This is a genomic window from Rhizobium freirei PRF 81, from assembly GCF_000359745.1.
GTDB lineage: Bacteria > Pseudomonadota > Alphaproteobacteria > Rhizobiales > Rhizobiaceae > Rhizobium > Rhizobium freirei.
The window spans coordinates 115344-170107 of record NZ_AQHN01000062.1 but is presented as its reverse complement, the minus strand read 5'-3'; the positions used below and the strand labels follow the sequence as shown (position 1 = coordinate 170107).

The 54764-nt window shown below is 58.7% G+C and carries 53 protein-coding genes and 3 pseudogenes; 36 read left to right on the top strand and 20 right to left on the bottom strand.

What is annotated here, in order from left to right; genetic code table 11:
- Positions 1 to 261: 261 nt before the first annotated feature.
- Positions 262 to 1368 (top strand): hypothetical protein, encoded by a 1107-nt coding sequence (locus tag RHSP_RS16795; protein WP_004119611.1) that lies wholly within the window; start codon positions 262 to 264, stop codon positions 1366 to 1368.
- A complete protein-coding gene (locus RHSP_RS16790) occupies positions 1365 to 2357 on the top strand; it encodes a Rieske 2Fe-2S domain-containing protein (protein ID WP_004119610.1) in 993 nt (330 codons plus the stop codon). The genes RHSP_RS16795 and RHSP_RS16790 overlap by 4 nt, the downstream gene beginning before the upstream one ends.
- A gap of 11 nt (positions 2358 to 2368) precedes the next feature.
- On the opposite strand, the gene RHSP_RS16785 is transcribed toward RHSP_RS16790, so the two are convergent.
- The 5 genes from RHSP_RS16785 to RHSP_RS16765 form a co-directional block, all read right to left on the bottom strand.
- Positions 2369 to 3520 (bottom strand): ATP-grasp domain-containing protein, encoded by a 1152-nt coding sequence (locus tag RHSP_RS16785; RefSeq protein ID WP_004119608.1) that lies wholly within the window; start codon positions 3518 to 3520, stop codon positions 2369 to 2371.
- Positions 3517 to 4815: a F390 synthetase-related protein gene (locus RHSP_RS16780; protein ID WP_004119605.1), complete on the bottom strand. Its 1299-nt coding sequence runs from the start codon at positions 4813 to 4815 to the stop codon at positions 3517 to 3519. The genes RHSP_RS16785 and RHSP_RS16780 overlap by 4 nt, the downstream gene beginning before the upstream one ends.
- A complete protein-coding gene (locus RHSP_RS16775) occupies positions 4812 to 5543 on the bottom strand; it encodes an MBL fold metallo-hydrolase (protein ID WP_157385361.1) in 732 nt (243 codons plus the stop codon). Before RHSP_RS16775 ends, RHSP_RS16780 begins: the two co-directional genes overlap by 4 nt.
- A gap of 89 nt (positions 5544 to 5632) precedes the next feature.
- Positions 5633 to 6616, bottom strand: coding sequence for an NAD-dependent epimerase/dehydratase family protein (locus RHSP_RS16770; RefSeq protein WP_004119599.1), 984 nt, complete (start codon positions 6614 to 6616; stop codon positions 5633 to 5635).
- A 5-nt stretch (positions 6617 to 6621) separates the two neighbouring features.
- The gene (locus RHSP_RS16765) at positions 6622 to 7560 is read right to left on the bottom strand and encodes a 3-oxoacyl-ACP synthase III family protein (RefSeq protein ID WP_240535445.1); all 939 of its coding nucleotides are present in this window, start codon (positions 7558 to 7560) and stop codon (positions 6622 to 6624) included.
- Positions 7561 to 8939: 1379 nt separating this feature from the next.
- Here RHSP_RS16765 and RHSP_RS16760 point away from each other — a divergent pair.
- From RHSP_RS16760 to RHSP_RS16720, 9 genes and pseudogenes are all read left to right on the top strand, one after another.
- On the top strand, positions 8940 to 9140 hold the full coding sequence (locus RHSP_RS16760) for a hypothetical protein (protein ID WP_037152486.1): 201 nt from the start codon (positions 8940 to 8942) through the stop codon (positions 9138 to 9140).
- A 319-nt stretch (positions 9141 to 9459) separates the two neighbouring features.
- Positions 9460 to 10344, top strand: coding sequence for a helix-turn-helix domain-containing protein (locus RHSP_RS16755; protein ID WP_004119593.1), 885 nt, complete (start codon positions 9460 to 9462; stop codon positions 10342 to 10344).
- Between the two features lie 392 nt (positions 10345 to 10736).
- The gene (locus RHSP_RS16745) at positions 10737 to 11186 is read left to right on the top strand and encodes a hypothetical protein (RefSeq protein WP_004119590.1); all 450 of its coding nucleotides are present in this window, start codon (positions 10737 to 10739) and stop codon (positions 11184 to 11186) included.
- Positions 11183 to 13576 (top strand): annotated as a pseudogene (locus RHSP_RS36160) (YadA family autotransporter adhesin); the annotation flags it as partial. The gene RHSP_RS16745 and the pseudogene RHSP_RS36160, both read left to right, overlap by 4 nt.
- Positions 13568 to 16030, top strand: a complete 2463-nt coding sequence (locus tag RHSP_RS36155) for a YadA-like family protein (protein ID WP_476705484.1) — start codon at positions 13568 to 13570, stop codon at positions 16028 to 16030. The pseudogene RHSP_RS36160 and the gene RHSP_RS36155, both read left to right, overlap by 9 nt.
- A gap of 7 nt (positions 16031 to 16037) precedes the next feature.
- The gene (locus tag RHSP_RS16735) at positions 16038 to 16613 is read left to right on the top strand and encodes an invasion associated locus B family protein (RefSeq protein WP_004119582.1); all 576 of its coding nucleotides are present in this window, start codon (positions 16038 to 16040) and stop codon (positions 16611 to 16613) included.
- A 14-nt stretch (positions 16614 to 16627) separates the two neighbouring features.
- A complete protein-coding gene (locus tag RHSP_RS16730; protein ID WP_037152478.1) occupies positions 16628 to 17323 on the top strand; it encodes a hypothetical protein in 696 nt (231 codons plus the stop codon).
- A complete protein-coding gene (locus RHSP_RS16725) occupies positions 17320 to 17793 on the top strand; it encodes a DUF4189 domain-containing protein (RefSeq protein ID WP_004119576.1) in 474 nt (157 codons plus the stop codon). The genes RHSP_RS16730 and RHSP_RS16725 overlap by 4 nt, the downstream gene beginning before the upstream one ends.
- Positions 17794 to 17951: 158 nt before the next feature.
- The gene (locus RHSP_RS16720) at positions 17952 to 18464 is read left to right on the top strand and encodes an invasion associated locus B family protein (RefSeq protein WP_004119569.1); all 513 of its coding nucleotides are present in this window, start codon (positions 17952 to 17954) and stop codon (positions 18462 to 18464) included.
- A gap of 267 nt (positions 18465 to 18731) precedes the next feature.
- Here RHSP_RS16720 and RHSP_RS16715 read toward each other — a convergent pair whose 3' ends face one another.
- The 6 genes from RHSP_RS16715 to copC form a co-directional block, all read right to left on the bottom strand.
- Positions 18732 to 19508, bottom strand: a complete 777-nt coding sequence (locus RHSP_RS16715; RefSeq protein WP_004119567.1) for an anti-sigma factor family protein — start codon at positions 19506 to 19508, stop codon at positions 18732 to 18734.
- Positions 19508 to 20035 carry an RNA polymerase sigma factor gene (locus RHSP_RS16710; protein ID WP_004119566.1) on the bottom strand — a complete coding sequence of 176 codons (528 nt, stop codon included), beginning with the start codon at positions 20033 to 20035 and terminating at the stop codon, positions 19508 to 19510. Before RHSP_RS16710 ends, RHSP_RS16715 begins: the two co-directional genes overlap by 1 nt.
- A gap of 51 nt (positions 20036 to 20086) precedes the next feature.
- Entirely contained in the window at positions 20087 to 21544 is a 1458-nt protein-coding gene (locus RHSP_RS16705) for a YncE family protein (protein ID WP_037152474.1), read from the bottom strand.
- Positions 21545 to 21559: 15 nt separating this feature from the next.
- Positions 21560 to 22030: a DUF305 domain-containing protein gene (locus tag RHSP_RS16700; protein WP_004119560.1), complete on the bottom strand. Its 471-nt coding sequence runs from the start codon at positions 22028 to 22030 to the stop codon at positions 21560 to 21562.
- A 75-nt stretch (positions 22031 to 22105) separates the two neighbouring features.
- Entirely contained in the window at positions 22106 to 22978 is an 873-nt protein-coding gene (copD, locus tag RHSP_RS16695; protein ID WP_004119557.1) for a copper homeostasis membrane protein CopD, read from the bottom strand.
- On the bottom strand, positions 22975 to 23346 hold the full coding sequence (gene copC, locus RHSP_RS16690; protein WP_004119555.1) for a copper homeostasis periplasmic binding protein CopC: 372 nt from the start codon (positions 23344 to 23346) through the stop codon (positions 22975 to 22977). Before copC ends, copD begins: the two co-directional genes overlap by 4 nt.
- Positions 23347 to 23534: 188 nt before the next feature.
- On the opposite strand from copC, the gene RHSP_RS16685 reads away from it, so the two are divergent.
- The 9 genes and pseudogenes from RHSP_RS16685 (at position 23535) to RHSP_RS36030 (ending at position 31105) form a co-directional block, all read left to right on the top strand.
- Positions 23535 to 23810 carry a hypothetical protein gene (locus RHSP_RS16685; RefSeq protein WP_004119544.1) on the top strand — a complete coding sequence of 92 codons (276 nt, stop codon included), beginning with the start codon at positions 23535 to 23537 and terminating at the stop codon, positions 23808 to 23810.
- A gap of 90 nt (positions 23811 to 23900) precedes the next feature.
- Positions 23901 to 24146, top strand: a pseudogene (locus tag RHSP_RS16680) (helix-turn-helix domain-containing protein); the annotation flags it as partial.
- A gap of 115 nt (positions 24147 to 24261) precedes the next feature.
- A complete protein-coding gene (locus tag RHSP_RS16675) occupies positions 24262 to 25371 on the top strand; it encodes an acyltransferase family protein (protein ID WP_004119538.1) in 1110 nt (369 codons plus the stop codon).
- 316 nt (positions 25372 to 25687) lie between these two features.
- Positions 25688 to 27109: a TIGR03808 family TAT-translocated repetitive protein gene (locus RHSP_RS16670; protein ID WP_004119537.1), complete on the top strand. Its 1422-nt coding sequence runs from the start codon at positions 25688 to 25690 to the stop codon at positions 27107 to 27109.
- A gap of 293 nt (positions 27110 to 27402) precedes the next feature.
- A complete protein-coding gene (locus tag RHSP_RS16665; protein WP_004119534.1) occupies positions 27403 to 28650 on the top strand; it encodes an O-antigen ligase family protein in 1248 nt (415 codons plus the stop codon).
- An 85-nt stretch (positions 28651 to 28735) separates the two neighbouring features.
- Entirely contained in the window at positions 28736 to 29194 is a 459-nt protein-coding gene (locus RHSP_RS35305; protein ID WP_200863266.1) for a plasmid pRiA4b ORF-3 family protein, read from the top strand.
- The gene (locus tag RHSP_RS35300; protein ID WP_004119528.1) at positions 29195 to 29449 is read left to right on the top strand and encodes a hypothetical protein; all 255 of its coding nucleotides are present in this window, start codon (positions 29195 to 29197) and stop codon (positions 29447 to 29449) included.
- Positions 29450 to 29991: 542 nt separating this feature from the next.
- The gene (locus RHSP_RS16650; RefSeq protein ID WP_004119524.1) at positions 29992 to 30459 is read left to right on the top strand and encodes a hypothetical protein; all 468 of its coding nucleotides are present in this window, start codon (positions 29992 to 29994) and stop codon (positions 30457 to 30459) included.
- A gap of 277 nt (positions 30460 to 30736) precedes the next feature.
- Complete coding sequence (locus tag RHSP_RS36030; RefSeq protein WP_081615325.1) at positions 30737 to 31105, top strand: DUF4189 domain-containing protein; 369 nt, start codon at positions 30737 to 30739, stop codon at positions 31103 to 31105.
- A gap of 113 nt (positions 31106 to 31218) precedes the next feature.
- Here the strand turns inward: RHSP_RS36030 and RHSP_RS16645 are convergent, their stop codons facing one another.
- On the bottom strand, positions 31219 to 31662 hold the full coding sequence (locus RHSP_RS16645) for an ester cyclase (RefSeq protein WP_004119521.1): 444 nt from the start codon (positions 31660 to 31662) through the stop codon (positions 31219 to 31221).
- 90 nt (positions 31663 to 31752) lie between these two features.
- Between RHSP_RS16645 and RHSP_RS16640 the strand changes: the two genes are divergently transcribed.
- Both RHSP_RS16640 and RHSP_RS33655 read left to right on the top strand, forming a co-directional pair.
- The gene (locus RHSP_RS16640; RefSeq protein WP_037152470.1) at positions 31753 to 32661 is read left to right on the top strand and encodes a LysR family transcriptional regulator; all 909 of its coding nucleotides are present in this window, start codon (positions 31753 to 31755) and stop codon (positions 32659 to 32661) included.
- Positions 32662 to 32716: 55 nt separating this feature from the next.
- Positions 32717 to 33062 (top strand): annotated as a pseudogene (locus RHSP_RS33655) (HNH endonuclease); the annotation flags it as partial.
- A 715-nt stretch (positions 33063 to 33777) separates the two neighbouring features.
- Here the strand turns inward: RHSP_RS33655 and RHSP_RS34665 are convergent.
- Positions 33778 to 34179 carry a hypothetical protein gene (locus tag RHSP_RS34665; RefSeq protein ID WP_157385360.1) on the bottom strand — a complete coding sequence of 134 codons (402 nt, stop codon included), beginning with the start codon at positions 34177 to 34179 and terminating at the stop codon, positions 33778 to 33780.
- Between the two features lie 607 nt (positions 34180 to 34786).
- On the opposite strand from RHSP_RS34665, the gene RHSP_RS16630 reads away from it, so the two are divergent.
- Positions 34787 to 35341: a hypothetical protein gene (locus RHSP_RS16630; RefSeq protein ID WP_004119515.1), complete on the top strand. Its 555-nt coding sequence runs from the start codon at positions 34787 to 34789 to the stop codon at positions 35339 to 35341.
- Between the two features lie 347 nt (positions 35342 to 35688).
- On the opposite strand, the gene RHSP_RS16625 is transcribed toward RHSP_RS16630, so the two are convergent.
- Both RHSP_RS16625 and RHSP_RS16620 read right to left on the bottom strand, forming a co-directional pair.
- Positions 35689 to 36117 carry a universal stress protein gene (locus RHSP_RS16625; RefSeq protein WP_004119513.1) on the bottom strand — a complete coding sequence of 143 codons (429 nt, stop codon included), beginning with the start codon at positions 36115 to 36117 and terminating at the stop codon, positions 35689 to 35691.
- A 9-nt stretch (positions 36118 to 36126) separates the two neighbouring features.
- Positions 36127 to 36432, bottom strand: coding sequence for a hypothetical protein (locus RHSP_RS16620; protein WP_004119510.1), 306 nt, complete (start codon positions 36430 to 36432; stop codon positions 36127 to 36129).
- A gap of 492 nt (positions 36433 to 36924) precedes the next feature.
- Here RHSP_RS16620 and RHSP_RS16615 point away from each other — a divergent pair, with 492 nt between their 5' ends.
- Positions 36925 to 38313 (top strand): NRAMP family divalent metal transporter, encoded by a 1389-nt coding sequence (locus RHSP_RS16615; protein ID WP_004119508.1) that lies wholly within the window; start codon positions 36925 to 36927, stop codon positions 38311 to 38313.
- A 138-nt stretch (positions 38314 to 38451) separates the two neighbouring features.
- Here the strand turns inward: RHSP_RS16615 and RHSP_RS16610 are convergent, their stop codons facing one another.
- Together RHSP_RS16610 and uxuA are read right to left on the bottom strand one after the other, a co-directional pair.
- Complete coding sequence (locus tag RHSP_RS16610) at positions 38452 to 39141, bottom strand: RraA family protein (RefSeq protein ID WP_004119506.1); 690 nt, start codon at positions 39139 to 39141, stop codon at positions 38452 to 38454.
- 13 nt (positions 39142 to 39154) lie between these two features.
- Positions 39155 to 40345, bottom strand: a complete 1191-nt coding sequence (uxuA, locus tag RHSP_RS16605; RefSeq protein ID WP_037152525.1) for a mannonate dehydratase — start codon at positions 40343 to 40345, stop codon at positions 39155 to 39157.
- A gap of 198 nt (positions 40346 to 40543) precedes the next feature.
- Between uxuA and RHSP_RS16600 the strand changes: the two genes are divergently transcribed.
- The 8 genes from RHSP_RS16600 to RHSP_RS16565 all read left to right on the top strand — a co-directional run bounded on the left by RHSP_RS16600 (position 40544) and on the right by RHSP_RS16565 (position 48834).
- Positions 40544 to 41278, top strand: a complete 735-nt coding sequence (locus RHSP_RS16600; protein WP_004119502.1) for a FadR/GntR family transcriptional regulator — start codon at positions 40544 to 40546, stop codon at positions 41276 to 41278.
- Between the two features lie 122 nt (positions 41279 to 41400).
- Entirely contained in the window at positions 41401 to 42366 is a 966-nt protein-coding gene (locus tag RHSP_RS16595) for a substrate-binding domain-containing protein (protein WP_004119501.1), read from the top strand.
- Positions 42367 to 42442: 76 nt separating this feature from the next.
- A complete protein-coding gene (locus RHSP_RS16590; protein WP_004119500.1) occupies positions 42443 to 43987 on the top strand; it encodes a sugar ABC transporter ATP-binding protein in 1545 nt (514 codons plus the stop codon).
- The gene (locus RHSP_RS16585) at positions 43984 to 44976 is read left to right on the top strand and encodes an ABC transporter permease (RefSeq protein ID WP_004119498.1); all 993 of its coding nucleotides are present in this window, start codon (positions 43984 to 43986) and stop codon (positions 44974 to 44976) included. The genes RHSP_RS16590 and RHSP_RS16585 overlap by 4 nt, the downstream gene beginning before the upstream one ends.
- Positions 44977 to 44995: 19 nt before the next feature.
- Complete coding sequence (locus tag RHSP_RS16580) at positions 44996 to 45781, top strand: SDR family NAD(P)-dependent oxidoreductase (RefSeq protein ID WP_004119496.1); 786 nt, start codon at positions 44996 to 44998, stop codon at positions 45779 to 45781.
- An 18-nt stretch (positions 45782 to 45799) separates the two neighbouring features.
- Positions 45800 to 46912, top strand: a complete 1113-nt coding sequence (locus RHSP_RS16575) for a mannonate dehydratase (protein WP_004119494.1) — start codon at positions 45800 to 45802, stop codon at positions 46910 to 46912.
- Between the two features lie 9 nt (positions 46913 to 46921).
- On the top strand, positions 46922 to 47821 hold the full coding sequence (locus tag RHSP_RS16570; protein WP_004119492.1) for an SMP-30/gluconolactonase/LRE family protein: 900 nt from the start codon (positions 46922 to 46924) through the stop codon (positions 47819 to 47821).
- The gene (locus tag RHSP_RS16565; protein WP_004119489.1) at positions 47818 to 48834 is read left to right on the top strand and encodes a hypothetical protein; all 1017 of its coding nucleotides are present in this window, start codon (positions 47818 to 47820) and stop codon (positions 48832 to 48834) included. The genes RHSP_RS16570 and RHSP_RS16565 overlap by 4 nt, the downstream gene beginning before the upstream one ends.
- Positions 48835 to 48951: 117 nt before the next feature.
- Here RHSP_RS16565 and RHSP_RS16560 read toward each other — a convergent pair whose 3' ends face one another.
- Positions 48952 to 49587, bottom strand: a complete 636-nt coding sequence (locus RHSP_RS16560; RefSeq protein WP_004119486.1) for a TetR/AcrR family transcriptional regulator — start codon at positions 49585 to 49587, stop codon at positions 48952 to 48954.
- A 104-nt stretch (positions 49588 to 49691) separates the two neighbouring features.
- Between RHSP_RS16560 and RHSP_RS16555 the strand changes: the two genes are divergently transcribed.
- Entirely contained in the window at positions 49692 to 50096 is a 405-nt protein-coding gene (locus tag RHSP_RS16555; protein ID WP_004119482.1) for a VOC family protein, read from the top strand.
- Positions 50097 to 50480: 384 nt separating this feature from the next.
- On the opposite strand, the gene RHSP_RS16550 is transcribed toward RHSP_RS16555, so the two are convergent.
- The gene (locus RHSP_RS16550; protein WP_004119478.1) at positions 50481 to 51182 is read right to left on the bottom strand and encodes a DUF1223 domain-containing protein; all 702 of its coding nucleotides are present in this window, start codon (positions 51180 to 51182) and stop codon (positions 50481 to 50483) included.
- 232 nt (positions 51183 to 51414) lie between these two features.
- Between RHSP_RS16550 and RHSP_RS16545 the strand changes: the two genes are divergently transcribed.
- The 3 genes from RHSP_RS16545 to RHSP_RS16535 are packed head-to-tail and all read left to right on the top strand — an operon-like array spanning position 51415 to position 53372.
- The gene (locus tag RHSP_RS16545) at positions 51415 to 52275 is read left to right on the top strand and encodes a cytochrome b/b6 domain-containing protein (RefSeq protein WP_004119463.1); all 861 of its coding nucleotides are present in this window, start codon (positions 51415 to 51417) and stop codon (positions 52273 to 52275) included.
- Positions 52272 to 53048: a molybdopterin-dependent oxidoreductase gene (locus RHSP_RS16540; protein ID WP_004119459.1), complete on the top strand. Its 777-nt coding sequence runs from the start codon at positions 52272 to 52274 to the stop codon at positions 53046 to 53048. The genes RHSP_RS16545 and RHSP_RS16540 overlap by 4 nt, the downstream gene beginning before the upstream one ends.
- Before the next feature lie 54 nt (positions 53049 to 53102).
- Positions 53103 to 53372 carry a hypothetical protein gene (locus tag RHSP_RS16535; RefSeq protein ID WP_004119457.1) on the top strand — a complete coding sequence of 90 codons (270 nt, stop codon included), beginning with the start codon at positions 53103 to 53105 and terminating at the stop codon, positions 53370 to 53372.
- A 426-nt stretch (positions 53373 to 53798) separates the two neighbouring features.
- Here the strand turns inward: RHSP_RS16535 and RHSP_RS16530 are convergent, their stop codons facing one another.
- Entirely contained in the window at positions 53799 to 54707 is a 909-nt protein-coding gene (locus RHSP_RS16530) for a DUF4365 domain-containing protein (protein WP_420820096.1), read from the bottom strand.
- Positions 54708 to 54764 lie beyond the last annotated feature (57 nt).

Sequence of the window (54764 nt, the reverse complement as noted above, 5' to 3'; positions counted from 1 at the left end):
TTCCGCTCTGATTTGACCTTCTGGGGATGGGGACGAAAACTTGAACTACCTCCTCGGTAGTCCAAGTTTTCGTCCCCATCTCCGGTTTTGCATTTCACCATGACCCTTCTTCGATCTCGATATAGCATGTTCGTCAACGGGTTTTCGGAAACTGGATGGGTTAATGTCAGGTGGAAATACGGGTCGGAGCGTTGTGAAACTCAGCAGACGGATCACTCGCGGCAATGACACGAATGATAAAAGGCCATTACTTACGAAGCGATGATTTCAAAGGGCACGACAATACGCCAGGCTGAAGAGATGAAGCGAGCATTCGCGGCCCGCTCCACGCCGGCACTAATAGGCAATCTGGATACGATTGTGACGACGCTGCAGATCGGCGCGATGCTCTTGCCGGTCACGATCAACGATCGGGGCTCGTCGCCAACCTGCTATCTTTGCTGTCCCAGCGTCGCCTATATCGACTATGCCCGCGAGGAGCTGCGCAATCTGGCCGAAAGCCCGGCCACGAAACGAGCAATGGACGGTTTGTTGAGGCTGGCGGCGCCCCTGATGCGGGCAACCGGGTTCGATCATCAGGTCCAGCCCAATAACTGGCTAATGGCAACAAATATCGGCTGTGCACTCGGCGTTGCCGAGATCCACGAGGTGACACGGCAGCTGCTCATTTCCTACCCCGACATGGCGATCGTCTGGCGTTCGCTCAACGACGTCAGCGATGCGCAGACGCTCGCCTCCTTCCGCGCCAGCGGCTATGAGCTCTATCCGGCTCGGCAGGTCTATTTGTTTGACTGCCGAAACGAGTCGGTGCGGGTCCATCGGGATGAACGTCGCGACATGCTGCTTCTGGCGCAGCCCGATTTCAGCATCGTTGAGCACCGAGACATCGCGCGCACGGATTTCGAGCGTATTGAGGCCCTCTACGCCAAACTTTACCTCCAAAAATACACCTACTTGAATCCTCAGTACTCGGCCTTATGGCTGCAACAGATGCACGAGGCTGGCATCCTGCACTTTTACGGCCTTCGTAATCGCAATGGACACCTGGATGGCATTGTCGGATTTTTCGACAGGGATGATGCCATGTCGGCGCCGGTGGTCGGTTATGACACGACAATCGACATGACGGCAGGGCTCTATCGCCGCCTGATGGCAATCGGGCTGCGGCGTGCCAGGGAGCGCCGGCTTCTATTCAACATGAGCGCCGGAGCTTCAGCGTTTAAGAGAAACCGTGGCGGTGTTGCCGCGATCGAATATAGTGCGATCTACAATCGGCACTTGTCGTGGAAGAGCCGCGCCGCCGCAACCTTCGTGCGGGCGATATTACAGAAGATAGGCATTCCCATCATGAGGAACTACAGGCTTTGAGCGATCATAAAGTCGAGGGATGGGTCGCAATTGCCAGATCGAAAGCCGTCCGGACCAAGCCCTTGCGGGTATTGGCCGGGGGGAGGGCATTCGTACTGTTTCGTGCGGATGGTAGGCTTCACTGTCTTGCCGATATCTGCCCGCATCGTTCCGCGCCGTTGTCGAGCGGCCGCGTTGTAAGTGGTGCGATCGAATGCCCCTATCATGGCTGGCAATTCGATGGCGCCGGGCTGTGCAAGGCCATGCCCGGCCTGACCGGAGCGATGCCTCGGACCCTCGTGCCATCCTATGCCGTTTGCGAAAAGGACGGACTGGTCTTCTTTTCGGCGCAAGTCGCCAATGACGATCCCTACACGACCGTGCTCGCGGCGGGTGATACGGTTTCGATGATGGTCGAAAGCCGGGTGACCTCGTCGCTGGCTGAGGTCGCAGAAAACATTCTCGATGCGACGCACACGCATTTCACGCACAAGGGGATTTTGCGGGGCTTGAGCGCCAAACGCTATAAGGTGACGGTGACCGTGACCGGTGGCGATGGCTGGGTAGAGGCACGCTACGTGGGCGAGCCGAAGCAGGAGGGGCTTGTTAGCCGCCTTCTCGAAGGCGAACGTTCGATTAGCATCGGACGATTTCGTTATCCTGGCATCGCGGAACTGGAATTCTGGGGTGCGAAGTCGATCAATCTGGCAACCACATTTCACTTACGTCAGGAGACCGCAGACACAGTGCATGGCTTCGGCATCCTTTCAGGCCCGCGGCAGCGGAACCTGGGCTATCTGAAAGCGCTGTTGTTCAAGCCATTCTTTCGCATCGCCCTGCGTCAGGACCAGCATATTCTCCATGCCGCCGAGAAAAACCGTAGGCTGTTTGGCGAGCGTCGGCAGATGTTCGGGCCGCTTGACATCATGCGTCCGCATATCGACGCCATTCTCGCTCGACAGAGACCGGAGGTCGCTGAAAAACCGGCTGTGTTGGTGATGGAACTCTGAGGCAGGGTTCCTTATCCGCCGAGCGGTTCGCCGTTCCATTCGATATCGGCTGTCGCCGCGGCTTTTAGCCCGGTACGTCTCAAGGCTGCGATGCAGACGATCTCGGCCAATGCCTGCAATTGAGCTTGCAGCATGGAGCGGTCGCCGGGCCAAGCTGCAATATCGCCCATGTTGCCAAAATCGCTGAACCATTGTCGGAGCGCACGGTTGCGGATTGCCGACGGCAGTCCGTAGCAGAGCATTGCCAGCGGCAGGGTCATTGGGCCGGTGAGCGACGCTTCCGCCGAACCGCCGGCAATGAGGGCCTCTGCAAGACCATCCGAGGCACTGAAGTAATGCAATCCGCTGGTTGCACGTGGATTGCATTCGATAACCGATAGCCGGCCTTGTGCGTCATGCCGAAAATCGAAGGAAATCTGCCCGGTCCATGCATTGGCGGCAACAAAGCCGGCCACGAAACGGTGAATTTGCTGGTTGGCGACAGGTTCAAATGCAAGGCTTGCGCCTTTCCCCGCTCTGTAGAGCGGCCGGTAAGCCTGCAAAGCCTGAATTTTTCCGTCTTTCGCCAATGCCCAGCAACACAGTTCCTCGCCAGGTAGGAAGGTCTGCGCTACCCATGGATCGGTCGGAGAGGGCAGAAGTCGATCGAGATCCGAGGACCTGGGCTTGATCAAGACCCGCTCGGCAAAGCGCGACCAGACAGGTTTGAAGACGAGCTCCTCGCTTGCTGTTCGACAGGCGTCAAGGTCGCTCGCATCGACAAGCAACGTCGTCTTGGGCGGATCCGCACCGAAGCCCCTGGCCATCACGGCGAAGCAGTATTTGTCGTGCACCCGCGCGAGAAGCGCAAAGGGCGGCGCGACAAGCGGGATCTCAGCTCCAATCTGGTCACGTGCGGCCGCCAGAAAGAAGATTTCCTCGCAGGTGGGAAGGACGAGGTCGCAACCATGCTCCCGGACCATGCGCTCGACGGCTCGGGCATAGGCGGCGAGCCTGTCGCGGGATTGTGGCAGCCGAACGTAGGTGGTCTTGAAACGCGTTGCCCGCGCCATCGCAAAGCGGTGGCTGTCGGCAAGGATGACGCGATGGCCCGCCATGTGTAGCAGTCGCGCCCAATGCAGTGCGACGGGTGCACGCGCGCCGGTGATCAGAACGGTCTTCATTCGCAGCTCCTTGCCGTACGCCACCGCCGCTCAACCCGGCGCAGCTTGACGATCGGCGGTGACAAGGTCTGTCGCGCAACCGAGACACGGGGCTGGGTGCCAATATTCTGCAGGAGTCGCGTGAGCGCCATTTCGGCGGCGGTTGCGGCGGCCGGTGAAACTGTATCCGGTAACAGCAAACGCAGGTCGTTGTGGTCGATCTGGATAAGGCGAAAATCCTTGATACTTCGATCGGAATCGAGAATCGCGTTGCGAAGCACGTCTGGCGTGACTTGGACAGTCCCGACGTTCGGCGCCCCCGGTAGTTCGAAAATGTCATCGCTGCGGCCAATGACCTCGGCGACGGCACGCAGCGGCGAGCCGCAGGGGCAGGCATCTGGCTGCATGCGCAGCAGGTCATTCATCCGATAACGGGCGATGACTTGTGTCTGGCGGGTAAAGTCTGAAATAACCGGTGAAACGAGGTCGCTATCTGGCACCGGCTGCAGTTCAAAATGCATGACATCCTCGGCCAGATGCAAGGTACCATGGGCGCAACTGGTGGCGAGCAGGCCTTCGGTTGCCATGTAGATCTCGCCGAGCCGCACTTGGTAGCGTCTCTCGATGATCTCACGGTCGACGGAATCGAGAACTTCGGCAGCGCTGAAGAGCCGTCTCGGCGCCAGCGTGCGGTCCTGTTCAGCCAGCCAGCGCAGGACTTTCGGCGGCGCAATAATCGTGTCCGGTGCAAAGCCGACAATTTCCTGTGCGATCGCGGCCAAGCCGCGACGCAGATCGAAGAATTTGAGATTGAGTCGTCGGGTCCGATTGGCAGAGTCATAAAGCGTCGTATGCAGCGGCAGGATCAGCGCGATCCGCGCTTTTTCAAACGGAAACGCAGGCAATAGTTTGCCGAGCACCACGCCCAGCCATTCGTATCGCTCGGCGTTTGTGATGACGAACAATCCGCGATTGCCACTGGTGCCGGTGCTGGCGCCGACGACATATCCCTTTCGTTGCTGACCGCTGTTGAACATCCGCCAGCCTTCGGCACTGGATAGTCCGGCGCTGTTGAACCGCTCGAAAGCCGCCATTACGAGTGTCTTGTCGACGATCGGCAATTCATAGAGACTTTCGAGGTTTCCACCGCGATAAAAATCCGTCGAACCCACCGCGTCACGCAGCCACCGGCCGATGCGTCGTCGTTGCCATGCCTCGACGTCGGCCCGCGTCTTCAAGCGCCTTGCAAGTAAGCGCGTGCGCGCAAATGAACAGACCAGCCGGATAATAGGCAAATGCTGACAGACGCGCCTCATTGTCGGGCCCCGCCGCCAGCGGTGTGATCGTATGGCTCGTGGCAGAGCACAACCCTGCCACCTTGATCGGCGAATTGCCTGACCTTTTTCATCGAGATCCCTGCCGCATTTCGGTCGCTGTAGATCAACTGTGCTGGCCCTGACGGCGCGCGGTTTTCAATGATCGCCCGTCGCAGCCATTGTGTATCGGTTGCATAAAGCAACGGCGGCGATGTGTCTGGCCAAAGCAGCCCGAAATGCCCGAGCGCATGGCCGGGCAGCGGCACGGCAAGGCAGGAGCCATCGGCAAAGAGGTCGTAGCCGCTGCCCAGACCATAGGGGATGGTCACAGATGGTCGGCTGTCGATCGAAATCAGCCGCTCGCGAAAATCCGTTGGCAACAATTCCGGAAAAAAGCCGTTGTGCAGTTGCTGACTCGAGGTCATGGCGGACAGCGTCTCGTAGGCCACGCTGTCTGCCAGAAAACGAGCTTTCGGAAAGTCGGCCAGAGCGGCAATGTGATCGGCATGGAAATGCGTGACGATGATATGGCTGACATCCGTCGGCGCGATCCCACGACTCTTTAAATTTGTGATGGGGGACGCTGCCTCGATCAGGCGCGGCCTCAAGATAGCACTGTAGAGTTTCATGGTCAGGCGGCGCGTGTGGCCCTCGGTGACACGGTTTGTGTATCCCGTGTCAATCAGCACGGGTCCGAATTGCGGATGAGGCCACAGACCATAGCGCACCGGGATATCGACGAAGGCCCATCGACCGCCTCGGAGAACCAGGCGTTCCGGCGCCCGCACGACGGCGCTGTTGAAGAATAAGGGATCACTCACGGCGTCAAGCCTCCACCGAATGTTCGATGCAGCCCCTGCTCAAAACGGATTTGCGGCTTGAAGCCGATCTCCCGCTGCGCGGCGGAGATATCTAACGTCTGTGTGAAGGCGAGAGTGCCGAGCGCATAAGCTGTCATCACCGGTTCCGGCTTGTCGGGCCGCAGCAGCGCCACCGCCTCTGCCAGCCGGGCTGCGCCCAAGGCTAATGGCCAAGGAATGGCCCGCCATCGCACCTTGATCCCGGCCCTTGCCGCTGCGCTTTCGATAATGAGGCGCAACGGCAACGCTTCATCTCCGGCAATGTTGTAGGTACGGCCCGCGATCTCCTGGGGTGCGTCCATCGCGCAAACGATTCCCCGCACGACATCGTCGACATAGGTGAGATTGGTGGAAGCTCTGCCGCCGCGCAGGAAAGGAAGCGGGCCCTTTTCCGCCGCCCTGATTAGCCGCGGCAGTAGCGCTACGTCGCCGCGGCCGTAGATGGCACGGGGCCGCAAGATGATCGGGGAAAGATCGGAGGCGGCAAGCACGTCGCGTTCAGCGATTTGCTTGCTTTCTGCATAGGCGTTGACGGGTATGGGAAGGTGGGTGTCTTCGCGCAAGTCCGCCTGATCTGAAAACCGGAAAGTGACACTGGGTGAAGAGATGAAGACGAAGCGGCGCACACCCGCCGCTCTGGCCATCGTCAGCGCATGGCGGGTGCCTGCAACGTTCGCCTGCAAGAAAGTTGCTCTCGATCCCCAGGCCGAAGAGAGCCCGGCCGCATGTACGAAGACATCGGCGTGGCCGAGCTTTTTCAGCATGGATTCGCTTGGCGATGCACTGACATCGACGCTGACAAACCGCGTTCCGCGAGCTTCCAGATGACGGCCCTTGTCGACATTTCGGCCAAGGCCGATCACCTCGTGGCCATTCTCCTGCAAGAAGGCACAGAGCCTGTTCCCCAGAAATCCCGTTGCGCCGCTGACGATCACCCGCATGAAAATCAAACGATCATGGCAAGGCCGCCAAATGACAGTCCCGCCGAGGTGCCCAGCATGAGCATCTTCATGCCGTCTGTCAGCCGGCCGGATGAACGCGCGAGATCAAGCGCGGTTGGGATGGACGCAGCAATCTGGTTACCGTGGTTCCGCATGATATTGACGATGCACTGCGAGCCGAAGCCGCATCGGTCGGCCAGATGCGCCAGGGCGATGGGGCTCGCCTGGTGCGGAATGACGAGATCGACCTCATCCCGACGCCATCCGGCCGCCTCAAGCAGACGTTCGAGAAATTTCTCGAAATAGGAAATCGTGTGGCGGAAAAGCGCGCGCCCATCCATTTCGAACACCGCGTGACGCGCAAACGCCTCGGGATCTCTATGAAAATCATATCGCGTGCCGCCGGCACCCAGCGCGCAGTCTTCGTAGCCGGATGGATAGGTTTCCATGCGGGCAGCAACAACGCCCGCCGTTCCGTCTCCCGGAGCGAGCAGTGCGGCTGCGGCGCCATCGCCGAACAGGGAGGCAACCATCGGATCCGTATCCCAGGGCAGGCCACGAGAGGAAATTTCCGAGGAGACGACCAGACAGCACTTGTAATTGCCGCCCGCGAGGAATGAGGCGGCTATGTCGCTCGCCGTCAGAAAGCTGAGGCAAGTCGAGTTGACGTCGAAGGCGGCACAGCGCCCATCCGGAATGCCCAGCCGTCTCTGCAGGAGTGGTGCTGTTGCGGGAATGGACTGATAGGGGACGGCCGCCGCGAAAATCAGCAGGTCGACATCGGTTGCCGCATATCCAGCGGTAGCCAGTGCTCGCCCTGCTGCCATTTCAGCAAGATCTATCTGGTCCTCGGTCTGGCAAATATAGCGTGACGCGATACCCACATGTTGCTCGGTCCAGCCCGGAGGCCGCCCAAGACGGATGTCGATGTCTGTCGACAGCAATCTCGTTTCCGGCACAGCGCACCCGGAGCCGACGATCTTCATTCCTCGAAATGTGGAGAGCATCCATTTCCTCGGTGGCAGCAATCAGGTTTCGTTGGAGTATCACATCTGCGTGCTCTGAAATCCCAAATTTTCAACGCGTCCACAAGCGCTGTGGGGATTGAGCGCTTTGACTGACTGATGGTGGATGCAAAGCAGAAGTGTCCACTTGGGCCGCCATACGGCATGACGAGCAGCCCCGATCTGATCCCGCTTGCAAGATCAGATCGGGGCGAGTGTGGCACCCCCCTTTGGTTTTGAGACTACGTGATCGACGCCTCACTCCGCAGCCTGCTGCTGTGACAGCGCTTTCTCGCGGCGCGCAACCACCGCTGGATCGTTCAGGAAATCCGTCCGCTCTCTCGGCTTGCGACCCCGCCGTTTCTAGCCAATCCTCTTGCGGTTGGTCTTCATCTTCGGTTTCGACCGCTACTTGTTGGTGTAGGCCAGCACTGTGCGAGATCAAAGAACTTCACAAGCTGCGCGAGGCCATAGCCGCCTTTGCGGTTCCCGGATTGAACGTCGAGTTGTTGTTGAACTTCACCGGCTCGACCACTGCAAAGGTTCAGTGCGTAAAGCCTCGTATTCGCAAGCCGACATTCCCGGCAATTGCCGGGTCATAAGTTCGATTCCTTTCAGGAACGCCGATTGGGCCTTTCGTTTGAGACTGCAATCCCGAGTTCAGGAAGGAGGGTCTTATCCGACCGATCTTTGAGATATCTTATTCCAACGTAAAGGGCTTCGATGGGGCGATATTGAATACGAAGGTGGCTCGTGGCGAAGCTGCGGTCTGCAGGCATAGTTTGTTGGACCAAATAGGAGAAAGGTTCGAGGCAGGTTTCTATATCGCGGGCTTCCTGGAAGGCAGACAACCCGCACATGCTTTCCCATAGATAAATTCATTCCTACTTTCAATGCGACCTCGGCACTCAAGACGGTTCGAAGTGGTTAAGGAGTGACGGCCGCTTCCTCAGCGGTTCCTGGCGGTCGACGAAATGCGTCTTATCGATCGCTTCGGCGACAATCAGGCCGACTGCGTCGATCGCGATTTCTGCTATCGAGCAGCCTCGGAGCACCGCTGTTTAGGTATTTACCGCCAGGCTTCGCCGGCTGGTCGGTTCGAATAGCAGAATAGTTTCTATTTTCTCTGGTATCGTTCGCAGCGTACTCGGTGAGCAGTCGAGTGATACGAGGTCAGGGATTGTGATCAAAGTTGGATTGGTTACAGCATAGCGGTAGTCTGACTGGGGACCGCCTGGAAAAAGCTCTCACGCATTCTTCCAATTTATTTTACATTAGCAATGTGATACCTAGCATATAGTAATCCTGTGAGAGTGAGAATGGTAGAATTCAAATTTAGTGATCCGCCTCTGGAGAACGGCACAGATGAGATTTCAAGCGAGTGCCGACGTCAATTGCTGCCTATCGTCGATGAAATAGTTCGAGCCGCCGCTGCGGCTGGATGGAGCGAGAAAGATGTGCTTCTGGCGATGGCGGACGTTGCATGGGATCTATATGAAAAGCGCCGAGGCGATCTTTGAGTAGCCACAATGGCGCGACGATCGGTTTTCCTGCTGTTCCACGAACTAAGATTTAGCCTGAGAACAGCCCTCTGCTGAGGTGCGCGAAATCTCTTCATTCTGATGAGAATGTGGTGCGCTCTGTTGGTTCATTCCTTTTTTTACCATACATATATCTCCCCTTCCAAACTCAGTTATTTGTACTATTTAATCTCGGACTATAGGCTGATTAACGGCTGCGTCGAGCTGGTGGTGTTGGGAAATTGAGATCTCACGCGAAACTGAGATCTCGTCTGCTTGTTGGCGCTTACAGGATTTCGTTCGGGCGGGGCGATGAAGGATGAATTATGGAAGTGAGGCTCGGGAACGGGCCGATCGATATGTGTTCGACATAATTCCTGAAAGTGCAGGCCCGAGAAAGGCCACCATGCGTGGGAGCGTCATCAGCTCCGTCCGTCATCCCGGATCACAGACGTTCTTGGCAAAAGAGCACGCAATGGGAATCGTACTTGCTCCCATGCGCGGCTTGCGAGCATCTCTCGGTAGCGACCGGATTACCCAGTATGATGCGCCTGTTGGATGTCTCATCATCAATCCCGCCGGTGTGGACAGCAGCCTTGCCTGGTCCGAAACCAGGAAAAATCTCGTCGTCGCTATTCCCCCCGACACTCTGTCGGAACTGGCGCTTCAGGAGTTCGATCTTGCCAAAGTCGAGCTTCAGCCGCCTGCCTTCGGGACCGTCGATCGCACAGCCCTCGGCATTGCACAGAGGATTTCTGTCGAATTAACCGGGAAAGCAACTCCGAATGAACTCTATCTTGATTCATTGGTTACGCTGTTTAGCACACATCTCCTTCGCACTTATGCAAGTCATATGAAACAGCCTCAGCCGCCCAGAGGAGGGCTCTCCACCAAAAGCGCCCGACGCATAGAAGAATATCTGCGTGAACATTTTACCGAAAAGGTTCACGTCGCTGAACTTGCGGCTGTCGCCGGCATTTCGCCGAACCATTTCATAGTGAGGTTTGCCATGACTTTTGGCATGCCGCCCCACCGTTACCTCATAAATCTGCGCTTGGACTTTGCGGAAAAATTGCTCGTCGAGAGCGAGATCCCGATTGCAGAAGTTGCTTACGTGGCCGGGTTTTCGGACCAAAGCCATTTGGCGACAACGATGAAGAGATATCGGGGACGGACGCCGACAGGGCTCCGGTTCGAGCGATAACTTGGTGCGCCTTGCTGACGCGTCTCGATCAGATGCGGCCGGAACCAATATCGCTATTCTCGCGCTCATTATTGAGTTCTGGCCGGAGAAAGGTCCGGGCCTAAAGCAATTCCAGGAAAAGTGCGCAGCGGTTTTCCGTCCGGAATTGCGTAAAAACAATAAGTTAGAGCGGTTCTCAGATTCCGTGAAGAATTGAGCCGCTCTAGCATCCGCCTTTGCGCGAACGGAGCAGAGTTTGCTTCCCGAAGCCGGCAAATCACCATGTAAGTTTGCGAAACAGCCTCAGGTAGGTGTGGCAAAGCGGCGACACCCGCAGTCGGCCAAGCAAGAAATCGTAGTTTTCTAAAAAAAATCCGGAATTTTCTAAAATACCGTCGCGCTGAAATGAGGCCATGTTCCTGATGGCAATCATTCGGTGCATTATGGACATTCAATTTCCGGGATTTGGTATCTTTGCTCCGAAAATCGAGGTGGCATGGACTGCCCTACAACAACGGTACGCCAGTCGCATAACCGATGCGGAGCTTGAATACCTATTTGCCTGCCTTGTCCTTGGTTTGACCTCGCCGGCATATGCAGACGGCGATCCCTTGCTACATTTCGAAGTCTGCCGAGCCCTTGTGGGGACAAAGCTTCCGCCCGATCGGGCCGATGCTGCATTGCGTACCGTCCCAACTCTGTCGCAGCCGTGGGTCGAAAGTACCCGCGAGCAGCTCGAAAGCCAAGCCGCCAAGATGGGGCGCGCGCTTCAAGAAATTTACGATTTCAACGACGCCTCGGCCGCCGATGCGGGTCCAAGCGAGCCTAGCCGTCCAGTCAATAGCGAGGAGAAAGCAGCATGAAGGAATGCGTTGGGGAGCCTCTGCAGGTCGAGTCTCGTACCGGATTTGCTCGAAACTGGGTTTCAGTTGGCGACGGCGACCGCTCGGTCCGCCGTCGCCTGATGGCCGTGCTGCGCATGGCCCATCGCGTGCTCGGCTTCAAACGGAGCCGGTTGGGGCACGGAATGCTCGGCATCGGTAGGGGCGGGCTCCTCGGGATGCTTCCGGCTTCGGCGGCCGCCGTTGCCACGGTCATGGCTGCGAGCTCGGGGGCGAGTGCCGCCACTGTGACCCTTGGCGGGGCGACCACCGGTGGTTCCGGTTCGCAGGTCGGCATAGGAACCGGCGCCCAAGCAGTCGCCACTGGCACCGGTGGCGGCTCTCCGATTGCTATTGGCGTGAACTCCAATGCGAGCGGAGTCAATCCCCCGGGGTTTACTTTTGAAGCGGTGGCAATCGGCAACGCGGCGGTCGCTACGGGGGCATGGGCCACGAGCGTCGGCACCACCGCTTCGGCGACAGGGACCGGCGCCAGCGCCTTCGGTACTTCGGCCAACGCCTCGGCGAATCAGGCAACTGCGATCGGAAATGGAGCGGTCGCCTCTGGCATCACATCGACGGCGGTCGGCTATCTGTCCAGTTCGTCGGGACAATATACGGTGGCGCTTGGCCGTGGCGCGTCGGCTTCAGGCGTCGGTGGTGCAATGGCGCTGGGTGCCGGCACGGTCGCAAGCAACGTCAATTCGGTGGCGCTTGGCGTGAACGCCACTGCCAACGCAGCGGGCGCCAGCGCCTTGGGCACCTTCTCCAGCGCGACGGGAGCAAACTCCACTGCCCTCGGCGTCAGCTCCGGTGCCACCGCCAACTTTGCATTTGCGGGAGGTTGGAGCTCCGTCGCCAGCGCGGACAGTGCCCTTGCCCTTGGCAAGTCCGCCGCGGCATCGGCGATTAACTCGGTGGCCGTCGGCTCTAGCGCCGTAGCGTCGGGAGATTTCGGGGTCGCCTTGGGTAACCAGGCGCAGACGCTGGCTGTCGGTGGTGCTGTTGCGATAGGATCGGGCGCAATTGTTGCCAGCACCGCGACCTCCGGCCTCGCGCTCGGCAATAATGCGAATTCAAGTGGTGTTCTTTCGGTTGCCACCGGCGCCGGCGCCAGCGCCAGCGGCGACAATTCCACTGCCACGGGGCGCCAGGCCGTTGCCAGTGGCACAAACGCCTCCTCGTATGGATCTGGAACGAAAGCAACGGGAGACAATTCTCTGGCTGCCGGCGTCAGCGCCAACGCCGGTGGAGCCGGCAGTACTGCACTCGGCATCGGAACCGTAGCTGGCGGCGACACCTCTGCAGCCGTGGGCTTCCAAGCCAGCGCGACGGCCACCGGCGCCACGGCCGTGGGACGTGATGCCGGTGCCAGCGGAATCGCCAGTACCGCTCTCGGCCGCGGTGCGCGAACCAGCGGCCAGAATGCCGTCGCTGTCGGCGCTGGGACGAGCGCGTCCGGGCTAAACTCCGTCTATGTCGGTCAGACGAGTTTTGCAACGAGCGCCAGTGGGCAGAGCGCCATCGCCGTCGGCACGGACGTGACGGCGTCCGCTGATGACACCATTGCGATGGGACGCGAAAGCGGGGCGACTGCAACCAACGCCATCGCGCTCGGTCTCCAGTCTTTTGCGGACTCTGCCGACGCTGTCGCTATCGGCACCGGCGCGACCGCAACCGGTGGCAAGGCGGTCGCCATTGGCGCGGGGAATACTGCTTACGGCGACGGCGCAGTCGCCATCGGCGATCCGAGCTATGCCAGCGGCACCGGCGCCTTCACCGGCGGCGCCAACAACATTGCCAACAGCGACGGCACGGCGAGCGCCACCGCCGCCAACCAGGCGGCCGGCGCAGTCGCGATCGGCAACAACAACAAGGCGATCGGCCAGGGCGCCGTGGCGCTGGGCAACGGCTCCACAGCAGGTGCGGCCGGGTTCGTCGGCAATGTCGCCCTCGGTAATGGTGCGGCGGCTTCAGCGAGTTCTGGCGACGTGGCGCTTGGCTCTGGCTCGGTGACCGCGGTCGCGGTCGGCACGCCCAATGCAGTGATTAACGGCACGACCTACACCTTCCAGGGCACCACGCCGACTTCGACGGTCAGCGTCGGCGCTGTCGGTGCTGAGCGCACCATCACCAACGTCGCTGCCGGACGCATCAACGGGTCCTCGACGGACGCGATCAACGGCTCGCAGCTCTTCGCTACCAATCAGGCGGTCGATGCCATCGGCACCACGCTCAACAACATCAACGTCGGCGGCGGCATCAAGTATTTCCATGCCAATTCGACGCTGGCGGACTCCTCGGCGACGGGGACGGACTCGGTCGCAATCGGACCGGTCTCGACTGCTGCAGGGACGGGCGCCATCGCGGCCGGCGCCAACTCGAGCGCCTCCGGCGCCAATGCCTCGGCCATCGGCAAAGCAGCAAATGCCAGCGCCGCGAATGCACTGGCGCTGGGCGCCAACGCCGCCGCCGGCAATGCTGGTGACGTGGCGCTTGGCTCTGGGTCGGTGACCGCGGTCGCGGTCGGCACGCCCAATGTCGTGATCAACGGCGCGACCTACACCTTCCAGGGCACCACTCCGACCTCGACGGTCAGCGTCGGCACGGTTGGTGCCGAGCGCACCATCACCAACCTCGCTGCGGGACGGCTCAGCGGGTCCTCGACGGACGCGATCAACGGCTCGCAGCTCTTTGCCACCAATCGGGCGGTCGATGCCATCGGCACCACGGTTACTACGATCGGCGGGCAGGTCACGCAGAACACGGCCGACATCACCAATCTCGGCAATACCATCAACAACATTGCCGGCGACACATCGACAACCTATACCGATGCAAACGGTAAGGGCATCCGCTATGTGCGCACCAACGACAGAACCCTTGCCGTCAGCGATTCCTCAGCTCAAGGGATCGGTTCCACCGCCGTCGGTTACAATGCCACTTCCGTCGCCGACAATTCGCTCGCGCTTGGAAGAAATAGCAATGCAGCCATTGTCGGTGGGGTGGCTCTTGGCTCGGGATCGATCTCCGATCGCCCCCTAGCCCCGGCGTTCGGCCAGATAGCCGCAGGCCCGACGGGTTTCATCCAATACAATACGACGGATAAAGCTCTGCTGGGTGCGGTCTCTGTCGGTTCGAGCACCGCCTATCGACAGATCATCAATGTCGCTGATGGCACAAACGCGCAGGATGCCGTCACGGTTCGGCAGCTCCAGGGAGCCATCGCCTCGGTAGCCACGACGCCAGGTAAGTACTTCCATGCGAACTCGGCCGCCGGTGATTCCCTCGCTGTCGGCGCCGAGTCGGTGGCGGTAGGCCCCACGACGGTGGTCAACGGTGACAATGGCATCGGCATCGGCAATGGCGCGATCGTCGATCAGATTGCTCCCGGCGGTACGGCGATCGGCCAGAACGCCCATGTCATGCTGGCTGACGGCGTTGCGCTCGGTACAAACTCGGTTGCTGCGGGCGTCCAATCGGTCGCACTCGGCGCCGGCGCGCAAAGCAATAATATCAACAGCGTTGCGCTCGGCGCGCAATCCATAACCTCAGTGGGCGCGCAGACCAACTATACCGCCTTCGCCCTTACGAGCCTGCAAAACTCGGTCGGCGAAGTGTCGATCGGCTCGACTGGATCGGAACGGAAACTGACCAACGTCGCAGCCGGTTCGGCTGGTACTGACGCCGTAAACGTCAATCAGCTTCGGGGCCTCGGCACCAATATCACCAGCTTGATCGGGGGCAATACAACGGTGAACCCCGATGGCTCGATCACCGGTCCCACCTACAACATCCAGGGCAACAACTATTCGACGGTCTACGATGCCTTCGGCGCGGTCAACAACACGCTGACCAACATCAACAATGGCGGCGGCATCAAATATTTCCATGCCAATTCGACGCTCGCCGATTCCGCAGCAAGCGGCACCGACAGTGTTGCGATTGGGCCTCAGAGCGTAGCCAGTGGAGCGAACAGCCTGGCCGCCGGCAACGGAGCCGCGGCCGCAGGGCCGAGCGCGGTTGCTCTCGGCCAAGGGGCACGGGCCAACAATGCCAATGACGTGGCGTTAGGCTCTGGTTCGGTAACGCAGGCTGCTGTCGGTACGGCTGGAACCACCATTCAGGGCAAGAACTATGCCTTTGCCGGCACCACGCCTGTCGGTACGGTGAGTGTGGGCGCAGCAGGAGCGGAAAGAACCATCACGAATGTCGCTGCCGGCCGCATTGCCGCCGACAGCACCGATGCCATCAACGGCTCGCAGCTTTATGCGACCAACTCGGCGATTGGGGATCTGCAGACCGGTGTCGGGACGATTACCAAAAACGCCGTCACCTATGACCTCAATCCGGATGGCAGCAAGAAGAACAGCATCACCCTACAGGGCGGTGACGTCAATGCGCCGGTGGTGATCTCCAACGTCGGCAGGGGCGTTGCCCCCACGGATGCGGTGAACGTGGCCCAATTGGGCGACAGCATTACCCAGGTCAAATCGTACACGGACACTGCCGTCGCCAATACGCTGACTGCGGCCAATACCTATACGGACCAGAAATTCGGGCAACTGAACCAGCAACTCGGAGACATCCGTTCCGAGGCGAGGCAGGCGGCCGCGATAGGGCTTGCCGCGGCATCGCTTCGCTATGACGACCGTCCCGGCAAGCTGAGCGTGGCTGTCGGCGGCGGCGTGTGGCGGGGCGAAGGCGCCTTGGCCTTCGGCGCCGGCTATACCAGCGAAGACGGGCGAATTCGCGGGAACTTGTCGGGCACGGCGGCCGGCGGCCAAGTGGGCGTCGGCGCTGGCCTCAGTGTCACTTTGAATTGAGCCCGCCATGTTGAAAGAAGTGCTTTTCGGCGTCCCGGCTTTCATGGCTTTCATGCTCCTGTTCGGTCCTCTTGCGGCCGGACAGGAGGCTGCCCGCGAAAACTACCGCATAAAGCCTTCTGACGTCGTGGTTCCCCGTGAGCTGAAGCCTGGCGATTATCAGAGGATCATTCGCCCGTTCGAAAATTGGACCTTGATCTGCGACGAAAACCTGAAGAGCCGCGAGCGGGTTTGCAACGTCACCCAGATCATCGAGAATGGGGTGGGACAAATTGCGTTCAGCTGGTCGCTCGCCGCCACCAAAAAAGGCGAGCCCTACATGATCTTGCGGACGGCCCCGGTTGCAAGGAGCGACGGTCGCATCTCGCTCCAATTCGAGGGCCGCAAGGAGCCCATACAAGTCAAGCTCGATGGGTGCAGCCACACCGTTTGCGTCGGCATGCTTCCGATCGGACCGATGATGAAAGAGCAGATTTCGAAGAGCACCGCGCCGGCGATCTCCTATCCAACGACGGATGGAAGGACGATCAGCGTGACGGCAAATCTCAAAGGCCTTTCCACTGCCGTTAAGGCGATAAAGTGACGGACGGATTCTCAATGACCCAGCAATCAATCCACGAGCGTATCATGTCCCGGAACAGAAACGACGCCGCAATTCAGAACTTGGTCGACGAGCAGACGATGCTGCGGCGGAGATGGCGGAAGACGTCCCTTCTCTCGCTGCTTGCAATTGTGATCGCCGGTGCTGCCGGTTACGCCGTGGCACGATACGACTTGATCGGGAACCTGCTGCCGAAGCCGGCGGTTGCAGCGGCGAACGATGCCAATCCTGCGCTGCCAGACACGCCGTTTTTGCAGCACGCCAAACAGGCCGGGCTGCAATCCTGTTCGACCGTCTTCCCGGTTCTCGGGCAGTTGCTGACGAGCGGCACGCAGTACAATGTCCAATCGATCTGGAACAACGAGGCAGCCGATAAGCATGCTGTGGAGGCGCTTGTCGGCATGAACTATGCCACGCAGGGCTACAGCGGTCCGGCCGCGGGCATTGTACTGGCGGCGCCGGTTCCATCGGGCTGCGAAGGCGCAATGGTTCGCGTGGCGCCGTTCACGGCATCTTGCCCGGAAGTTTCCGTCAAGTTTCCCAACGGAAGCAAACTCGTCAACAATCTCGGACAGATCGGCGTCTATGAACTTGGCAATGACGGCGGCAATGCCATGCTTCTGCCGGCCGGAAACGGCTGCGTCGTCATTTCGGTGGCTTCGGCAGCTGGAAAACACGGGGGCTCGAAATGAAATTGACATCTGCCATGGTGGCATTGGGCATGCTGCTTGTCTCTAGCAGCCATCCGGGGGCCGCTGATCTTTTTACGACAGATCAGGCTCCGGCCCCTCCGCCGGAGGAGCGCGGCATCTGGGCGGCCATCGCCTACTCCACACCTGATGAGAAATATGGTTTCTTCTGGGGAGCCGACAAACGGCAGGAGGCCATGGACATCGCAATCAAGCATTGCGAACGGAACAGCGGCAGCAACTGCGTCGTGGCGAGCGTATTCCGCAATCACCGCCACTGGAATGACGACGACAATACCGGCTTTCCGTATCATCACTGTGGTGCACTCGCCATTGGCAAAGAAAAACGCGATGGCTCCACGCCGTGGAGTGCGAACTCCGCCCCGACGCGCCAAGAGGCTGAAGATCTCGCAGTTACCGCTTGCGAACGTTCGGGCTCCCGCTGCGCCGTCAGAGAGTGGGTATGTACTTGACCCAGCCCAGCCATGACAGTCATCCCTGACCACTAGTTCGCCGTCCTCGCTTCCTGCGGAGCCGAGAGCGAAAGGTCGCATTTCAAGTTGAAAGATCTCATCCCTTGTCAAATTCGGCATTCATTTCATCTCGGACAGCGGTCCTCATATCTTATGCAGTGCTCGCCTTTGTCTGCGCGGGCTTTGCGCCGACGCTCGCTCCTGCGGCCTTTGCCCAATCGGCTCTACCAAACGGCGCATCAAGCCTGCAGGAGACCTACCAGGACTGGCACGTTGCGTGCAGTCAACGCGATAAGGCGCCGGCATGTGCGATTTCGCAAGATCAAACCCAGCAAAATGGTCAGAGACTGCTTGCCGTCGAAATGCAGATACGTCCTGACGGCGGCGCGCTCGCAACGCTACTGCTGCCGTTTGGAATTGTCCTCGACTCTGGCGTGACGCCGAATATCGATGATCAGCCGCCGCTGAAGCCGGTGCGCTTTCGCACTTGTTTGCCCAACGGCTGCATTGCCTTGCTTCCGGTTGACGCCTCGACGCTTGGCAAATTGCGAACTGGCTCGCGTTTGAATCTCAAAGTTATTGCTGATGGTGGCAACGCACTTGGCTTTCAGGTGTCCCTGCAAGGCTTTTCTGCCGCGGCCGATCGTGTCGCCGCATTGGCCGTCCGGTAGGAAAATACACCTTTACGCTGTGTTGATGCGCCATTCTCTCGTTGACCTATCTCCGTTTCCGCAGTGGATTTGCTACCTTGAGATCATGGGGCGCCGGTTCTGATCCTTTCAAGAGCATTACTCCACGACTCTTGTTGGCGAAACCACTGTCTTTCGAACCGTTTCGGCAGACTAATGATGAGGGCGGCCGCCGCTACAATCGGCTAGCGATGTGATGCATGCCGTTTGCGAGGATAGGGGGCGGCAGTAATTGAACATGGTGTCCCCTCAAAGGGTGCTCTTAACTAAAACCTGTGACCTCACATCGTCGGCCAGTGGATGAAGCTCCTCAGGGTCCGTCGATCCGACAAGGCTGAACCCCATGCCGTCGTTTGCCCAGGACCACCCATTCAAGCGACCTTCGACATGCTCCACCATCGCCTTGTTCTGGTCGACGACCATTTTCCTGGACAGTATTACAAGCTTGCTCCCCTTGGCGTTCTCGTACATCAGCATGAAGCCTGGACCATGCATCGTGGCGACAGCGCGTCCCCCCATCAGCCGATATCCGGACTTTGTGAGGTCTGGAAGCACAACGGCGCGGCCTAGCGTGGATGAGGCGAAGCTTGCGAGCTGGGCCGGGCTATCGGCGCTGACCTCCACGGGGCGATCCGAACCCATAGCGAATGTCGAGAAACTTGCGGAAGCCTCCTGCGAAAGCGCGACAACGCCCTCCGACGGTGGTGTGGCGATGCCCCGCATGGCCCACCCTCCGGTGCCTCCTGCCACGACGAGCACGATGGCGGCTGCCGCGAGCCTCCATGCGGACGTCCGCTCGGTGCGGCGTGTCGCCACGATGTGCTCGAGATTGAGGCGGACAGGTATCGGTTCCGCGGCCACCGGCGCAAGCGCCGCCCGCAACGCGTCGGCCTGCTTTTTGAAGGCGGCGACGCGGGCAGAGGCTTGTGGGTTCTCGGCCAGGTAGAGATCAACCTCGATCCTGCGCTCGGAGTCGAGGACCTTGTCGACGTAACCCTGAAGGTCGTCTTCGGTGATGGGGCGCATTATTTTACCCTCCTGAGAAATGGCTTGTCCGCTTCCGGCTGTATCGTGGATCTTTCGAGCATGGCTTTAAGCTGTTCACGGGCCCGGGACAGTCGCGACATCACGGTGCCTAAGGGTACGCCAAGTACCTTGGCAGCCTCTGCGTACGACAGGTCCTCGACCGAGATCAACAGGATGATACCGCGATGGTCCGGAGGCAGCCTGTCCAATGCGGTGAGGACTTCCTTGCCGAAGATCGTGTCCTCCTGGCTGGCCGCCACGGAGAAGCTCTGTTCCGGCAGGTCTTCTAGTGGAACCGCATGACCGCGCCTGGTCTGCTGGCGAAAACGGTTGATCGCCAGATTGTGCAAGATGGTGAATACCCAGGTGCGCGGGTCTTCGTTCTTGCGCCCGCTCCAATTCGAGACGACGCGCTCGAGGCAATCTTGAACCAGGTCGTCCGCCGCCTCGACGTCGCGGAGCAAACCGCGGGCATATCGCCGTAGGGCGGGTATCATCGGTTCCAGTTGCGCGAGCATGTTTTCCATATCCGCATCCTTTCGAAGTGGGGGCCGTCCGTAAACGGCCCCTCGTTCGAATTAGTCCTGCTGCACCTGCACGATGTTGTCCGGCTTGCCGTCGGTGGCCGTCGCAACGACCAGATAGCGGCGCTCGTCCTTGTGCTTCGCTTCCACGATCTGCCGGATCGGGCCGACCGCGTTGACGATCGCCGAGCCTGCCGGGTTGGTCATGAAGCTGGAGAGGCTTTCCAGCGGACCGGAGCCATCCGGCTTGTCGGAGAGGGCAAGAACGTATGGCTTCTTGGGCTCGAGGCCCGTGATCGAAGCCTGCAATACCTGCGTCAGGCCCTGGCTGAAGAGCGTTACGCTGGTCGGCGTCGCTTCACCTTGCGACTTGCCCTTGGCGGCAAGCTTCAGGTGAGCGGCCTCTCCGGCGACGCCGAGAGGAACCAGGTTCTGCATGCCATCGCCATCAGGGACGGCGTTCGGCAGGTAGGCAACCGCCTGCGGAGCCTGGCCGATCGGAATGTTGGCGATGACCTGGTTCGTCAGCGTGTCGATCGCCGCGAAGGCATCGGCGTTCTCGAGGCCGACATAGACCCTCGTGCCGTCACCCGATGGCCAGATGCCGTGGGGAAGATTGCCGACGGGGATGGTCGCGACCTGCTCGAAGTTGTCGGTGCGGAAAACCTTGACCTGATTCAGGCCTCCGACGGTCACGTAGGCGAAGCTGCCGTTCTTGTTGGTGACCAGATTGACGTGATTGGTAATCGGACCGGTGTCGATGGTCTTGATGAGATTGAAGGGAGCCTGGGCGTTGAAGACCTGGGTCTTGCCGATATCCTTCAGGGTGAACCAGACCTGCTTGCCGTCTGCCGAGGCGGCGATGTTCGGGCAGAAGGGGCTGGCCTGCTTGATGTGACCGACGATCTGGTGATCGGCGATAGAGACGACCACGGTCTCCGGATTGAACGACGAGCAGATGTAGCCGTACTTGTTGTCCGGGGAGAAAATCTGCATGCCCGGGCCTGCCGGAACCTTGATCTGGGTCTTCTCCTCGAAGGTGTTCGCGTCGATGACCGAGATATAGTCCTCGCCGCGAACGGTCACCCAGACTTCCTTGCCGTCGGGGGTGAAAAAGGCCTCGTGCGGAGAGCGGCCGACATAAGTCGTATGCTTGACGGCGTTGGTGGCCGCGTCGATGAAGGTCACCGAGTTCGAACCGATAGAGACGACCGCCAGGGTCTTGTGATCCGGCGAGAAGCCCATGCCGTGAACCAGAACCTGTCCCTTGTAAAGGGGGCTGAGGTTGCCGGGCTGGGGATCGCCGAGCTTGATGACGCCCAGCAGCTTGTTATCGACGGGGTCGGTCACAGAGACAGTGTTGGAGAACTGCTCGGCCGCATAGACCCGGTCCTTGTGGCTGATCGGGATGTCGGCGTCCGATGCGGCTCCCGGTGCTTGACCTGCGAAGGCGGCCAGCGGGAAGAGGATGGAGCCTGCGAGCAGAAGCGCGGCGATCGATGAGCGTGTCATTGTAGGTCCTTTCACTTACATCTTCATATCAGGAGACATAGCTTTCATGGCTCCGGCGGGGGCAGTCTGCGGCGTGACCTGGGTCGGAGCCGCGTCTGATGGTGGCAACGGGTCGCCAACGGGGATTTTCATGGCTGCGATTTCCTGCTGCTGGTCGACGATGATTTCCTGGGCGATACGCTTAAGCTGCTCGTTGGTGCCGTAGCGGAGGTATGCCTGTGCCATATCGATCGCCCCCTGGTGATGGGGCGTCATCATGACGACGAAGTCCCGGTCGATATCTCCGGTGGGCTTTGCCTCCATGTCGTCCATCATCTTGGTCATCGCCGCGTCGTTCTCGGCGAGATAAGGCTGTTCAGCCGCGATCTTGGCGGCGGCCGGGTCGTTTTTGTTCGAGGCGGCATCTTGCGCGACAGCCGAATAGCCGCACGAGATGGCAGCAGCCAGCGCAGTCGCCATCACCAAATGGCGATCAAGCTTGATCATGATCGTTCCTTTCTGCTTGGTACAAAGGGGTAGACGACGGAGGCGGGGACTTATTCCGGACGACGCGAGATTTTTTTACGCGGGGTCTTCCAGTCCGAAAGAAGCGACAAGAGCGAGCGCGATAAGGCCCAATACGATCTCTCCGACAGAGGCGAGAACGAGAAGGCGGCACGGCAGGTCGGAGCGCCGCGAACGGAGCGCAGGAACGAGGACGTACCTGTTCAGGATCGCCAAAACGATCATCGCGGCTACCGCTGCGGTTTTGCAGAGCAGCTTGACCTCGTAGGGGGAGGACAGATCGGTCGGGACCTTACCGACGATCAGCCAGGTGTTCACAACCCCGCTGACGATAACCAGCGCGACCGCCACATGACCCAGTCGAGAAAATAGCGCCATCGCGGCAACGGCGGCCTTCTTCAGCTCGTGTGACTTGGCCATTTGCAATAGCAGGATGAAGGCAACGAGCCCACCCAGCCACGCGGTGGCCGATAAGACATGGATGGCGTCGATGGCCTGCCTCAGCAGTCCTTCCAGAATGGAGCCTTCCACTGCGTGCCCAACGCAGGCCAGTTCCGTCAGCATGACGCCCGCGATGACTGGTATCACCCGGTTTGCCTTCGCGACATATGCCGCCAAAAGAACCATGGAGGTCACGAGCCGGGCGGTCAGCGCTTCTCCTACCCGTGTTTCGGACACAAGTGACAACGCGTCGGGATCGACAGCCGATCGCCACTGGTCTGTGATGAGCGCTGCCTGAAGAGGTATTGATGCAATCGCCGAGACGGATACGAGGCCGACGGCGATCGGCACGGCGATCTGAAGCCGCGCACTCAACTGGTTGCGGACTGCCGGGTCGGCGAGCGCCGACAGTCCGAGCGCACCCCAAAGAAAGGTAAGGCTGCCGTCGTTCAAAAATCGACAGATGGCGAGGCTCTGTTCGGGTGTCATGGCATCACTGAGAAGTCGAACGAGCCTGCCGTCCTGTGCCCGTCTTTCGAGAGAGCCCGCCAGGTCACATGATATTTACCGGGCTTCAGCGGCGTCGCGGGCGCTGCCGTGAGGCGTGTGTCGGTGTCGTCAGACACGGTCGCAGGCCCCAGCGGGACCGCCACGCCGCTTTCGTCGGTCAAGGAAATGCTGGAGAAGCTGGGCTCTAGGCCCTCTGAGAAGTTGAGAGTAATGGCTGTCGGTGAAGACGGTATTGCCGAATCTTTGCCCGGCTCAGCGATTTCCAGATGAGCGTGAGCCCAGGCGCTGCTGGACATGCCGAGGATGGCTACGAGAGTGACGGCGGTGGTTCTTGATCGCGACAGCATTTGATTTCCTTCGGTTCGAAAGCCTACTGTTCGAATTCGTAGACATCCGACGCCGGGAAAAATTCCATGAGCAGGCACGAAGGCTTGTGAAAGCCCTGACGTTTCAATGAAAAATCTCGACGGGGAGGGAATATGAGGGGCCGTCTGGTGTCTATGATGACATCGTCGCAAGTCTTATGGAGACATCGGTGGACTTCTCTGCCCGCAATATCATCGCCTCGGCTCTCGCCGGAGCCGTCGCCGTCATTCCGAACGAGGTTGTTCTGAAGGCAGCCGACGGCGTGGGCATTCCCACCGCACACGGAGGTTTACTGGCTTTGACCAAGGTCCTTCTGTCGGAGCTGGCCGACATGATTGGTTTGCTGCAAACCTGCCCTTTCAACCCGGCCCAGCCGGTCGGATCGGGGGCTGGCCGACGGTGCCAGTGTCGCGTTTCTAACTGGCCGACAGCGTCGCGCCTCTAACCAGCTTTGACATTATTTGTAGGGAGGTACAGTCTATTTTCAAGTGCGACATGCCAATGATTTCAATGGCTTCGCACTGGAGATTTTGGCATGTCTCGATGCTATCAGCAACTGACCCTCGCCGATCGGCGGCGCCTTCATCACCTTGTCGAGCGCAAGGTTCCGATCAATGAGATGGCCCGCCAACTCGGGCGTCACCGCTCGACCATCCACCGTGAGATCAGACGCAATACGTTCCATGACCGCGAGCTTCTCGAATATAGTGGCTACTTCTCGATGGTTGCCGACGACATCGCCAAAGAACTCCGACGGCGCTTGAGAATGCTGCGACGTCATGCGTTGACGCTCTCCGGATAGTGACGTTCTTGTTCCGACTTTCGGTTGAGTGTAACGTTGGTGAAGCTTAGGATTGTTTTTACTGTGGGGCTCACTAAATGACTTGGACATCGCTATGACGCAGGTGCAACATGTCGCTCCCGGCGAGCGGGTCGGCGTACTCGATGAGCTCAGGCTCTTGGCTGCACTTTCGGTGGCGCTCTTTCATTTCGGGTTCCGAGGCAAAACGCTTGGTGTTACCGAGATGACCCTTCCAGCCTGGATATCGGTGTTGAAATACGGATATCTGGGTGTGCAGATGTTCTTCGTTATAAGCGGTTTCGTCATCGCCTACTCGGCCGAAGGGCGGACACCGATGCAATTTGCTATCGCACGCTTTGCGCGAATTTATCCGATGTTCGTGTTGTGCATGACGCTGACTTTCCTGATCGTCGTTACTTATGGCGCGCCGCAGATCAACGCGACCGTTCCGCAATGGGCAGCTAATCTGCTCGTCCAGCCCGAACTGCTGGGGCAACAGGTCATGGACGGCTCCTATTGGTCGATCTCATACGAGGTCGTCTTTTACGGCTGGGTTTTCGTTCTGATGACACTGGGCGCTTTTAAGCTCCGGCTGTATCCGGCCATTATTGTCGGCTGGCTACTTGTTTCAATAATAGATCGCGCTTTCTTTGCCAATCCTTTGATGCGCCATCTCGTGCTGACCGACGAAAGCGGCTTTTTCTGTATCGGCTTGGTGTTTTATGCCGCGTTTCGTGAAGGCTACACACTTCGCAATTTCGTTTTGCTTGCCTTATCCGTTGCGGTTGCCCTGTACCAATCCGTGGAAATGGCCCAGTGGAATCGCGAAAATTACGGTGTGGGCTATAGCGATCTGGTCGTCTCCGTCTCCTGTCTTGCCATTGTGGCAATTGTCGCCCTGGCGATAAAGCGACAGCGTTCGCTTTTGCCTGGAGGCATGATGCTCGCGCTTGGCGGCATCAGCTATCCTCTTTATCTATTGCATCAGCACATCGGCTACGTGATCTTCAACAAGGTCGGGGCGACGGCTTCGCCGGAAGCCGTTATAGCCGTGACCGTGCTGCTTTTGGTAGGCATTTCATATTTGCTTTGGCGCTTCTTCGACGAGCCGTCTCGACGGCTGACCAGGTCAGTTTTGACACGGCTATTCGACAACGGATTTTATCTATCGCGGCCGAAGAAAGGTATTTCCGGAGCGGAATGACGCAAAGCAAATTGAGCCGCATCGACGTGATGCGTTCAATCACGCGGCAGCACTCGTCGGAATGCGATTTCGGAGATGATCTTCGCCGCCGTTTGATAACCTCAGCCTTTGATCGGGTCTTTTTCCAGCCCGTCTGCGGCCGCACACGGTAGTTGTCATACATCTAGTATGCACATCCTAAAAGCGCCTTGCCAATAAAAATAGGAATAAATACCTACAACCGTCGCGTTCTTGCCATGTTTGAACAACACGATCCGATTTGTCTTTCGATACTGAAAGACAAATTGGTTGAATATAAATTGGGAAAACGGAAATTATGACCCTCTATCAAAAATCGTTGGATAATTTGCTTGTCGTTACCCAGTCGCCTTCCTCGCCTGGCACTGGCTGGTCAGCTGTTTCAAACCTGCAAACGGCTATTAATAATGCACGCAGTAGTGCAAAGCCGCTTCAACTGCTCCCCGGCGTATATCTCACCTCGCAGATCCTCGTCGACACGGCTAGCGGCGGCGGCAACCGCCTTGAACTGTTTGCAGAGCAAGGCACCGTAACCGTTAGGCTCAGCGCCGCCGCTCCCTACCTGCTGGACGTCAACAACGTTCCGGATGTTGTCGTTCGCGGCATCAATTTCGACGGCAACAACCAGACGATCAATGGCTCCGGAAACGCGGGACTGATCCGCTTCGACGGATCATCCACCACGGACTTCATTTTCTCGGGGTGTAACGTCTCGAATTCGATGGCGACAGGGGTTGTGGCGGTTAACAACGCGCGTGGCCGCATAGCAGATAATCGCATCTCCAATTGCGGGATTGGGATTTTTGCTATTGATTGTCAAGTCTTCATTGAAAACAACGGGTTGAGCACACTGAACGACAACGGCATTTGTGTTTGGACCAGCACGGTCGGCGGCAATGGTTCGGTGGTGTCCGGCAATACGGTCAACTGGGTCGATAACGCCTCGGGTGGCACCGGCCAATACGGAAATGGCATCCTAGTCTATAGGGCAGGCAATGTTAAGATCAGCGAAAATAATGTCTTCAATACAAAATTCTCCGCGATCCGGCTGAATGCGGCAAACAACGGTCATGTCGTCAACAATTACTGCTGGAACATGCGGGAGGTGGCGATCTTTATCGAAGCCCCCGGGGCCGGCGAAAATCTGAGCGGCGGCATCATCAGTGGAAACAACATCGATACCGCCGGACTTGGCATAAGTGTCGCCAACTCCGGACTTTACGGCGATGGCACCGCAGATCGATGCGTCGTATCGAGTAATAATATCATCAACATTACTAACAATGCGATTCCTTATCCCGATGGTTCGACATCACTGACAACCGGGCGTGGTATTACGGTGGAGACGAACGCGATCGTTACTAACAACGTCATCTCCCTAACAGCTGGCGCTGCTATAGGGCTTGGGGTCAATAACGCCGCGAAGGATATCATGGCGACAGGCAACTTGATTAACAATTGCCCGATGGGAATCGCGTATTCGACCAACAATTCCGCTTCGTCCATCCTTGTGAGTTCCAATATCGTGCGAGGTTATCGCGATATCTCTAACGTGTCTGATCCCAACTATCCGATCTCGGGCGCGATCGTCTCGTACATTTTCGACGGATCCTCCTTCCAAAGAGACAAGAATGGCGGTTCGCCGAACACCGATTATGGCAATGCGACCCAGACGAGTTCCGGCCCACTCACCGTCGGCATGAATCGTGCAAATCCCTGAGTAATCCTCCCGCCCCTGGGGCCTAGCCGTTTTCCGGCTGAGCTCCTTCCTGCCACCGGTCGGAATAGTCTTCGAACCTGTTTTAACGTTCGTTAACTTCAAATCGTCAATGATGAGTACTGTACTATTCATGGTGAGAGCGATAAAATAATGCCCTTGTCAAAGCGAAATATTGTCCGGTACTTGGCATCCACCATAGAAGCCGAGTTCAACGGCTGCTGGGACGAAATTAGCACAGCTAACACGATCAGACTCCTGACGCCGTTCAGTATGCTCAATACGGAAAACGCCTATTGACCGCCACGGAGCTCCTACCGTCCCGCGTCGCGCAGCCGCAGCTCGCCGCTTGGCGACTGATCGGGACGGCGTGTGTCGCCATCGGGGTCTTCCTGTCGGGTTTCGTCATCGCGGAGCCTGCACCCTACGAGCTGTGGCTTGCCTTTCTCATCGGCACATGGTTCATTCTCGGACTGAAAATCTCGCGCAGCGTCGCGCCGCTTCTGGCCCTGTTTCTGACGTTCAATGTCGGCGGGATGCTCTCGATCACGCAAATGTACAACCTTACCGCCGGCAATCATCTCGATGGCCCGATCTACATTGCCGTCTCGACCTTCCTCGCGTTGAGCTCAATCTTCTATGCGGCCATCATCGAAGATAGCGAAAGACGGCTGAAGCTGATTTTCAACACGTGGGTGGCGGCGGCGCTGATCACGGCGAGCCTCGGCATCCTCGGCTATTTCCACGCCGTTCCTGGCTTCGACATTTTCACCCTCTATGATCGTGCCAAGGGCGCCTTCCAGGATCCGAACGTCTTTGGGCCTTATCTCGCAGCGCCCAGTCTCTATCTGATCCACGGCCTTTTGATCGGCGACTTGAAAAAGGCGCCTATCAAAGCGGTCTGCCTTCTCGTCCTGGCCTTCGGCATCTTCCTGTCCTTCTCGCGCGCGGCATGGGCCTTGTTTGCCTTCTCCTCAGCGATGCTGATCTTCTGCATGCTGTTGAAGCACCGCAGCAACAAGTTCCGGCTGCGCATCCTGGTGATGTCGCTGACGGCGATCATCCTCATGGTCGTGCTACTCGTCATTGCGCTGCAGTTTCCGCAGGTCAGCGACCTGTTTTCGACGCGCCTACAGCTCGTGCAGGAATATGACGGCGGACATCTCGGCCGCTTCGAGCGCCATCGTCTCGGCTTCTCGCTGTCGATGGAGCGGCCCTTGGGTCTGGGGCCGCTGGTTTTTGGTCAGATGTTCGAAGAAGACGAGCACAATACTTGGCTGAAGACGCTGACTACCTATGGCTGGCTGGGCTTCTTCTGCTGGGTTAGCATGATCAGCTGGACCATCTATATCGGCTTCCGCAACCTCCTGAGAGAACGACCTTGGCAGCCCTATGTGATGATTGCTTGGATCGTCATTCTCGGCCATGTCGGCATTGGCAACGTCATCGATACCGACCATTGGCGCCATCTTTACATGCTGCTTGGCATCGTCTGGGGCTGCGGCGCCCTTGAGCGACGCCATCAGCGAATGAACTTGAATTAGGAGAGCATAAGGATTTGTGTGGCAGGCGCCGGGATTGAGTGAATGGGGTATAGGTTGGTGACGATTATCGCCGAGGCCTTCACTTTTGAAAGCGACCCGCCGGAGACGCCGGTTATCATCTACCGCAAATGCTTCAAGGCCCGACGAGGCGGCGACGATCCTGCAATTCCGGATCTGGCTGAAGGGGCTGAGCCCGATGGTGTGGCGTCGGGTTCAGGTGCCGTCGACGATGACCTTGCGCGAGTTTCATGGCGTGCTTCAAGTCGCGATGGGCTGGGCCGGTATCCACCTGTATCAATTCATCGTTCACACGGTCTGCTACGGCTCATGGGAGTTGACCGCCGAATCCGCCGACATCATGCGCGACGCGCTGAAACTGCGCAATGGCGGCCGGTTTTTGCACGAGTACGATCTCAAAATTCCCTGGGAGCATGAAGTTCGGCTGGAAGAGCGCCGTTCTCCCAAACCCCGGACACGCTATCCCTGTTGTATCGGCGGCGACGGCAATTGCCCGCCGGAGGATAGCGGCGGGCCTGAAATCTGAGTGTCGCGGTTGGACGATGCTCTCGGCTATGAGTTGGATGACGATTTGGCCACGGTGATGGAGTTCCTCAAGGAGATTAGCGCCCCCCGGTCTTTTTCGGTGCTCAAAGACGCGGATCGCGCAGAAGAATTGCGCGAGACGCTTTTTCGGATCGAGGATCGCAAGGCCCTTTTGGGAAAGCCGTTCGAGCGGCGGATGGTGAACGAACGATTGCGGCAGGACGAACACCTCATGCTCATGTATCAGCAGATGTGACCTGATTTGCAGGGTCTCGACTGCTCGACAGAAGATCGGCGGCCAGCATGCTCCACCTCTGTCTGCGAAGCGTCGATCTTTTCAAGATATTAGGTCGGTCCAGACGGGTTAGTGCAAAATTGTAATTAGGGGTCAAAAATCTCGCGAAACTCAACATCGGGGTACGTGGCGCAGAGGAGGTGGCACTCTCGGTCTATGTCGGATTGCGCTGAGGATTTGGTTGTGTTGTGCGATCAATTTGGCGATGTGGCGGCAATCCATGGAGGCTCCTGCTCGCCGTTACCCAGAGAAGCGTTCGCCGTCAAGAATGGCAAATCAGCCCAGAAATGAACCGCGAAAATATCCAGTACTTTCTGTTTAAGGATTGGAGTGAAAACATTTTGCCGGGTTATAAGTGGAAGTGACAATCCATGCGACAACTCCTGAGGGTTTTGGCGAGGCTTCCGTTTCGCTGAACGCAGATTTTCCGTCCCGTCCAAACCGGGTTGGAGGTTTTTGTAACCAAGCACTCCATCCCTTTACCCGCTCATGAAGGAAATGCCGTGAACAGACTTCGCCTGACAACCATGACCCTCGCCGCCATGCTTCTGACCACTGCGTCCGTCGATGCCGCCGATTTCTCCATCACGCCGCTGAAAGATGGCGACAGCTTCACCGGTTGCCTCGCTCAGAACAGCGCGACAGGTGTCGGCTTTCTCGCCGTTGGCGACAAGGTCGTCCTGTTTGCCAACTCTTCGAAGTTCACTTTCGCAAAGGGTGACCAGGTGACCGGCTCCTGGTCGATCGATGGCGGCACGGCCACGAATTTCTCGTCGACTGCCGACACGGCAGCAACGGCAACGATCGACGTTCCGAACACGACCGAGGCCGTTACGGCGCTGACCAGCGGCAAGTCGCTGAGCCTGACCGCCAACAGCACCACCGTCGATTTCAGCATCGAGGGCGGCGAGAAGGCCTTCATGGGCCTGTCCGAATGCATGACCACCCAGGCGGCGCCGGCCGCTAACTAAGCCGCACCCATTTGCGAATGATGGGGCGAGTACCATGGTGCCCGCCCCATTTTTGTCAGCCCGAGCTCCGAAAATCTTCCCGGTGTCGAATACGCCGCCATCGATGCAGTGCTGGCCCGAGTGGAGGCGGCTAAACCCTTGATCGCCATATGACGCAGGAGTTCCACAGACCTCGACATTAAGGGAAAAGCTTTCGATGACCACCTCACAACAGTAGGCGAGACGCACTTTACAAACGGGTGTGACGACCGTCCACCTTTACTTGGGACCTAGAAACATGACATCTTTGAAATTGACTGCAGCAACCACTGCGCTGGCAATCACTCTTAGCACGGGCATTGCTTCCGCGGCCCAATTTGGGGCGATTGCCTATTCGAGAGACACAGGCTCCTACGGCTCTTCTCATAACTATTCTTCGCGAGCTGGTGCTGAGGAGGAAGCGTTGTCGGCGTGTTCTTCCTATGCTGATGATTGCAGGGTGGTCGTCTATTTCCGCAACGCGTGCGGCGCACTCGCTGTCGGCAGTGAACGGGGCTACGGCTGGGGTTGGAGCGCAAGACGCAACCAGGCACGAGACATCGCGATCGCGAACTGTGAAGAAAATGATAGCGGCTGCCACGTCGTGAGCTGGACTTGCTCGAAATAGCGCTCGACGCACTTTTTAAACCGGGGCGTTTCTACGCTGAGGCGAGTGCCCCGGTTGCTTATCGGTAAATGGCCCTGCCTCGGGGGGCTGAGGCAGGGCTGTGAGGCTACCCCTCACTTGGAAAGTGGCCATGCGCCCATCTGCGCGAACCAGCCAAGCCAATCTTCCATGTGCCATGTCTGCGTCAGACGACCGTTTTCGATCGTGTGAAACTCATGGATCGGCAGGGAAAAGCTCTTGCCGGTCGGCGCGACGCCAAATAACTCGCCGATATGGCGGCCCGTCATCACGCCACGAACGGCGATCTTGCCCGGCATACCGATCATCTCGATGATTTCGATCTTGAGGTCGGCAAAGACTGCGGAAAACCCAGAGATCAAAGGCTTGGCGCCTTCACGTCCCGGCTCCTGGTCCGGTGCCAGCGGAATGTCCTGCCAGTCGGCCGTAACGCAGTCGTCGAGTAGGTCAGGATGCCCTGCGAAGGCTTTATAGAACGTGTTCAGGGTCGCGAGATCTTGCTCGTTCACGCCTGTGGCTTGGAGGGTCCCATCTGTCATGTCGCTGTTTCCTTAGTTGCGATCAAAAATCAGTACCTTTCCGCAAGCCATGTTTGAAATTGATTATGGATATGCATTAACATTCATCTTATGGATTTACACGGAATAGACTTGAACTTGCTGGTGGCCTTTGACGCGCTGATGGCTGAGCGTAGCGTAACCCGCGCTGGCATCAGAATCGGGCGGACCCAACCCGCGATGAGCGCCGCGCTGTCGCGCCTGCGGGCGCTACTGGGGGATGAGTTGTTCGTTCGCAGTCCAGACGGGCTTCAGCCAACACCGCGTGCACTGGATCTTGCCGAGCCACTTGGGCACGCGTTGGCCGAGATCCAGAGAACATTGGAGTTCACGCAAATCTTCGAGCCCGCCAGCTCGACGGCAACGTTCTCCATCGGACTTTCGGAGCATGCCGCCTTCGTGGTCTTGCCAAAGCTTCTTGCCAGGCTTCGGCAATTGGCCCCAAACGTCGTGTTGCGGATGCGCAATTTCGTGCATCGGGACGATGCCATCACTCTTCTCGACGCAGGTGAAGCCGATATCACCATAGGTGTTCCGCACACGTCCGTCGGACGTATTCTCAGCCAGCCACTGTTTGAAGAGCGTTTCGTGTGCATCCTGCGCAAGGACCATCCCGAAGCGGGAAGGCTACTGACGCTGAAATCATTCATGCGCATGTCGCACCTTCTTGTCTCACCCGAAAACGAGCGTTTCGGAACGGTGGATGCGGCGCTGGCAAAACAGGGCCTGCGGCGACGGCTGGCGGTGACCTTGCCACAGCTCTATGCGGCCCCAGCGCTTGTCGCCTCTTCCGATCTCGTCGCTACGCTGATGGAGGGCGTGGTGCGCGCATCTGGCTATGCCGACAAGGTATATGTGTCGCAACCGCCGCTGGACCTCGGGCCGGTTGCGTTTAACATGTCCTGGCACCGGCGCAACGACGTTCATCCCGCGCAGCGATGGCTACGGGCGATCGTACCCAACCTTGAGTTCGGCGGATGACGAAGGCGATGAGGGTAGGTCCACCGGACGCTGAGCGCCTTCAGTCCTTTATGCTTTTTTTGCCATAGCAAAGAGCGCCCAAGTCATCCCTGACCCGAAGATGAATGGCATTTATCTGGCGCTTATCGGACCTGGCAGTTATCTTGATTTTATCAATCCTGTTCCGTTCAGCGGCTCTGATGAAGTAATTGAACGTGGTGTCTTGACTGAAGACGGACGGACTTCGGGCAAAGCACAATCGGCGGTGCGGCCCATTTCCGCCGCGGATTTCAACCGTATTCTATCGGCGGCTTAAATGAGCCTGAACCCGAACCGCCAGGGACGGTGCCTCTTGCGATGGGATTTGAAGACTTGGATCAAACTCCCTTATCTTTGAGCAAGAGCGCCATCGCGTGATGCAGCCCTTGACAGTTCTTCAGACCTGTCGGGAACATGCGACGGCGAGCTCTGCCGGCAGAACCTTGTTTGCGATCTCGCGATTGGAAAAGAAAAGTAGTAATGACACAGACCGCCTGATGAAATATCTTGCGCGCTTCGGCATCAGATTGAGGGCGCCAAACTACGGTGACCGACGGCAGGTTCGGCAATGCTTCTCTCCAAAATGCCGAAAGACGAGCTTCATAGATCAGGCTGGTCTAAAACGTAATGTTCTCAAACGCGTATCAGGATTATGGGTTGTCTGAAACGTCGGGCCGGCGGTTCGTATCCTTTCCAGAGCTACGATTCGTATCGCAGCATAAGCAGTTTGTTGATTTCCGCCAGAAAGTGATCCAGCCGCAGATTTTGCGGTAGCCCGCGCAAAAGCGCTCAATCACTTGGAAGGTTTTGCCATTCTTCGCTCGAACGGAGGCACGCTAAAGTGGGACAATCGGCAGAGAGGGTATCGGTTGCTGTCGATGGTCTCGATCAAACAATAATTCCGTGCATGGCGACGCCTGCCAGGAACGCGGCGGCCATCATTGTGGCGGACCTGATGAGGAATAGCGGATCGTCAAAGCGGTAGATCGCATGAACGATGTTCATCGTCGCCGGATCTCCTGGATTTCGGAACAGGTCTATAGAGGGCGTCAGCTCGGCAAGCGTGACCGCCCGTCCTAGCGCTATTCCGCGTGGGCTTCAGCTCTTGTGTTTGCCGCCCTGCGGGGCGCTTCTCGAGGCGGCCTTGATCTGGCCGGCGAAGCTTGCTTCTGTCTTCACCGCCGCCTTCTCCTGTTTCGGCTTCCGCGCTTCGCGATTGCTTCTTATTTGTCCTTTGGCCATTGGGGCGATCCTTTGATCGTTGAAATTGGTAGAGCCGACCCCAGGGGCCAGCCGAAGCTTAAGCATGCGCTCAAATGAGGCCGTCGTCATCAGTCGTTTGAGATGCGCGACGCTGTTTGGCCTCTCTGTTCGTCTTTTTATTGTTTTTTGCGGGATCGAGGACTGGCTCCGTACCGTTGGTTTCGACATCCGTTCGGCAATGGTTGCGGATCGGGCTTTTTCTCGAAACGGAGCACTCGTTATTCGCTGCTTTGACAAATTACGGAGCGCTCCGCTGAAGCATCAAGGAGCGCATCCGGGAACTGGCTCTTGGCTGGCGAGAGCGGTGGCCAGCAGGCCAAGCATGCACTAACATTCCAGCTGGATCCCCCAAGGGGGCAGGCCAGCCGAGACGCCCCGCGCCGGTCAACGGGCGGCGCTTGCTGTCGACATCGTTGCAGCACTGTGGCCCGAACGCTGCGGAGCACTCGTCTCTGTCAGCGGCTATCTCATCGGCAGTCAGGTGTTGAACAAGGCGCGTTGCCGCCCAAGGCGGATCGCGCGGACCGGTGACGAAGGTGCCGAGTCTGGCTCACGCACCGCGGATTCATTGACGGCTATGTCGGCGAAGCCGAAGTCGTAAGAAGTGTCGACGAGGTGTGATGGCTTGCGCCGCCGCTTGATGGCAAATTTCTTCTATTGGTCTTCATGAAAATTAAGTCTTATGTCTTTCCGAGTTACAATTTCGTATGCAGAAACATATTCGAAAGGAGTAGTAATGAAGGATAATAACAAGTTTCACTAGGATTTAATGACGTATATTTCGGCTCATGTCCAAAGTGTATACATGATGAGTTCCAATATCTTCATTGGAGAGGGTCGATCCATGGGAGACGTTTCAATCCACACGCGGGTGGTCTCGGCTGCAATTCGGCTTGTTGCATGGACCCTTCCGGCGATTGCCCTCCATGCCTCACCGATTTACCCGGCTGAACACAAAATCGAAGTTGCTCAGACTGACATTGCTATCGTTTTTCTCGATCCAGACTCTTTTCCCAAAGCCCCCTCGAAGTCAGCGTTTGAATCCCCCAAGCCTTCTAACCGCAAGAGCTACTTCACCATCGAGTGTCGCGAGAATTTTGAGGAAATAGAGGGAGTGGGAGGGCCAAGGCACAGATTTTCAGCGACCAGAAAGTACACGATCAATACAAAACAACGCGTCTGGAAAGAACCTGGTGGTGAACTCAAAAAATTGAGAGTCGAAGGCGACGAACTGGTTCTTGCCGATCATGGATCGGCGTCTAAAAAACGCTACCACGAGGTACTCAATCGGACGACGGGAAAATACTTGCTATATTCGAACCATAGGAACGTCGTGCTGATCGGCTATGGGACATGTGATAAAGTCGATTTGGTACCTTTTACGTTCAATAAACTTTAAGCGGTGTGAACCCTTCGAGGAAACCAGTCGCGCATCACGCTATGGCGCCTGCGCCGCCACTCGCTCAGCAGTTCGAGATTCTCGCTGCCCGAAAAATTCAGCGCAAATCAATCGTGTCCCTGTGCTGATCGCCGGGTCGCATGTTCGATCTCTATTCAAGAGCAAAATGTTGTTTCGCGGGCGGGAAGCGATGGTTTTGCGGCGATCATCTATGATATCGGCCGAAACGAGCTTGAGCATGCCCGTTTCTGCCACCGGAAAGCCGAATTCGTGCTAGGCTTGAACGTCCTAGGGAGGCTATCCGCTCTTGCTTTGATCGCATTCCAGGGACTGTCAAATTTAAAGCCCTAGTCGTCATCTTCGCCTTCGCCGATCCGGTCGATAAGAACGGAAGCTCGGGCGTGACGCACGACGTGGTCGACGGTCGAGCCGAATATGCGGTCGAATATGTCGGAGGTATGGGCGGCGACGACGATCAGCTCCGCATTTCTCTCCTTGGCAATCTTCAGGAGTGTCCGTGCGGCGGGGCCGGAACGAACATGAATGAAAGCCGGGATATCCAGGCGTCTGCACAATGTGCCAAGCTTTTCCTCGGCCTCGCCTATCATCGAGATTGCCCAGCCGTCAGGGCTCTCTTGCCCCGCTGGGAAGCGCTCGACGATGTGCGCGGCCGTCAGCTCCCCTCCCGGAGCCAGCAAGGAGTACGAGGTTCTCAGAATATGCTCGGCACGCTCGCGGGATCCAAGACCGATTGCACAAATGATCCGTGTGTACATCATGCGCCTCTAGAAAGTGTCTGTTCCGGAGCAGCAGATAAATTCGGTCTTCAGCCCACTCGCATGCGCCTCCTTCAGCAACCGATCCGCGCTCAGCACATCGACAATGATCTCGCCGGCAAAGGATTGTGCGAGGGGATAAGCCAAAGTTTCGCGCATCCACGCCTCCGCGCGTGCAGAAACGGCGTCGATCTGCCAACGTGCATTATCCAGGCGGCTTAGGCGGAAATCATATCGATCCTTCTCCATCGGCACGCAGCCAGCACCGGCGAGGAGGGCCTCTTCATTTCGTGTGATGACGGGCTCATGGGTCATCGTCTTCCTCCGATATCGCGGCGCACCCGCATTTCTTCCGAGAATGCAGGGCGGAATGGGATTACCGCGAGGATAACTCCACATCGGAAAGACCGGCATTGATCGCGATCAAATGAAGGCAACTTGCTTGTTATCCACTCTATGTTCGGAGTGTGTCGCAGCGGCTATGAGCCTGATGACGGGCCAACCGCCATTGCGTCCGGGACATGATATTCATTGCGACGCTGTGTTGATGATCCGATGAATTGGACAGCTTCTCGCGCATGAGAGGTGAGGGCGGCATCGGCAATTCGGCCCGTGCGATTTCGGCGGCAAAATGGCAATCATCGGACGTGCTTCTTGATCCAACGCAATGTCGGCCTTTGTGCGAAAGGCAATCGTAAGGAGCGGTTAGCGTGCTGCGAGGTGAATAAAAGCGCGCTGTTGTTGGCTCGGCGGCGATGAGCTTATCAGCTGGATGGGGCTGCGTGCCCAGTTTGGCAGCTCAGGTTCATGTTCGTCGGCGATGCAACGCCAATTTACTTCGATGAATCTCTTGGTTTTATTCCGATTGGAGATGAGGCGCATATGGCATCCTCCGAAAATATTGCTTCGACACGACGCGCGAAAATCATCGACCTGCTTTGGTCCCGCTTGAAGGAGCATCCGCTTGCACGCGTAGGACCGGGCCTCATCACCGGGGTCGCCGATGATGATCCGAGCGGGATCGCCACTTACTCGCAGGCTGGGGCGCAGTTCGGGCTCAACATGCTGTGGACGATGCCGCTGACATTTCCGTTGATGGCGGCGATCCAATCCATGTGTGCCCGCATCGGTCGGGTGACCGGAAAGGGGCTGGCGGCCAACATCAAGCTTGCCTTTCCACCGGCCATCCTTCAAGGCGTGGTGCTTCTTCTTCTCATTGCCAACATCCTGAATATTGCCGCCGACGTCGCCGCCATGGGAGAGGTCGCAGAACTGGTCACCGGGTTTGGGCGCCACGCCATGACCATACTCTTCGTCGCGTGCACATTGCTGCTTCAGATTTTCATTCCCTACCATCGCTATGTGATTTTTTTGAAATGGCTGACCTTGTCATTGCTCGCTTATGCCGCAGTCTTGTTCACGATACATGTTCCCTGGCGCGAGGTGGGCATGAGAACAATCTGGCCGAAGCTTTCGCTTAATTCTGACGTCGCGGCGGTCGTCACGGGCGTTTTCGGCACCACCATCAGCCCATATCTCTTTTTCTGGCAGGCGTCGGAAGAGGTCGAGGATATGGAGCGCAAGTGGGGTGGCGTCTCGCTCATCGCCGATCAGCCCAATGCCAACACGGAACTGCGACGCATTCGCTGGGACACATGGAGCGGCATGTTCTATTCCAATATCACAGCCTACTTCATCATCCTGGCGACGGCCATGACATTGAACGTGGCCGGCGTCACCGACATCAATACGGCAGCCGAAGCCGCAAGCGCGCTGAAGCCGCTCGCAGGCAATTTCGCCTTCGTTTTGTTTGCTCTCGGTATTCTGGGCGTGGGTCTGATCGGCGTGCCGGTTCTGGCTGGTTCAGGTGCCTATGCTCTTTCCGAAGCCATGGGCTGGAAAGAGGGGCTCGAGCTGCGATTTAAGGATGCGCGGGGCTTCTATGGTGTGATCGCAGTCAGCGTGCTTGCAGGAATGATCATTCAATACTCACCGATCAGTCCCATGAAAGCGCTGTTCTGGAGTGCGGTCATCAATGGCGTGGTGGCGGTACCGCTCATGGTCGTTGTCATCCTTCTCGCGTCGAGCAAATCGGTGATGGGCGACTTCACCGCCCCTCGAACACTCATAATGCTCGGTTGGGTCGCAACCGCCATCATGGGAATGGCGGCGATTGGCATCCTTATCCCTGGCTAGGCCTTTCTTGCTGCGCGCTCTGCCTTGGCGGCAGCCTTGTGCGAGACCGCCGGCTGTTGCCCTGTCTTCGATAGAGCCAGCTTTCGTTCTAATGTACCGCCGCCAACCCTGCAGCCGCAAGGAAACGGCCTCGGATCGTCACATGACGCCGAAGCGTTCAAATGCCTCCACGGTACTCATGCCGGCTTCGATCGCCAGCCGGACTTTGTTCTCGGTCTCAGCTTTTTCCAGCGCAAGCGTAATCGCCTCCCGCTCTGCCTCGCGTGGAACGACGAGAACGCCGTCGCGGTCCGCGAAGAGGATATCGCCGGGCCTTATGCGGATCCCGCCGATCTCGATCGCGACACCGTAGTCGACGACCTTGCCGCGCGGTCCCTGGTCTTGCGCATAGGATCCGTAGCAGAAGGTCGGAAAGTTGAGGGCGAGGATGCCGCTGCTATCGCGGCAATAGCCATCGCAGATCGCGCCTGCCGCCTTGAGCTGAAGGGCCCGCGTCGACATCAGCTCCCCCCAGACCGCATAACGCGGCGAGGCGCCGGAGCACACATAGATCTCGTTGGGTTTCAAACTGTCGAGCGCGTGGAACATCAGGCCGAAAGGCCTGCCGCTAATATCCGAGTTTCCGCCCGTTTCGGCAGATGCAAAGAAATCTGCTTCCAGAACAGGCATCGCTCGCCCGATGGCGACCATGTCGTCTCGGAGCGCGCGAATCTGTGGCGGCAAAAACTGGTGCTGCAAGCCCATCGTGTCGAGTATATCGCCGACCACGGCCGTAAACAGCCGGTTGCGCATGGCGGTAAAGAGTTCGGTGTCGTCGTCAAAGCGCATCATCTGCTTCCTCTCAAAACCTTTCCGTCATGGCTGTTGCGATCCCTTGCATGACGCCTCTTATTTCGGCGAGGCCCTTCAGCCGCCCGATCAACGAGTAGCCGGGATTGATCTTTTCTTTGCCGATGTCGTCCGCCAGCAAATGCCCGTGGTCCGGGCGCAATGGGATCTGCCAGTCTGTGCGGCCTTCCTCAAGGCGCCGCTTTTGCTCTTGCATCAGCGCGAGGATAACCGCCGGTATGTCGCTTGATCCGCCAAGATGGTCGGCTTCATAGAACGAGCCATCCTCTTCGCGCTGGACATTGCGCAGATGGGCAAAGTGGATGCGTGGGCCGAACTCGCGGATCATGGCCGGCAAGTCGTTGTCGGCGCGCGTACCGAAGGAGCCGGTGCAGAATGTAAGGCCGTTGGCCGGGCTCTCGACCGTGGCGAGAATACGCCGCGCATCTGCCGCCGTGGAAACGATGCGCGGCAGTCCGTAAAGCGAAAACGCCGGATCGTCGGGATGGATGCAGAGCCTGATGCCCACCTCCTCTGCGACAGGCACGATCTCCTTGAGGAAGCGCGCCAGGTTGGCATGCAGATGATCGGCTGTCATGCCGTCATATTCCGCAAGGGCAGCAAGAAAGCTCGCCCGGTTGAACTGGCGCTCGGTTGCTGGCAGGCCGGCAATGAGATTGCGCTCGATCCTGTCGATCTTTGCCGGATCCATCCGGCCAAAACGTTCGCGTGCCGCGAGAATCTGTTCCTCCGAGTAGCTGTCTTCGACATGCGGACGCTTCAATGCGAACAGGTCGTAGGCGGCGAAGTCAACGGCATCGAAGCGCAGCGCGTAGCCGCCATTCGCCAGTGGCTGCATCAGTTCGGTGCGTGTCCAATCGACCACCGGCATGAAATTGTAGCAGACCGTCGCAATACCGGCGCGCGCCAGCGCTCTCAACGTGTCCTTGTACCAGCCGATATAGCGCGCACTGTCGGCGGTCGCGAGCTTGATGGAATTGTGGACCGGAATGCTCTCGACGACGCTCCAGCGCATGCCGGCCGCTTCGATCAATGCCTTGTGTGCCAAGATCTGATCATCGGACCAGGGGGACCCGTCATAGATTTGGTGCAGCGCTGAGACGATCCCTGTCGCTCCTGCCTGCCGGATATGGGCGAGTGGCACCGGATCATCCGGCCCATACCAGCGAAAGCACTCTTCCATCAGCCTCATGCGAAAACTCCTGCCCACGGTTTCGGGCGTTTTAATTGTTGGACCACAACTCCTATTAAGGCGCGACGAGGCAGATAATTCAAGATAGGTTTTGAGGGAAATCGGCAAAAATTCGAAAATTGAGATGTGAGTGCTTGACTATTTGAATAAACTGGACCAACAAATAGATCATCACAGGGAGGATTGTCGGTGAGCAGTTCGCTACGGGAAGATGCGTTGTCGAGTATGGAGGTCGTCGAGCCAGGCAAGACTTCGGCCGTGGATCGGCTCATCGAACAGATTCGCGACATGATCTCCGAGCGCGGCCTTGGCATCGGCGATGCGCTACCGACCGAGCGCGATCTCGGCGAACAGTTTCAAGCTGGCCGCAACACGGTGCGCGAGGCGCTGCAGGTGCTGCGCGCCTATGGCATGGTCGAAACCCGGCCGAAGGTCGGCGCAGTCATCAGCGGCGGTCATGGTGAGGCGATCCGCCGGCTCTTCGCCTTCCACAATGGCATTTCACCCGACTCCTTTCGTGATCTGCAGGGCTTCCGGCGGATCATCGAGACGGGTGTCGGCGAGCAAATCATTCTGACGGCAAGTGGTGCCGACTTCGACCGGCTGGACGCGATCAACAGGCGGATACTGGAGGCCGAGAGTGTTGAGGACGCGGCGCGTTGCGATTACGAGTTTCATTCAGCGATCGTCGAACTCTCCGGCAACCGCACGACGCTTGCCGCCTACCACATGCTGCGCTCGGTGATCGAGGAAGTGATGCGCCTCGGTAAAGCGGAGCGCCCAGTGCATACGGCAACCTTTGAGGCGCACGCAGAGATTATCCGGGCGCTGCGAGCCCGTGATCGCATCGCCTATGTTTATCTGATGAGCAGACACCTGGAATTCGGCTTGCGGTTCGTCGACGCCGATCCGGTCGATCCGTAATCGCGACAAGCACATTGGAGATTTGACCTGAACCGCCCTCGGGCGGAGCGGGCAACCGTTTGCCGGATACTCTCGCCCGTTGATCCGGCGGCACCAACAGGGCACTTGGGAGGAGAACCAACATGAGCAAAACTAAACGCGGCATCCTGACGCTTGCGGCACTACTGGCCACCGTCAGCTTCGCGCCGAATGCAGCATTTGCTGCAGGCAAGGCGATTGCCGGCATCGTGTTTCAGCAGGACCAGTATTTCCGCGGCATTCAGATCGGCATGCAAAAGGCGGCGAAAGCTGCTGGCGACGAGCTTCTGGCCGGCAACAGCGACAGCAAGCTGGAGAAGGAATCGCAGCTCATCGACACCTATATCGCCCGCGGCGTGAAATCGATCGTCGTGGCGCCTCTTTCTGCCGACGCCTCGGTGCCGGCGCTCAAGAAGGCGCGCGCCGCCGGCATCACGGTCGTGACCTACGGCACCTCGGCCAATGGCGACGTCGCGCAGGCGACGGTGACGAGTTCGGATCGCGATATCGGCATCGGTACCGGCAAAGCGGCGGCCGACTTCCTGAAGACGCTCGGCAACGGCAAGAAGGTCAAGATCGGCACGCTCGCCTTCAAGGCACTGCTGCCCGAACAGTCGAATGCCCGGGTCGAGGGTTTTCTGAGCGTCGTCAACGATCAGGTGGAGATCGTCGCCCAACAGGATGCGTGGCTGGCGGAAAAAGCGCTTGCCGTCGCCAGTGACATGCTGACAGCCAATCCCGATATCCGGGTGATCTATGCGGCGAACGAAGGCGGCACAATCGGCGCGGTGCAGGCGGTCAAGAAGGCGGGGCTGGAAGGCAAGGTCTTCGTCTTCGGCACCGACGGCTCCGAGCAACTCGCCAATATGTTGCTGAATTCGGACAATGTGCTGCAGGCGACCACGGCACAGCAGCCGCTCGAAGTTGGGCGCCAGGCGATCGAGGCCGCGCAGAGTCTGCTCGACGGCAAGACGATCGAGACCAAGGTCAAAGTGCCGGTCCTGCCTCTGACGCGCGCCGATGCACAGGCCGTTGCGGCATACAAGGAAAGTCTCAAGGCGCTGAAGTGATAGCGGCCCCGACGCGAATCAGGTGGCGGGGGCATTGCTCCCGCCCCTCCTTCGTCTTGCACAGCAGGAAATTAGCATGACCTATTCGCAAGCCAATTCAGTCGTGTCGGACGGGGTGCAGGGGCGGCTGGACTTTCGGGCAGTGACCAAACGCTACGGCCCGACGGTCGCACTTTCCGAGTTCAGCCACAGTTTCGCGCCCGGCCAGGTGCATGCCCTCATGGGTAAGAACGGCTCGGGCAAGTCGACGCTCGTGAAGCTTCTCGCAGGCGTAACGGAGCCGACATCCGGCACGATCAGCGTCAACGGCGAGGATCGCCATTTCAACTCGCCGCATGATGCCTTCGAGGCCGGCATCGTGACCGTGCATCAGGAGCTCTCGCTGGTCCCGGAGCTTTCGGTCGGCGAGAACATCTTTCTTGGCCGTTTGCCGCATCTGCGCCGTGCCGGTTTCAGCGTCGTCGACTGGGAAGGGCTCCATCGGCATGCCGGCGAACTGCTTGCCGACATGGGGCTCGCTATCGATTCCCGTCGGCCGGTCTCGGCGTTAAGCGTCGGCCAGCAGCAGGTCGTGGAGATCGTCAAGGCGATGTCCTTCAACCCGTCGATCCTCCTTCTCGATGAACCGACATCGGCGCTTGCGTCTCGCGAGGTCAAGCAGCTCTTCGCGCTGATCGAGCGGCTTCGCGCCCGCGGCGTGACGATGATCTACATTACTCATCGGATGAGCGAGCTTTTCGAGATCGCGGATACCTGCACGGTGATCCGCGACGGCCATTATATCGGCGCGGTCGAAATGAAGGCGACGACGCCCTCGGCGATCGTCGGCATGATGTTCGGCGATGCGGCCCGCGCGACACGTCCGCCTCGGCGGACGCTCGATCGCACCAAGCCGGTGCTTGAGGTGCGTGGTCTCAGCCGGACCGGGCATTTTCACGATGTATCCTTCGACCTCTATCCCGGCGAGATCCTCGGTATCGCCGGGCTGCTCGGCGCCGGACGCTCGGAACTCATGCGGGCGATCTTCGGCGCCGACCGGGTCGATGGTGGCTCCGTCATGCTCGAGGGCCGCCTCATGACCGGCGCGAGCCCGCGCGAGATGCGCAAGGCCGGCCTCGGCTACACGCCGGAAAACCGCAAGGAAGTGGGGCTCGTGCAATCGCTCTCGACCACAGATAATCTTTGCATGGCAAGCCTTGGTCCGATTTCGAGCAGAGGCCTCATCTCGCGCCGGCGCGAACAGCCGCATGTCCATCGTCAGATTGCCGATCTGCATATCAAGTGCGCTGACCCGGAATTGCCGGTGTCCTCGCTTTCCGGCGGCAATCAGCAGAAGGTGGTGATCGGCAAATGGCTGAACCGGCATCCTTCAGTGATGTTCTTCGACGAGCCGAGCCGCGGCGTCGACGTTCAAGCCAAGCGGCAGATCTTCGACATCATCTGGCAGAAGGCCGCCGACGGTCTCGCCAGTATCTTCGTCTCGACTGAACTTGAGGAAGTACTCGAGGTGGCCGACCGTATCCTGGTGATGCACCACGGCGCGATCGTCGCCGAGATCGATCCCACGAAAACCGACCTCACCGAACTCTACGGCCTGTGCATGGAAGGGGCCCGGCAATGACACTTGTGAACCAAACCGCGGAACGTGGCGGACAGAACGTGCCGCTTCGTTTCCTCAAGACCTACCCGATGGAGATCATTCTCGCAGCGCTGGTGATCTTCCTGATTCTGGTCGCACCCGGATTTGCCTCGATCAGCAACGTGCTGAACGTGCTTCGCACGGTCTCGATGCTCGGCATCATCGCCTTCGGCATGACGGCCGTCATCATCAGCGGCGAGATCGACCTTTCGGTCGGCGCGGGGGCGGCGCTCGCCGGCTGCATCGTCGCCTGGTTTGCCGACCGCTTCGGCGACGTGCTCGGCGACTGGGGCGCGGTGACGGCAGGTTTTGCCGTGGCTCTGTCGCTCGGCTTTACGCTCGGCTATCTAACCGGCCGCTTTCGGCAATGGTTCAACGTGCCGACCTTCATCACGACCCTTGCGCTTTTTGCGGCGCTGCGCGGCGTCGCCAACCTTATCACCGGCGGCTTTCCGCTGTCGTCCTTTCCGCTCGGCTTCGATTTCCTGGGCGGCGGCTATCTCTTCGGAATTCCGTTCCCGGTCTATATCTTCGGGCTCACCTTCGCCGGCATGCACTTCCTCATGAAGTATACGAGCTTCGGCCGCGAGATCTATGCCGTCGGCGGCAACATGGAGGCGGCGCGCCTCTCCGGCATCGACATCTGGAAGGTGAAGGCGTTGACGCTCGGTCTGACGGGCGGGCTCACCGCAGTCTCCGGCACGCTCATCGCATCGCAGATCGGTGCTGGAACCGGGACGACCGCAACCGGCATGGAGCTCGACGTGATCGCGGCCGTCATCATCGGCGGGACCTCGCTTTTCGGCGGCAAGGGCCGCATCTGGGGCACGCTGATCGGGGTATTGTTCCTCGGCTGTATCTCCAACGGCATGACGCTGATGAATGTCAGCGAATATTGGCAATACGTCGTGCGCGGCGGGATCATCCTCGGCGCGGTGCTCCTCAATCAGGTTCTGGAAAGGGTGCGCTGAGACAGGCGCTGAGACAATCATGACTGAATTCAAAGGAAAAATCGCGCTGGTCACCGGCACATCCGGGATCGGCCTCGCCTCGGCGATCCGCCTGGCTTCTTCCGGCGCAGCCGTGCTTGCTTGCGGCAACGATGCTGCCACCAACGAGGTCTTCGACCGTATCGCCAGGGAACGCGGCCTGCCGATGTCGACGCGGCTGACGGATGTATCCGTGGAGGACGAGGTGGAAGCGGCCGTCCGCGAGGCGGTGCTGCTCCATGGTGGCCTCGACGTCATCGTCAACGCGGCGGCCGTTCATCCCTTTGGCACTGTGCTCGATACCAGTGCCGAAACCTGGGCGCGTTGCCTCTCGGTCAATGTGGGTTCGATCTATCTGACCGGCCGCTTCGGAATTCCGGAAATGATCAAGCGCGGCGGCGGCGCGATCGTCAACATTTCTTCGGTGCAAGGCCATGCCTGTCAGCAGAACGTTGCGGCCTACGTTGCCTCCAAGGGCGCCATCCATGCGCTAACCCGCGCCATGGCGCTCGATCATGCGGCGGCGAAAGTCCGGGTGAACTCGGTCAGCCCCGGCTCCGTGCGCACGCCACTGCTCTCGCTCGCGACCCGCACCTATGGCGGCGACGGCGTCAGCGAGGCGGAGGCCTTTGCCCGCTTCGGCGCTGCGCACCCGATCGGGCGCATCGGCGAGCCGGAAGAAGTGGCCGAGCTGGTTGCCTATCTCGCCTCCGAACGCGCAGCCTTCGTCACCGGCTCGGACTTCCGCATCGATGGCGGCCTCACCGCCGGAATCGGCGTCAAATAACCACACAGGAAACGACAGATGAAGATCGGCCTTGGGCTCTACCGGGAGCAGCTCACCCGGGATAACTTTCAGTTTGCGCTGCAGGCGGGTGCGACCCATGTCGTTGCGCATCTCACCAATTATTTTGCCGGCAAAGATCCGAAGATCGCCAGCGGCGATCAGGGCGGCTGGGGCGATTGCTCCGGCGATCAGCTCTGGTCTTTCGAGGAACTTTCGGCGCTGGTGAAGGACGTGCGCGCGAGCGGCCTGGAGGTGGCGGCGATCGAGAACTTCTCGCCGCGCTTTTGGTCCGATGTGCTGCTGGACGGGCCGGAACGGGTGCAGCAGATCGAAGGACTGAAGCAGCTCATCAGGAATGCCGGGCGCGCTGGCATCCCCTGCATCGGCTACAATTTCTCGCTTGCCGGCGTCTATGGTTGGACGCGAGGACCCTATGCCCGCGGCAATGCCGAATCCGTCGGCTTTGGCGTAGAAGACAGTATCGCGCCACGGCACGATGCGCCGATACCGGACGGCATGGTCTGGAACATGCGCTATCGTCCCGGCGCAGCCGACGCCGCCCCTGTCTCTGTCAGTTCGGCGGAGCTCTGGGACCGCCTCGCGCATTTCCTGAAGGAAGTCGTCCCCGTCGCTGAGGAGGCAGGCGTCGTTCTCGGTGCTCACCCTGATGATCCGCCAGCGGAGCAACTGCGCGGCACGGCGCGGCTGGTTAACCGCCCGGAGAAATACGACCGGCTGATGGCGATCGTCGACTCGCCGTCGAACGGGCTGGAACTCTGCCTCGGCTCGCTGCAGGAAATGCCGGGCGGCGACATCTACGAACATGTTCGCCGCTTCGCCCGCTCCGGCCGCATCGGCTACATCCATTTCCGCAATGTGCGTGGAAAGATGCCGCACTATGTCGAGACCTTCGTCGATGAAGGCGACATCGATATGGCCGAGATCATCCGCATTCTGCGCGACGAAAATTATCAGGGCGTCTTGATACCGGACCATACGCCGGCCATGACCTGCGCTGCCTCCTGGCACGCGGGCAAGGCGTTTGCGCTCGGTTATATGCGCGCCCTCGTGCAAAACGCGCATGCGCTTGGTCCATCCCGTTCACACCCGGCCGGCATGGCGGCGGAATAGGAGGCATTCATGGCGCGCTCGCTTATCTGTGTTGCACCTGTCGGCGACCGCTGCGGCGAGGGCGCCGTCTGGTCGATGGACGAGGCGTCGCTCTACTGGACGGATATCAACCGCTTCCTCGTCCACCGCTACGACGAGGCAACGCGGGCGGTCAGAACCTGGCTGTTCGACGAGCCGGTGGTTGCCGTGTCGCTGACCCAGGAAACCGACCGCCTGCTCGTCGCCCTCGGTTCGAAGCTCATCTGGTGGTGGCCTGAAACGGACCGGCGGGAAGATCACGGCTTTGCCCTGCAAGGCGCCCCACGTGTACGGCTCAATGATGGCCGGGCCGATCCCGCCGGGAATTTCTGGGTGGGCTCGATGAAGAACAATGTGCTGCCCGATGGCGAACTTGGCGAGGCTGGGCCAGGGGAGGGTATTCTCTATCGCATCACGCCCGATGGTGCCGTCACCGAGTGGCGGCGTGACCTCGGCATCTCCAACACGCTCTGCTGGAGCCCCGATCGCCGCACCTTCTATTTCGGCGATACGCTCGCAAACGAAATCTACGCCTTCGACTATGATGTAACGAAAGGAGCCATATTCGGCGAGCGGCGTTTCTTTGCTGGTTTCGGTCGCGGTTCACCCGATGGCTCGGCCATCGACAGCGCGGGGTTCCTCTGGAATTGCCGGTTCGGCGGCGGCTGCATTGCCCGCATTGCGCCCGACGGCAGCCTCGCCGAGTTGGTCGAGATGCCGGTGACCAACGTCACCACATGTACCTTCGGCGGCGCTGATTTGAAGACGCTTTACATCACCACCGCGAGTGTGCTTGCAGCGCCCCGCGAGCGCCTCGCGGGAAGCCTGTATGCGATGCGGGTCGAGGTCGCCGGCCTACCCGAGAACCGATATGGAGCGGTAATCCCGTGAGGACGACGACGACACGCAAAGCGCTCGCCTGGGCGCACGGGTGCCTTTCGGTGCAATCACTCGGTGGAATGCTCGGCCCGGTGCTGTTCCTGTTGCCGGACGGTCGGCAGGTCAGTCCCTTGCATGTCGCCCGCTGGGGTCATGATCCCCGGCGTGGAGCCCTACCGGAAATCCTGCAGGAATTGCGTGGCGAGTGGCCCTGCGTACCTTTCGGCGGTGATGCCGACCGGGCTCTCGCCGCCGGCTGGACAGCGACGGGGGAGAGTTTCGCAGGAGCGACCGTGCCGCACGGCCATAGCTCGAATGTCCATTGGGACTGGAGCGTTTGCGACGACCGCCAGCTCAATTTGGAGTGCCGCTATCCGGAGGACCATCCGATCCGTCTGCTTCGTCGGCGTATCGTTCCGGACCCGACCGCGGCTGCCGTTGACATCATATTGGAGATCGAGGCGCGGCGTGCGTGCCGTCTTCCCGTTGGCCTGCATCCGACTTTCCGGCTACCGCTTCGCCCCGGTGCGGTTACGATCGAACCAGGTGAATACGATCGAGTGTGGAGCTTTCCCGGCGACGTCGAGCCGGGCGCGGCCCTCTTCGCCCCGGCCCGGCAATGGCCGTTGCTCGATAAGGTTGAGACACGCGGTGGAGAGACCGTCGACGCGACGCAGGTGCCGCTTGCTGCAGAGGCCGAGGACTTGCTGCAACTGACCGGCATTAGCGGCAGCGTCGCGCTCCACTACCGGGACGAGGGGTTTCGCGCGCGGCTTGACTGGCAGAAAGAGCACTTCCCGAGCCTCTTGCTCTGGTACAGCAATCGCGGGCGCAAGGCCTACCCATGGGACGGGCGGCATGTGGCGCTCGGAGTCGAGCCGATTGCCTCCGCCTTCGATCTGGGGCCGGCGATCTCCTCAGCGTCCAATCCATTGGAATTGGCAGGCGTCGCCACCACTCTCTCCTTTAGGCCCGATCGGATATTCACCAGCCGTTACCGGCTTTCCGTGGAAGCCGCCGTATAGCCTGCGTTAATGGGGGCAACTGTTAAAGCCGGAAGTCCTCCTCTGGCTGCATCCATCACACCGACCATCCGAGCACTTTCAGGAGCAGCAGGCTGGTATTGGCGGTTTGTAGAACGGCTATTTCGGCTGGCTCCCATAAATCGCAAGAAATTTTTCAACCGAGGCATCTGCATGCCGTTCAAGTTCCGCCTTCGAGCGGGGGATGCTGTTTCCGGTGAACATCGCCTCGTTCATCGGGATCCAAAGAAGCATGCCGAAAAAGTGGCTCGCCGCCAAATAAGGGTCACTGGTTCGCATCAAGCCACGGTTGGTGAGCCTTTCAAAGCAGGACGCCATCGAGGCCAACATCCGTTCGAAGCCATTTTCGTACCAGCTGCGGCCAAGCTGCGGCATGCGATCTGCGTTAGCGATGATCAGGCGTCGCAACTTCAGTAACTCATCATCCAGCAGCATCGTCATCAAACCTCGGGCAAGCTTTTGCAGGCCGCCTTCCATATATTTCGTCTCGGAGAGCAGCGTTGTCACGGACTCGACGACATCGTTGGTTTGGGTTGCGGTCGACTGCACAACTTTGCCGAAAAGCGTCTCCTTATCTTTGAAATGCTTGTAGATGGTCTGTTTGGAGACGCCAGCTTTGGTGGCGATTTCCTCCATGCTCGTGCCATCGTAACCCTTGCTGATAAAGGCCGCCGCAGCCGCTTGGATGATCTCGCGATCCTTGCGGGCCGATCTGGATTCATCATCGGTCTTCATAAATATCTCTCAGTCAGTACTAGACAGTACCGTACCCGAATGTTAATCGTCGCATACGGTACTGGACCGACCAGTACCCGTCAATGGAGCAAGGGATTATACAGATGACCAAGATGATCTTCATGAATCTGCCGGTTCGCGATCTGACCATATCGACGGCATTCTATGAAGCGGTCGGGGGAACCAAGAACCCGCAGTTCTCGGATGAGACGGCTTCCTGCATGGTGTTTTCCGAGACGATCTATGCAATGTTGTTGACGCACGAAAAATACAAGGTTTTCACCCAACGCCCCATCGCCGACGCCCGTAAGACCAGCGCCGTGCTCATCGCCATGACTGTCGATAACCGCGATGACGTGGACACTATCGTTGCAAAGGCCGCGGCTAACGGCGGGGTCGCCGATCCCAATCCAAAGCAGGATCACGGCTTTATGTACGGCCGCAGCTTCGAAGACCCCGATGGTCATGTATGGGAACTGATCTGGATGGCAGGATCGCCGCCCGCCTAATTTACCTGCAGCGCTTAATCTGGACGCTCTGTTGCGAAGGGGGAGAGGCCGGCTCCCCCTAAAAAGCGATCCCTCGCAACCGCGTCAGCCTTCCGGCGTCGGCTCCCATGGCGTTACAGAACCGGCTCCGCTCACAATGCTGCGAATATGGGAATCTACAGAGAAGCGCAGTTCGGACGCTGTGCCTGCGCAAATCATGTCGTTCCATAATGAAGCCCTATGCCGCCAAGGCTGGAGCATTTCCTGGAAAAGTGCGCGGCGGTATTCTTGAAAATGCTCTGGCTCGTCGTTGTCAAAGCCTACGATGGCAATGTCTTCCGGCACTTTCAGCCCGAACCTTCCGCGGAATGCTGAAGCTCAGTGCCCCATTCGCGCAGTCACCCCTCAGTCAGTCGCTGCCGCGAGTATAGGGCCACCTTGCTGCTCCTGAAGCAGAATTGCCGTGCGAAGGCCGTTTGGGGCCTTCGAGAAATCGAATGTGGCAGGGTTTCCATCCCATTGCCCGAGACGCGTCAATGCACGTACGACGTGGGTGTGAGGCAAAGTACTGCCGGCGTTTTCGCCTCGAGCGATCGGCACGTTGACGACGTTTGGATCATATCGGACCAACCAGACGTCGGCCACCGATCTCCGGACATCGCCGCGCCCAATTTGCGCGCTGCTCTGGCCAAGCGCGACGGAAGGCCCCGTCAAACGCGAAGTGGTTGCCAGAAGTTGCGTCAGTTCGGCAAGGTTGTTCCCGACCACGGTTTTCGCCCCGTTGACAACCATCTGTGGGGTGAAAGGCCCTGGCTGATGCAACGGTGCCTCGTATGCAATCTGCCTATCCGTAAATTCCCGTTTTCCAAAACTATCTTTCCAGCCGAGATAGTCCCAGTATGTCACTGCGAAGCTCAACGTAAGGACGTCATCGCGCTTGCTGAGTTTTATGAGGTTGGCGTTCGCCGGTGGACATGACGAACATCCCTGGCTTGTGAAGAGTTCGACAACCGTGAGGGAGCGGCTGGCGCTCGATGCACCGTAAGAAACACTCGCGATGACACACACGACCGTTCCGGTAACTATTAGTTTCATGAGCTGCTTCATCGCTTTTACCCCTGATGGCATCATCCTCACTTCGCAGTGAAATGGTCATTTGTTACACGCTCACATTCTTGTGACCGCCGGGACAGCCATCCCTGGAGAGATTTCTCAAGCTTTCAGGCGATGTGGCCTGGATCGCCCGTAGAACATTATTTCGCGACGCTTGTAACAAGAGTATTTTATCATCCGTACTACCCGATAGGACCGTACCGTAGCCAGTTCGGGAGGAGCGACCATGGCGACCGTGGACCATCTGGATACATCTCCGCCGACAGGTCCGACGACGATCTTCATTCGCCGCCATTCCTTGGTGACGCGCATCACGCATTGGCTCAATGTACTCTGTCTAAGCCTGCTTCTGATGAGCGGTCTGCAGATATTCAATGCGCATCCGTCCCTTTATTGGGGGCAGTACGGTGCCGATGCCGATCCATCCTGGCTTTCGATCGGCGCTGTCCAGGACGGAGACAACACGCGTGGCGTCCTTCGCGTCGGAAGCCTGTCCGTTGTGACAACGGGCGTTCTCGGCGTTTCGCGGGTCGGCGACGATGTGATCGAGCGCGGCTTTCCTTCCTGGGCGACTATCCCCAGCTATCAGGACCTTGCAACCGGCCGTCGCTGGCATCTGTTTTTTGCCTGGCTCTTCGTGATCAACGGATCGATCTATGCGCTATACGGCCTCCTGGGCGGTCATTTCCGGCGTGATCTCGCGCCGAGAGCCGACGAGCTCTCACCCTCTCATCTCAAACAGGAGATCGCCGACCACGCACGGCTGCGCTTCCCGAAAGGAGAAAAGGCACGCCACTACAACGCTCTCCAGAAGCTCGCTTATCTGATCGTGATCTTCGTTCTGCTGCCGCTGATGCTTGCGACGGGACTGACCATGTCGCCCGGCATGGATGCCGGCTTTCCCTTCCTGCTCGACTTCTTCGGCGGCCGGCAGTCGGCGCGCTCCATCCACTTCATCTGTGCCTTGTCGATCGTTTTCTTCGTTCTGGTGCATGTCGCAATGGTCATCCTCTCTGGTCTTTGGAACAACATGCGCTCGATGATTACCGGCCGTTACAGGATCCAAAACGAAGGGAGCGGGAAATGACGTTCTCTATCACGCGACGCCGTCTTTTGATCGGATCGGCTGCCGGACTTGGCGCAATCAGCCTCACCGGTTGCGACGATGTCGCTCAAAACGCCAAAGTTCAAGCCGTGCTGGAGATGGCAGAGACGCTGACAATGAAAAGCCAGCGACTTTTGGTCCCGAGGGACAGGCTGGCTCGCGAGTTTTCAGAAGCGGACATCTCACCCATCTTCAGATCGAACGGAACCAGTCAGCCGGATGGCGAAGACTATGCCCGGATGATGGAGACGGGTTTTGCGGAATGGCGGCTGAAGATCGACGGTTTGGTGGAGCATCCGGTCGAGCTCTCGTTGGCGGATCTGAAGAGGCTGCCATCGCGAACGCAAATTACCCGGCATGACTGCGTGGAAGGTTGGAGCGCCATCGGGAAATGGACGGGTGTGCCGCTCGGGCTTATCCTGCAGAGCGCCGGCATGAGGCCGGGAGCTCGCTATGCGGTCTTTTACTGTGCCGACCAGCTCGAACAGACGATCGACGGCAGCGGCACCTATTATGAGAGCGTCGATCTGATCGACGCCTTTCATCCGCAGACGATCCTTGCCTATCAGCTCAACGGTAAGGACCTCGACGTGGCTCACGGCGCGCCGCTCAGACTGAGAGTCGAACGCCATCTTGGCTACAAGCACGCAAAATACTTGATGCGCATCGAAATCAAGGACAGCTTCGCCAGCCTTTGGGGTGGCAAGGGCGGTTTCTGGGAGGATCGCGGCTACGAATGGTATGCGGGAATTTAACCGTCCGGAGAACGCCTGACTGCGGGCAATTGTGCCCATTAAGAGGAGGAGAATATGCTCAGATTTACGATTGCGACCGCCTTGCTGATGTCAGCTTTCACATTGCCGGCCTATGCGGCGAACACGATGATGATGAAATGCGATGACGCTTCCATGATGAAGGCGCAGAGCGACGTGGATGCGATGACCGGTCCGATGATGAAGGAAAAGAAGGCAATGGCGTCCAAGGAAATGATGATGGCCAAGGAGTCGATGAAGGCCAAAAAGATGGACGATTGCAAGATGCACATGGAAAAAGCCATGAAGAGCATCGGCAAGATGTGACAAAAATCTGCGCGGTGATGTCCCGTTCGCGCGCGATTGGTGACTTGCGCCGCGGCAGTCCGAGATCATGCAACGGCTTGGGTCACAGCATTTTCAATGCGCCATTGCGCGGATGCGACGAATGTCAGTGGCGAGAGCGGAGCATTTGTGATGTGGGATGGCGAAGAGGTTTCGCAGTGCCGAGCAGATTGAGGTGAAACGCTGCAATCCTCTGACTGATCCAAACCCTTGCACTGCCCCCTCTCGCTTTCAAAGCCGCAGATGGGAATTCTTTGCTCAATTATTGAGGCCCCAGAGAGCGGTGTTCGACCATTGGCATGACACCATGCTTGATCGCGTCGTAATAGTCTTGGTGTCGAACGCGTCCTGACCTGCCACGGAACCTTCACCCAGCGGCGATCAGAGCCTCGGCGGTTTTGAACCGCCTCAGGATTCCGGATCACCGGAGGCTGGAGTCTTCCGGCTTCGCCAAAAGGCAGCCTCCTCTTCCGCGGTGATGTAGTCTTCCGTCTCTGGCGATGCGGGATCTGATTCTTCGGGGTAGCCCGCCTCCAGAAACTCTTCTGCTTCCAGATAGGCCAAGGCTCCCGGTCGAACCTCGACCTCCAGCATATGGACCGCCACTTCACCGGAATATTCCTTGATCGGCTCGACGTAAGAATAGCACGCCCAAGGGAAGAGCTGGATCATCAACTCGTGGAGATCATGCGCCCGAATTCGATAATCAACCCGTATCTCCGGCTCGCCGTTGTCCAGAATAATGCGCAAATTGCAGAAGACAGGAGAAGAATCTCCCCATTCGTCCCAAATGAATATTGCCGTGTGTTCGCCGATCCTTTCCATCAACGCACGATCGACCGCGAATGCCGAGCGCAACAGCCTTTGCGGATCCGATGAGATGGCTTCCTCGAAAGCCAATCTGGCCGATGCATCCAAGACGTTGGATGCCGGAATGGCTAGCAACTGCTCCCGTCCGACGTTGTTATGCGATTCCATCTCGACCCACTGCCAGAGAACGTCACCGCGATCGGGGTCGAAAAGGAACACACAAACCGAAAGGGAATGGGATGCCCAGTAATCCAGGCAGTGCCTTTCGACCCGGTGAAGGTAGTTGCCGCTGTCGTCCTTCTCTGGCGATATTAGCCTGATCTGCATCGGTAGAAAGCGACCGGTTGACCAGCCATCGTCGAGAACCTCGGCGCGGGCATCAATGCCGCTCTCTTGAGGATATGACAACCGCCGAAAAGACCATTTGAAGTCTCGGATAAAGACCTTTTCGACAACGTCGATCGCTGCGCAGATGGCAGGATCTGTGTGAATGGCGCTCAAGCCCATGAGGCGCCGACGTCTTCGCGACAGCTCCCCGCGATCGGCTGTTGCGACGAAGCGATA

Bases quoted from the DNA above. Each gene is read 5' to 3' on its own strand.
- RHSP_RS16640 (WP_037152470.1), top strand. From the start codon at position 31,753: ATGGATTTACACGGAATAGACTTGAACTTGCTGGTGGCCTTTGACGCG.
- RHSP_RS16725 (WP_004119576.1), top strand. From the start codon at position 17,320: ATGAAATTGACATCTGCCATGGTGGCATTGGGCATGCTGCTTGTCTCT.
- RHSP_RS16780 (WP_004119605.1), bottom strand. From the start codon at position 4,815: ATGAGGCGCGTCTGTCAGCATTTGCCTATTATCCGGCTGGTCTGTTCA.
- RHSP_RS16700 (WP_004119560.1), bottom strand. From the start codon at position 22,030: ATGATCAAGCTTGATCGCCATTTGGTGATGGCGACTGCGCTGGCTGCT.
- RHSP_RS16615 (WP_004119508.1), top strand. From the start codon at position 36,925: ATGTTCGTCGGCGATGCAACGCCAATTTACTTCGATGAATCTCTTGGT.
- RHSP_RS16540 (WP_004119459.1), top strand. From the start codon at position 52,272: ATGACGTTCTCTATCACGCGACGCCGTCTTTTGATCGGATCGGCTGCC.
- RHSP_RS16645 (WP_004119521.1), bottom strand. From the start codon at position 31,662: ATGACAGATGGGACCCTCCAAGCCACAGGCGTGAACGAGCAAGATCTC.
- RHSP_RS16745 (WP_004119590.1), top strand. From the start codon at position 10,737: ATGTTCCTGATGGCAATCATTCGGTGCATTATGGACATTCAATTTCCG.
- RHSP_RS16560 (WP_004119486.1), bottom strand. From the start codon at position 49,587: ATGAAGACCGATGATGAATCCAGATCGGCCCGCAAGGATCGCGAGATC.
- RHSP_RS16585 (WP_004119498.1), top strand. From the start codon at position 43,984: ATGACACTTGTGAACCAAACCGCGGAACGTGGCGGACAGAACGTGCCG.
- copD (WP_004119557.1), bottom strand. From the start codon at position 22,978: ATGACACCCGAACAGAGCCTCGCCATCTGTCGATTTTTGAACGACGGC.
- RHSP_RS16755 (WP_004119593.1), top strand. From the start codon at position 9,460: ATGAATTATGGAAGTGAGGCTCGGGAACGGGCCGATCGATATGTGTTC.
- RHSP_RS16555 (WP_004119482.1), top strand. From the start codon at position 49,692: ATGACCAAGATGATCTTCATGAATCTGCCGGTTCGCGATCTGACCATA.
- RHSP_RS16785 (WP_004119608.1), bottom strand. From the start codon at position 3,520: ATGAAGACCGTTCTGATCACCGGCGCGCGTGCACCCGTCGCACTGCAT.
- RHSP_RS16530 (WP_420820096.1), bottom strand. From the start codon at position 54,707: ATGGGCTTGAGCGCCATTCACACAGATCCTGCCATCTGCGCAGCGATC.
- RHSP_RS16610 (WP_004119506.1), bottom strand. From the start codon at position 39,141: ATGCGCTTTGACGACGACACCGAACTCTTTACCGCCATGCGCAACCGG.
- RHSP_RS16580 (WP_004119496.1), top strand. From the start codon at position 44,996: ATGACTGAATTCAAAGGAAAAATCGCGCTGGTCACCGGCACATCCGGG.
- RHSP_RS16570 (WP_004119492.1), top strand. From the start codon at position 46,922: ATGGCGCGCTCGCTTATCTGTGTTGCACCTGTCGGCGACCGCTGCGGC.
- RHSP_RS16795 (WP_004119611.1), top strand. From the start codon at position 262: ATGATTTCAAAGGGCACGACAATACGCCAGGCTGAAGAGATGAAGCGA.
- RHSP_RS16545 (WP_004119463.1), top strand. From the start codon at position 51,415: ATGGCGACCGTGGACCATCTGGATACATCTCCGCCGACAGGTCCGACG.
- RHSP_RS16590 (WP_004119500.1), top strand. From the start codon at position 42,443: ATGACCTATTCGCAAGCCAATTCAGTCGTGTCGGACGGGGTGCAGGGG.
- RHSP_RS16625 (WP_004119513.1), bottom strand. From the start codon at position 36,117: ATGTACACACGGATCATTTGTGCAATCGGTCTTGGATCCCGCGAGCGT.
- RHSP_RS16550 (WP_004119478.1), bottom strand. From the start codon at position 51,182: ATGAAGCAGCTCATGAAACTAATAGTTACCGGAACGGTCGTGTGTGTC.
- RHSP_RS16620 (WP_004119510.1), bottom strand. From the start codon at position 36,432: ATGACCCATGAGCCCGTCATCACACGAAATGAAGAGGCCCTCCTCGCC.
- uxuA (WP_037152525.1), bottom strand. From the start codon at position 40,345: ATGGAAGAGTGCTTTCGCTGGTATGGGCCGGATGATCCGGTGCCACTC.
- RHSP_RS16670 (WP_004119537.1), top strand. From the start codon at position 25,688: ATGACCCTCTATCAAAAATCGTTGGATAATTTGCTTGTCGTTACCCAG.
- RHSP_RS16710 (WP_004119566.1), bottom strand. From the start codon at position 20,035: ATGGAAAACATGCTCGCGCAACTGGAACCGATGATACCCGCCCTACGG.
- RHSP_RS16770 (WP_004119599.1), bottom strand. From the start codon at position 6,616: ATGCGGGTGATCGTCAGCGGCGCAACGGGATTTCTGGGGAACAGGCTC.
- RHSP_RS16675 (WP_004119538.1), top strand. From the start codon at position 24,262: ATGACGCAGGTGCAACATGTCGCTCCCGGCGAGCGGGTCGGCGTACTC.
- RHSP_RS16705 (WP_037152474.1), bottom strand. From the start codon at position 21,544: ATGACACGCTCATCGATCGCCGCGCTTCTGCTCGCAGGCTCCATCCTC.
- RHSP_RS16595 (WP_004119501.1), top strand. From the start codon at position 41,401: ATGAGCAAAACTAAACGCGGCATCCTGACGCTTGCGGCACTACTGGCC.
- RHSP_RS16715 (WP_004119567.1), bottom strand. From the start codon at position 19,508: ATGCGCCCCATCACCGAAGACGACCTTCAGGGTTACGTCGACAAGGTC.
- RHSP_RS16535 (WP_004119457.1), top strand. From the start codon at position 53,103: ATGCTCAGATTTACGATTGCGACCGCCTTGCTGATGTCAGCTTTCACA.
- RHSP_RS16730 (WP_037152478.1), top strand. From the start codon at position 16,628: ATGACCCAGCAATCAATCCACGAGCGTATCATGTCCCGGAACAGAAAC.
- RHSP_RS16630 (WP_004119515.1), top strand. From the start codon at position 34,787: ATGGGAGACGTTTCAATCCACACGCGGGTGGTCTCGGCTGCAATTCGG.
- RHSP_RS36030 (WP_081615325.1), top strand. From the start codon at position 30,737: ATGACATCTTTGAAATTGACTGCAGCAACCACTGCGCTGGCAATCACT.
- copC (WP_004119555.1), bottom strand. From the start codon at position 23,346: ATGCTGTCGCGATCAAGAACCACCGCCGTCACTCTCGTAGCCATCCTC.
- RHSP_RS16760 (WP_037152486.1), top strand. From the start codon at position 8,940: ATGGTAGAATTCAAATTTAGTGATCCGCCTCTGGAGAACGGCACAGAT.
- RHSP_RS16575 (WP_004119494.1), top strand. From the start codon at position 45,800: ATGAAGATCGGCCTTGGGCTCTACCGGGAGCAGCTCACCCGGGATAAC.
- RHSP_RS16735 (WP_004119582.1), top strand. From the start codon at position 16,038: ATGTTGAAAGAAGTGCTTTTCGGCGTCCCGGCTTTCATGGCTTTCATG.